This is a genomic window from Nostoc sp. C057, assembly GCF_013393925.1.
In the GTDB taxonomy this organism is placed as follows: domain Bacteria; phylum Cyanobacteriota; class Cyanobacteriia; order Cyanobacteriales; family Nostocaceae; genus Nostoc; species Nostoc muscorum_A.
The window spans coordinates 2,785,422-2,843,092 of record NZ_CP040281.1; the positions used below are offsets into that span (position 1 = coordinate 2,785,422).

Here is a 57,671-nt window from a genome sequence, read left to right on the forward strand (position 1 = left end):
CGAGATGTGTTTCATCTCCCGCAATCAAGTCGAGGATTCCTTGTATCCATTCTTTGTGTATGTGGTCATCACGTATGATGTGCGCTTGGTGAAATTCTTGATTCAAGATGTGTTCAAGTTTGTCTGCTTCACCACCTAGTTTAACGGCACAAATCCCCTTGTCTGTTGTTGCCACCAGTAAATATCCTAGCGGACATGGAGCGATCGCATAGACAATGTTGATTGTTTTTCCAGCTTGTTGGTAAATTTTTGGTGTCATTCCCAGTTGCTTCGGTGCTTTTTCATAAACTTGACTACTTGAACCATACCCCGTGTCGTAAACTGCATGAGCAATTTCCTCCCCTGACTGGAGACGCTGCTTTAATCCAGGACTTACGCAACTGTCACAAGCAATGGCGCGGTGTAGCCGCGCCGTGCGCCAAACAACTAGGCAATAAACATGGGAACATTCGGACGTTTTAGTTGCTGAACTAAATAATTTGATAACAATCCATGCTTAATTTGATAGATTGTTTGACCAGTTTTATAAGCTAAATTTTTGAGCCTAAGCCAAACTAAAATAGCGCAGGCAATATGATTTCTTTGAATACGACCCTTACGACATTGGCATGATTCAATACCAGTCAATTGTTTTAATTCTCTATGAAACTCCTCAACCTTCCATCGTACCTTACACACTTTTTGTACAACGTCCGTAGAATCTTGAGATAAATCGTTTGTAGCGATAAAATCCGTTTTGTCGGTGGAGACAATTACCCGGAACAGTTTCACTTTTTTCGCTTGAGGAAACTTTTTTATTTTAACTATTTTACCTGATTTCAACTCCTCTTCATTCCAAGATAACAATTCAACTTTTTGATAATCTTCTTCACCTGCTGTATCATCAACAAGTCGATTACGTTTTAGAGGACAATAATAATATTTTCCTAATCCATCAATATATAACATCAATTTATTTGTCGCATACCAAGTGTCCATCAAGACAGCTTGAAATGGTAAAACCTTATTATACACAAGGTTTTGCAGCATCTCCATCACATGGTCTATCTTTGTTTTTCTTTTCTCGTTCTGGGTCATAAATGCGATAGTCAACTACCCAAAACTTTCCGAGTTCATGATTTACATATACACAATTTACTAGCCCAATCCCTTGAATTACACCATGCTCATTGCCACTATATTGGCGTTTACTTGGCTCTATTTCAATAGCATATCGTTTATCAATTACTGTGTCATCAAAAACCAAGTAGGCGTTCTCATTTATTTCTATTAAATCTTTCACGTTATCCCAAAGAATCCGAGGTGTTAATTTTTCGTTCTTTAAATAACGGTTGATTTTATCATGACTGATCTGCTCTAAATGCTCTGCCAAATTTGTCAGCGTATAATTAATCTGACTACTTAACAAGTACTGGCAATAGTTAAGTTTAGTAAATCTCATAAAGCTACAGGATTTATTTTATGCCTCCTCAGCTAATCTTCTCATGATTTGATGAATACTTAATACAGCCGATTACTGTTACTAATTTCAGCAATGTTCTCTGAGTACACCACCACCTTCTAGTACATAACTACTATAAAAATGCGATCGCACTGTGCCAGTTGCGTAAGTCCTGTAAAAGCTTGATAAAACTGATAGAAACCTAGAGCAATTACAAACACCCCTACAGTTCCAACTAACCATTCACCAAAGGGTTGAGAAAGCAAACGTGCTGTCGAATCTTCAGTAGAATCACTACTGTTTTTAGCGCTGCCTGTACCCACAACGATTTTCACAGCACTTAAGGCTAAACTTGCATAAATCAAGCCATTAACTGCGTAACCAATTCGCACTGCCAAACCTTTGGCATCATTACCTTTCTTTTCTGGGTCTTTAATTGCCTGTACAAAACGCCAGATTACATATCCGATCAAGCCAATTGCAACTAAAGCCAGTAAAAATTTACCAAATGGCTGGTTGACGATTGTTTGGAGAGCGCCTTGGGTATCAGTTGTTTTACCACCTGTGCCAAAAGCCGCCTGTGCTGCCAGTAGTCCAACTATACCGTAAACTACTCCCTTAGAAACATAGCCAAATCGTCCCAGTCGCTCAACCCACAATGAAGCATGGTTTGTCAACTGTTGTGTCATGGTATTTGGGAAGAATTATATCTATCTTTTATTTACCAAAATTTAGCCACAATTCATATCTACCCCAGGGCAAATTATCTAATATTTTTGCAAAAAATTACTATCGTAATACTGTCTTTTAATAGATGTGAGGCTGCTCAAAATAATATTACAGTTATCAAGTACAGTATGATTATTTAGTATTTTTTAATGCTGAATTTGGATTAATTATGTCTCTAATAGAAACTTCTTGGAAACACGAATATATAATTACCAATGGGGTAAAACTACACTACGTTACCCAAGGTGAAGGCCCTTTAATGTTGATGTTGCATGGTTTTCCTGAGTTTTGGTACTCTTGGCGGCATCAAATACCAGAATTTGCCCAAAATTTCAAAGTCGTCGCCCTTGACTTGCGTGGCTACAACGATAGTGATAAACCAAATGAGCAATCAGCTTATGTCATGGATGAATTTATCAAAGATGTTGAGGGAGTAATCAAAGGATTAGGATACCAAAAGTGTGTTTTAGTTGGACATGATTGGGGTGGTGCGATCGCTTGGAATTTTGCATACACTCACCCCGAAATGTTAGAACAATTAATTATTCTTAACCTGCCTCATCCTGCCAAATTTGCCCAAGGGTTACGCACTCTCCAACAGTTGCTACGTAGCAACTATATATTCCTCTTTCAACTACCGTGGATACCAGAATTACTTTTACAATCTTCCGACTACCAAGCTATTGAAACAGCTTTTAAAGGTACAGCAGTTAACAAAAGTGCTTTCACCAAAGCGGATATTGACGCATATAAAAATGCTGCGGCAAAACGCGGTGCCTTGACAGCAATGTTGAATTATTACCGCAATATTTTTCAGCAGAGAATGCTAAATCCAAGTTGGGGCGTTCTGGAAGTACCAACACTGATGATTTGGGGAGAAAATGACACCGCACTCGGCAAGGAACTAACCTATGACACCGCAGCTTATGTCCGAAACTTTCAAATCAAGTATATTCCTGATTGTGGTCATTGGGTGCAGCAAGAACAGCCGGAATTGGTCAATCAGTATATGCAAGAATTTCTAATAGACCTAACCTAATTTGCGAATTTACGATCAAATCAATTGACAAAGTATAAATACTTATCAAAAGTCCAAATTATGCCAGCCTTTAAAAATATTTAACAGAGATTTAACACTGGCAGCTTTTTAGGGTTTATCGGGTAAAATCGACCAGAAACAGGATATATGGAATTTTTTATCTCGATATTATAGCAAGTTCATATCATAACCAACTTGTTAACGCATAGGATACATTGACCTCACGAAGTTTAGTGAGATAATAGAGTTGTGAGGGACAGAACGGACGCAACTTGATTATTAAGGGGGAAAATATATGAAACTCCAGCTATTAGCGGCCATGGCCTTAGCAACTCCCCTATTTTTCGCTAGCTCGGTTAGAGCCGAAAATCCACAGGATTTACAAAAGCTGCTTTCAACTGGGGAATGTATCCAGTGCAATTTGTCGGGAGCTAACCTCAGTGGCGCTCATTTAATTGGTGCTGACTTGAGAGGCTCGAAGCTCGAAGGAGCAAACCTTGTAGGGGCTAACCTCGAAGGTGCTGACTTAACAGGTGCTAATTTGGCAGGTGCTAACCTAACATCAGCTTATGTAAGCAATGTTAATTTGAAGCAAACCAATCTTAACGGAGTAAATTTTACCCGCGCTACGATTCACGATTCTAATGTGTATAAAGCATCAATGAACGATCTAAATCTAACTGATGCCGAAATATTTAACACTGGAATCGGGATTGGTGGAGAAGATGCCGAAATTCCCGATTGGAAATAAGCTGAACTGAGTAGGCAGGTGAAAATAAACACAACATCAGAGAAACTGGTTTTTTGCCAGCATTATCTTTAAAATCTGCCTATACAATAAATAAAAAATGAAGCCCCTCTTGCTTGTAATCACTTTACTATGACGCAAGCAGAGGGGGTTTCTTATTGGGATTGAGCCGATTTGTCTTGGTGCTATTTTAAAAGCACATAATCAATGATGCTAGTTCCTACAGGGAAAACTCACTATCAAATTCGGAAAGTGAGGATGAAAGCGGTTATCGCACCGTAGCAATCTCAAACTCTTCCCACTTCTTTACTCGGCATTGTTTCGCTGACTATAGCCCTGCAAACCACTCATAGCCCTGATCTTCCCAATAGCCTTTAAGAGGTAACAAATTGCTGACGAATGTAATTTGAGTCACCCACTTGCTTTGCTTATAGCCCAGTTTAATTGGGGATGCTAGGCGCATAGGCGCACCATTATCAACTGATAGTGGTTGTCCATTCTTTTGATAAGCCATCAGGGTTTGGGGATGTACAGCAGAGGCAAGATCCCAGCTTTCATAGTAGCCATCAGCAGATTTAAAGTAGACATAACGGACGTTTGACTTCGGCTGTACCAGCGCTACTAAGTCTCGCAGTCGCACGCCTCCCCATTGAACGATCGCAGCCCAGCCTTCAACACAGACATGGCGAATTACCATTGAAGTCAAGGGAAGTTTTTCAATATCCCCCATACTTAATTGCATCGGGTTACTAACCTCGCCATCAATCTTCAGGCGAAACTGCGCCGGATCAATTTGCGGCGTGAAGTCAAAGGAATTGATTAACAATTTGTCTGCTTCTATGGCACTAACAGGAAATTCTGGAACTGGTTTCTGACTTAACAGGAGTGCTTCTAGACGTTGGTTTAGTGGCTCAGATATTTGCCGCAGATTATCTGAGAACAAATTTGTCCCACAGCCACCTAAAAGAAAACCTACCCCTGAAAGTCCAGATAGTTGCAATAATTGGCGACGGGATAAGGTGCGTTTGGGAAGAATCAGACTCATATTACCTCTACAGGAACATAGACTTAACTAGACGGATGCTTCCTACCTTCAGGGCAAGTAAGGAATGAGCAATTGTAAACAGTATGACTGTGGGAACAGTGATAAAGTGAACAGTGCGTAGAGTTTGCCAACTACCAAACAGCCCCGAAAGCCAATGCAGTTGGGCAGGTTTGTACATCGCCAGACCACTCAAGATTGCCAGCAGTAGCACTGGAATGATAGCAGTATAAACTAGCCGATGCCATGCGTAATTTTTGCGCTTTGGGTTCTGACTGACTTGCAATGCTTTTAAGTCACCACCATCGGCAAAGCGACGCTGCCAACGACGAGTTACAAAGATATAAAGCCCATACCAAAGTAAGTTCAGCGAAAATAGCCACATAGCAGCAAAATGCCAGTGTCTGCCACCCCCAAGCCAACCTCCCAGCAAGATAAAGTCAGGAAAATGCCAACCTGCACGCCCGCCAAATACCGGATTAGCATTATAGATTTGCAGTCCGCTAGTAATCATCAACATGAGACTGATGATATTAATCCAGTGAAAAGTCTTTGATAGAAAAGTCTGACTTGGTGTTGAGCGGACTTTGCGTTTAGATGAGATCATACCAATTTTGGATTTTGAATTTTGGATCTTAGATTTTTAGATTGTTCCCAGCCAGACTTTTGGATTGGGTCTTCTAATCCAAAATCTAAAATTGGCACGCTTATGGCTGTCTCATAGAGGTTGAGTAGGAAAAAACGGAGCCAGCCAAAGTTGTATCTGGACATCCCAACCGAGAAGAATAGCAATTGCTGTTGTTGCGATCGCTACGCCACCTACGCGCTGTAAAACTGTACTATGGGCGCGGAGATTGAGGATTCGTTGGCTGAATACTCGTCCACCGTAAGCGATCGCTAATAAAGGTAAACCTGCTCCGATTCCATAAACAACCAGTAGCCAAAATGCACCTGCGACTTGATGATTAACTGCCGCTAGGACTAAAATTCCTCCCAAAACCGGCCCAGCACAGGGAGTCCACAAAAGCCCTAACTGAGTTCCTAGCCAAAACTCACCCATAAGTCCAATTCGTGGAGGTTTTTTAGCCAAATTGCCGACTGGAATATAAGTAAATATTCGGTAACTCCAGGTGGGGAAAATTGCAATTAATCCCAAAAATAAAAGAAGTGCGATCGCGCCACTCCGTAATAAATTAGCCAAACCTGTAAACCAGACTGATGTTACACCGAGTAAGCTACCTGCCAGCGCAAAACCAGCGATTAATCCCCCTACCAGTGCGACTGGGCCGTAAGTATGCGATTGGAGCGAGCGCCCTAATAGCACAGGCAAAATCGGTAAAACACAGGGTGAAAGGACATTCAAAACTCCCCCCAATAAAGCCAGACTAATTGATAAAGTAGAAGTCGTCATAATTGCTTCTACCCCAATAGCTGGCGGATAGTTTGCTCTATTTTTTCGTATGCCCCTTCACCAATATGGTCATATTGTAGTAAACCCTGGCGATCGGCTATAAATATATGGGGCCAATACTGATTTTCGTAAGCATTCCAAGTTTTATACTCGTTATCAACTGGAACCGGATAAGTAATTTGATGTTGTCGTAACGCCTTTTTTATATTGTTCGGATCTCGCTCAAAAGCAAACTCTGGTGTGTGGATACCAATCACCTTGAGTCCCTGCGACTCATACTGTTTATGCCATCTAGTGATGTAAGGCAGGGTACGCTGGCAGTTAATACAAGCAAAAGTCCAAAACTGGATCAGAATAACACTGCCTTTGAGGTCAGCGATCGACAAAGGAGTAGAATTAAGCCACTGACTGATACCCTGAAACTCTGGTAAATTATTACCTGCTGGAGTTTTCACTGTAATGGTTTCTGAGTCTTGCGTCTTGTTACTTTTTGCAGGAGATATAGAAGGGGCATTCACTTTTCTGAAGTTGGAGAATGTTGTAGCTGCACCGATTCCGACAACCCCTAACCCAAGATAAAAAAGTAACTGACGGCGGCGGAGCAGGTTGTGATTCATCAGAATTTCTCCTGTTGAGGTCAAAGCGCCAAAGTATAGGATTAGCTCAAGATCGTCTTGGTAAGCAGCCCCTAATGTTAGTAAAAGAAAAGTGAGATGCAAAGGCTGTGGCTAAGGCTTGGTGGAAGCCGGAGATTGCTTCATAGCATCGCCAGCTTTGTCTTTACCCATTGCATCTTTACCCATTGCATCGCCAGCTTTATCCTTACTCATTGCATCTTTCATTGCACCGCCAGCTTTATCCTTACTCATTGCATCTTTCATTGCACCGCCAGCTTTATCCTTACTCATTGCATCTTTACCCATTGCATCGCCAGCTTTATCCTTACTCATTGCATCTTTGCCCATTGCACCGCCAGCTTTATCCTTACTCATTGCATCGCCAGCTTTATCTTTACTCATTGCAGGAGAGGCTTCAGGGGAAATTTGATTGTTGCTTGCAGGACTGCTAGAGCAAGCAGTGAGACTGGTCGTTAAGCTTAAACCAGCAATTAAACAAAGTATTTTCCAGTTCATAGTCTTCTTTCGTCCTTTGGATAGTTCTTTTTGTATTGATTGACTCAGAGAAAATTAAGCTCCGAGAAGATTCATAAACGCTATTGAGATAAAGAAGATGCCTTCTTGTAGAGGATTTAATCAGACACTTGTTACTGATGTTTGATTTATCCCGAACATCTAAAGTATCTCTATAATGGCTGAGAGCTTATTGAAACTAAGCCATAATTTTCATAAATTTATCCCTTGAGAAAATTTAGTTAATTCTCAGCATTTTCTCAGGTATTCATGGTAACTCAAAGCCAGAATCTAATTTAGGTATTATTTCAGCAAAATCTCATAGTGAAGAATGTAGAGATTTTGCACTGCTACGTCTATATAAGGGTTCTGGGTAACGCACGTTTAATTTCTGGAGATGTTTAATCCTAAGAGTTTAAGAACAAACCTATTTCTGGCTGGCTATCCTGAACTTTGGAACATACAAACACATTGGTGCCTAAGCCTTGATATGCGATGCCTACAGCAGCAAGTTACACAATCCAATTTTCTTGAGTAATATTTTGTTAGTGAAGAATATCTGCGCTTTGATAATCCTGATACTAATTTATGGGCAACAGAGGAAAAAAGCGACTTTTATAATATTTATTGCAAATCTGACCATTATGCCAGCGCTAACTAGCAATTAGGGTGGGCACTATTACCCACCCTAAAACTCTAACTTGCTACTGCTTCAGCAGGGGCTGTTTCAACAGCAGTTATAGGTAAATAAACACTAACTTTTTTACGGGTTTTGCCCTTTCTCTCAAACATTACAACACCGTCGATTAAGGCGAACAGAGTGTCATCGCTACCAATACCGACGTTGTTACCAGGGTGAAATTTGGTACCGCGCTGACGCACGAGAATGTTTCCTGCACGCACAACTTGACCGCCATAACGCTTCACACCCAGACGTTGGGCGTTAGAATCACGACCGTTGCGTGTACTACCCGTTCCTTTCTTATGAGCCATGATTTCCTCTTATGGTATCTGTATCTACTTCTTTTTATTATTCAGCAGCGGTTTCAACTTCTTCGGCAGGAGTCTCATCTAAAATGGGGGTTTCCTTCTCCGCTTCTCCTTGGGCAACAAATACTTCACCGTTAAGGGTGATGGAGTCAATCATAAGTCTGGTAATTTCCTGACGATGCCCCCGTTTTTTGCGGGTTTTCTTTTTCGGCTTCATCTTGTATACCAAGACTTTACGACCTCTGTAATGTCGCATTACAGTCCCTTCTACAGTTGCACCTGTCACTAGTGGCTGTCCAATACTGACTGCGCCATCGTGCTGCACGAGTAATACGGAGTCTATTGTAACTTTTTCATCTGGTTCGGTAGGAAGCAGTTCAATGTCATAAAACCGCCCTGGCTCTACTCGTATTTGTTTGCCGCCAGTTTCAATAATCGCGTAAGTCATGGAATTGTCCTTGAGGTTGCCGTACAGGTAGCTGGTTTTTATCTCATGTAGAGAGGTTTTTGCCAACTTTTGTAATATGTCTACCTGATCCGAGCAGGAATTAGACAGACAATCTAATATAGTATTTTATCCACAGGTGTTAAGTCAAGCTTCCATTTGCCAAAATCCGTGATGGCGATCGCTTACCCAAAAATCAGAATTGATGCTTTTTATTTAAAAACTGCTTCTATCTTAGGAATGATTTTTATAAACTAGTAGAAATATTTTAGACTCAAACTTATAGTTTCTTGTCAAAATTCACACATTTATCTTATTTGTTTTAAAATTAAACTTACAAACGCTTAATCTAATAGTTCTTTACAGAATTTAGTGAACCAAAAAAATTAAATTCATACATTCAAACCTGATATTTAAAACAGGAGATGGATTTGTCATGACACAGCAAAATGCTACCCGACTTTTTCAAGCCGTAAAAAAAGATCAAGCATTGCAGCAAAAGCTTAAAGCAACAGCTGATCCACAAGCTTTCATCAAGATTGCTAAAGAGCGTGGTTATGACTTCACAACTGATGAACTGGAAAATGAAATCAACAAGTTATCAGAAGAAGATTTAGCCGCCATTGTCAATCCAGGATGGGGAACTAGACGGCACCTTAATCCTAGATAATTTCTATTCTAGGAAACTGAAAGTATAGGAAAAACTGAATTGACAAGTTTTGTTCCTAAAGGGGATACCGTTGCATTATCTCCTTTAGGGGCATTTCTGTGAAATTAAGCAAATCTGCTTCCCATCTCCCCACCTGCCTAACTCGTGAGTTAGGATGGCTATATTTTCATCAGGTGATATGGAAAGAATAGAAGTTGAGCAAAGAACTATTTTAATTGGTTTGGCAGGTAGCCACGGCTATGGTTTAAATCGTCCTGATTCAGACTTTGATTATCGGGGAGTATTTATCGCGCCCAAAAGGTACTACTTGGGATTTGATCGTATAGAACAAAAAGATACTGGTTGGGATGAACCAGGAATATTTTCATTTCTGGATGGTAACAAAGACACAGTTATATATGAATTAAGAAAAATCCTCCTGTTATTAGCCAGCGCGAATCCCAATGTTTTAGAATTGCTCTGGTTAAATAACTATCCTTTTGTAAGCGCAGTCGGACAGCATTTAATTAATCATAAGCAGCTATTTTTGAGTAAGAAGGTAAAACATACTTACACTGGTTATGCCTTTGCTCAAATCAAAAAGATGGAAACTCATCGTAAATGGTTGTTAAAGCCACCACAAAAAAAGCCAATACCATCTGACTTCGCCATAGAAGACGAAGCCCCCCTCAGCAAAGATGAGCTAAATGCTTTTCTGGAGTATCTTTATAACTTAATCAGAGGACGAATTGAGTTTTTGGAAGAAGCGGAACAGTTATACAAATTGCTGACGGCAGATATTGATTTTAAAGGAGTGTTAAAACAATATACTTTACCCGATGAAAATTTAGAATATACTCAAAATTTAACCAATAGCCGTAAAGATTTTATCCGCCTGCTTCAGAAAAGCCAAAATTATCAAATAGCTTTAAGAGAATGGAAGGCTTATTTATCTTGGCAGGAAAATAGAAATCCGGCTAGAGCAGAAATGGAAAGAAAGTCGGGTTTTGACCTCAAACATGGGATGCACTGCATTAGATTATTACGCAGTGGAGTAGAAATATTGCGTCAAGGTGAAGTGATTGTAGATAGAAGAATAGCTGGTGATGTTGAAGATTTAAGAGCTATTTTGAAGGGTGAGTATTCTTATGAGCAAGTGATGAAAATGGCAGAAGATTTAGTCGCTGAAATGGAGGTTGTCTACGAACAATCTACCCTCCCTCATAAACCTGATTTAGAGGAAATTAATAAGTTGTGTATGGAATTGGTAGAAATGCTGAATTGGTGATTGGGTATTAGGGATTGGGCATTGTTAATTAAGTTTCTTCCCATTCCCCATTCCCTATTCCCCATTCCCGATTAAATACTGTACATTAAATCAGCAAACCCATAGAGGCTGATGATCAGCAATAACGATGCTGTTAGTTGGGTAATTCGCGCCTGGGGTGAGGGCGCGATCGCTTCCCGCACTAAAATAGAAATAGATGCCCCAACTACTAGGCTCAAGCCTAAGATTAAATAGGGTATGTCCGGTAAAATACTGGCTATTGCCAGCATAGCGATCGCTAATAAAAGCATCAATAATTCTACAAACCTGGGTGGGTTGTATTGGCTAGATAAAACAAAGCTGTTGAACCAAAAAGACCAAAATCTCATAGTAAGTGTTGAATATTATTAGCGGTAACGGGGACTTTACCTGGATTTCTCACAAGTGAGAAATCCAAGGGGTGTGGGAGGATGGGGAAGAAGTCTTACCCCCCACACTCCCCACACTCCTCTTCTCCCTCTGCCTACACTATCCGTGAGAAATCCGGGTTTAGCCCGTGCTGAGTTAAGAGTTGTTAGTTATGAAGCAGCTTTCCATTCAAAACTTTTAACTCCTAACTCCTCACTCGTAATTTTTAACTTCTAGCCCCTAACTTTTGACCTGTGCCGTTTTTTTGTGCAGTATCAGTTTCTGGTAATTCTACGCCAAAGACGCGGCTAAAAACTTTGGCGACTTTGTAGCCAGAATCAATCGATTCTAGGGGGTCTTTCCGCAGTCGGTGACGCAAGCATAGCGTAATCACACGGCAGATATCATCAACTGTAACTTCAGTGCGTCCTTCATAAGCTGTTAAGGCTTTCGCGGCGCGGTTACTAACAATGTCACCCCGCAAACCATCTACATCCAATTCAGAACAGACTTCAGAAATTTTTACCCGCAGTTCATAGTCAAGTTTCACTTGTGGCAAAAGCTGTTGAGCATTGACAATTTGCTCTTGCAATGCTTCTTGCTGTGCTTTGCAGCTTTCGAGAAATACTAGAGGATTTTGGTCAAAATCCGCCCGTTGTTCTACGATTTGCACCCGCAAGGCTGGTTCTTTTACCGTGTGAATTTCTGCGTGCATCCCAAAGCGATCGAGCAGTTGCGGGCGTAGTTCGCCTTCTTCAGGGTTTCCAGAACCCACAAGAACAAAACGCGCTGGGTGACGGATTGAAATACCTTCCCGTTCTACAGTGTTCCATCCACTCGCGGCGGAATCTAGCAGCACATCTACGAGGTGGTCATCTAGTAAGTTGACTTCATCCACATAGAGAATGCCCCGGTTAGCCTTTGCCAGCAGTCCTGGTTCAAAGGCTTTGACACCTTCAGATAAAGCTTTCTCAATGTCGATTGTGCCACAAACTCGGTCTTCTGTAGCTCCTAGCGGCAGGTCTACCATTTGGACTTTTTTATGAGTTACAGGAATTTCTGCCCCTTGTTCTAAGAGTTGGCGGACTTCATCGCTCATCAAGTCGGGGTCGCTAGGATCGCTACTGAAAGGGTCATTGGCAACCACAGAAATTTCTGGCAGCAGATCCGCCAGCGCCCGGATAGTTGTGGATTTACCGGTACCGCGATCGCCCATGATCATTACACCACCAATTTTGGGGTCAATCACGTTCAATAGGAGCGCCAGTTTCATTTCTTCCTGGCCCACAATTGCCGTAAAAGGAAATACCACGCGACGCGCACTTGCCGTGGATTGAGCAGTTGAACTCACTAAATTACCTTAACAATATTTTTCTTATTACAGTTCTCTATTGTTACACAGTTGGGGTGTGGAAGATGTTAGTAATTTTAGAAGCATTATTCAATACATTGTTTTAAGTATATACACCAAAAGGATAATTTTTGATGAGAGACACATAATATATCCATAATAGTGTTGCAGCAAAATCACTGATTGCGGAAGATACTATTTAAATGAGTATCTAAAAAAGAAACTAATGAATCAAAATACAGTACAACCTGGTCTTTTTGGATTAACTAAATCTAACAGAGATTTCTCTCAGGTCAATAGTTGGGGAAAAATCAATTTAATAATTCTTTTCCTGCTTCATTGGCTTGCTATATGCACAGTCAAGGGCTAAAGCTAGTCTATTTAACTCTTGATAAAAACCTAAAAATTAAACATGGGAAAATTGATGTAACCGATATTTTTGGTATTACACCACTATCTCCTAACTTATTTTTTGCATTTGAAAGCGATTATCTTCCTTATAGAAAACTAGTTATAGGAAGATTGCCACGAGTAGACTTGGTTACATTAAATACTTTTAATTATGACGTTTGCTTGCGTGGCATAGAAATTAAATTAACAGCATTACCAGATAATTCAACTTGTCGACTACCCGATCATAAATATGGTTGTGAAATTGTTACTCGTCCAGATACTATAGTTTATTTAACATTAAGTATTGCTGAAAAATTTAAAGATTCTAGAGAACAAATACTTAAATATCTTGATCCTGTTTGTAGTGAAATTACTGATTGGATTAGTATTAGTAATATGCTTCCTTATATTTCAAGATTGACAGAGAGTCTAGATAATTTACTTTACGATCATATAGAAATGCAATCTCCATTAGTAATGCAGCCAGTATGGAAAACTGTTGGTAAAACATCAAAGTTATACCAACACTGTTTAGATATATTCATTTGGAGCGATTTTGGTTTTACTAGGTTATTTTTTGATGTTACAAAAAAATTACCAATTGGGACAGAGAGTATGAAGTATCTCTTGCCAAGCGTTTTCCAATATCTTGCTGCTCTTTAACCTGCCCGCTTTTTATCCACCACAGCATAATAAGCTTTTCTTTCTGGGTTCCTAAATTCGCTGTTTGTAAACGTTTTTTAAGTTCTTCTTCGCTCTCTGCGATTTCAATCTTAAAAGGGCGGCTCATGGTTCTTTTAATTTATCGAGTTTGTTTCCTCTATTATATGCAGCTTCATATTAAATTGGTATTAGAGTTTTAGACCTTTTTGCTGGTTGTGGAGGTTTATCTTTAGGCTTTCAAAATGCTGGTTTTAATATTGTAGCAGCATTTGATAATTGGAAACCAGCTATAGATGTTTATCAAAAAAACTTTAGCCATGAGATTTTTGATTACGATCTTAATAATTTAAGGAGAAACTATCAAATTTTTAGAGAAATATGCCCTGAAATTATTATTGGCGGCCCACCGTGCCAAGATTTCTCTAGCGCCGGTAAACGTGATGAAAATTTAGGAAGAGGAGATTTAAGTATTGTATTTTCTGAGATAGTTACAAGTGTTCTTCCTCAGTGGTTTTTAATAGAGAACGTAGACCTATTTCGTAAAAGTAATAAATATAAAGAGATTAAACAAATATTTAAAGATACTGGATATGGTTTAAGTGAAATAATTTTGGATGCTAGTTTGTGCGGTGTCCCTCAAAAGCGAAAAAGATTTTTCTGCTTTGGAGAGTTAAAAGGAAAAGACGAAAGTCTAGAACCTTACCTGAAAAAAAGGTTGGCAGCCAAGCCAATGACCATTAGAGATTATCTGGGAAATAAATTAGAAATTCAATATTACTACAGACATCCAAGAAGTTACCAAAGAAGAGGAATTTTTAGTATTGATGAACCTAGCCCAACAGTAAGAGGAGTTAATCGTCCTATTCCTAAAACCTATAAAAAGCACCCTAAAGATCCAGTAAACGTTACAGAAAAGTTGCGTCCATTGACTACAATTGAAAGAAGCTATTTGCAGACTTTTCCTGAAACATTCATTTTTGAAGGAACAAAAACAGACCTTGAGCAGATGATAGGTAATGCTGTCCCAGTTAAGCTTGCAGAGCATGTAGCTCAAGGTATCCTTGAATATATTAAAGATAATTTAAATCATTCTATAAGAGTTACAGAAAAAAGTTATCTTTCCTAATTTAGTTCAAATAAATAATGAAATTTGAGATTAAATTTAGTAGTTTAAGTCTCCCAAATTATTTTTACTTGAATCGTTAGCTTAACTCCTATTTCTAAAAGTTTCCATTAACTTATTAGGGGAAGTTTATACATCAGTGATTATCATTTCTATAGAATATCTGTGATTTTATATTTTGGAAGTCCCGAAGAGAGATGGAATATAACCAATACTTCTCTATGAGAGTCTGCACCAAATGCAACATCTCACAGCGAGCTTGCGATGCCTCAAACTTGCCAGAGAGAACAGTTGAACTGATCGGTACAAGTGTTCTATTGCCCATTTCAATCTCTATTGGGCACAAATGCTTACTAGCTGCGTCAACTATCTTAATATTGTCTGCTTTAGTTTTTCTGGTGCAAAAGTTCCATAAGCAGGGAACAAACAACTACCAACTCATCAATCCTGTACTAAGCATAAATACTTGTAGACTATATGGTTAGTAGATTCAATCGTAAAAGCGAGCAATGGCGTGTGTGGGTAGCTAATGCACCATTCAAATTTATGAAATCACCTTTTATTATTCAAAGTTGGCGGCGACTACTTAAGTATCTTTTTCCGATTCTCATTTTAATATCCTTTTTTACGGTATTACTGGTAGATAGTTTTACTCCCGCGATCACCGAAGGTGGGCGCTTCAGCGCCATCGCACAGATACCCCGTCAAGAAATTCGCGGGGTTTGGATGACCACCAATGATTTTGACACCCTCAAGGATCGTGCCAAAGTCCAGGATGCGGTAAGTCAATTACGACGGCTGAACTTCAACACAATCTATCCTGTAGTGTGGAATTCTGGCTATGTGATGTATCCTAGTGCGATCGCACAACGTGCAGGTATTCAACCTTTTGTCTATAAAGGTTCAGAAGGACATGATATTCTTGCCGACCTGATTAACCAAGCCCATCGCAAAGGATTGTTAGTGATTCCCTGGTTTGAATTTGGTTTCATGGCTCCCCCAACATCAGAACTAGCACTGAATTATCCTGATTGGTTCACACAAAAGCGGGATGGTAGCCAAACTTCTATCAGTGCGGCTGGTGAGGTGATGTGGCTGAATCCGTTCCTTCCGCAAGTACAACAGTTCATCACTAATCTTGTGCTGGAAACTGTCACTCAATATGATGCCGATGGCATTCAGTTTGACGATCACATGAGTTTGCCTCACGAATTTGGCTACGACCAATATACAGTTGCTTTGTACACCAAAGAAACCAAGAATGCTCCCCCAAAGAATTCCCAAGATGCGGCATGGGTAAAGTGGCGGGCAGATAAAATTACGGCGTTCATGGTACAACTTAACCAAGCTGTGAAACAGAGAAAACCCCAGGCAATTTTCTCTGTTTCTCCTAATTACTATGATTTTGCTTATAAGTTTCACCTGCAAGACTGGCTGAGTTGGATACGGCAAAATATTGTAGACGAATTAATTGTGCAAGTTTATCGTCCGAATCTGCAAAGTTTTGTGGCTAATATTTCTCGCTCAGAAATTCAAGAAGCCCAAAAAATAATTCCAACTGGAATTGGTATTATGACTGGGTTACGAAATAATCCAGTTCCTATGCAGCAAATTAAGTCTCAAGTGCGGGCTGCCCAAGAACGCGGTCTAGGCGTAACTTTCTTTTATTATGAAAGTCTTTGGAACGATGCTCTAGAACCCTTAAATGAGCGACAAGTTGGATTTGGAAGTCTCTTTCCATCTCCTGCACTCCGCGCCAGAGTTGAATAACTTTTCTGTTGAATTTGAGTTGGGCGAAGTTAATAAAATTTACTTTTAGGATTTACGCAAAGGTAGTATTTTCGTCATTGCAAGCGTTGACGTAGCCTCTCGCAGAGAACCAAAGTAATCTCGTCAAGACTGGGATTGCTTTACTAGGCTACGTTTCGCTAGCAAGTTTTATGGCTAATGGTGCGTGTAGCCGCTTTACAGTTTATCATCAGACATCGCCAGTTGCCCTCAAAGGCTCAGATTTAGCATTAAAAATTACAATGGTTCAATCTAATTTTTATAGAATTCCTTGAAATAAGGAATTTAAGATGTTGAATTTAAGTAAGAGTCGCTAAAATCTATACATCTGACCAAGTATTTCCACTGCCAGATGACAACTCCAATACCTTATTACATCTCTCGCAAACAGGCTCAGGACTTTCTAGCTTAATTTGCCAAAGCACTGGTATCTCCAGAATCAACCCCACTGCTGCTTAAGGTTTATGGGTTTGGGGGAGTTGGTAAAACTACCCTCATCAAAAAACTGAAAGAGACGCACCAATTGCAAGCTGACTTTGCAGAGGTTTCCTTTGGGCTTACAGCAGGTATTGAAACGCCACTGAAGCTAATGGAAAAGCTTTATGAGCTATTACCAAAACCTACCGGACTCTGGCGAAGGGATTTATTACCTAAACCTGACCCTTTTACATCACTTTATGAGCAGTATCAGGAAACTGTTTACAAGCTGAAAACTGAACCTGTACAAGGTAAATCAGTTGATACAGAGCAACAAAATACAGTTAAGGATTGGTTTGAACTAGGAACAGCCACACTGCTAGCTACAGGTGCAGGCTATTTGGGAGATCATGGAACAGCATTGAGTTTAGGTTTGGATGCTACGGTCAAGGCTGGGGGAATGTTATCAGATGCATCACAGGCACTCAAACCGACAAAAGAGCGTATACAAGAACTCCTACAACAGCATCCAGCAACGAAGAACGACAAAGAGCTTCAGGAGTTGATGCTGGAACCAATACCCAAGTTGACTCATGCATTTGCTCAAGGGTTGATCCAAAAAACTCAAAAACACAAGAAGCAATCAATTGTGCTGATTCTAGATACCTATGAAAAAGCACCGTCAGATATTGACACTTGGCTGTGGCAGTATTTGTTAGAAGATACACCTCTTAAGTCTTATGGTGTACGTATTTTGGTGGCAGGACGACGTTCTTTATTAGAAAAAGAAAGTTGGCGTAAGTTGCAACAGGATCGGGATGTAATCTATGAACAACGCCTAGATGAATTCAACAAAGAACAAACTAAGGAATATCTTCAGCATATTGGCTTTACTAAATCTGGAGATATTCAGAAAATATATAAAGCTACTCAAGGCTTACCCTACTATCTCAACTGGATTAGACGAGAGAAGGAAGCAGGTAGAGATATTGACGACTTTTCCCGTGGTAATAAAGCAATTACTGATCTGCTACTGCAAGGACTAAATGCAAATCAAAAACATATAGTACAATTAGCCGCTTGTTGTCGTTGGTTTGATCGATCGTTGATTCAGTACTTGATGCAAAAGCAAGGAATAGACTTTGAAATTGGTGTTCATGCAAGTATAGACTGTTTTGATTGGCTAACAAAGTGCGATTTTGTTGAGTTTGTTCAAAGTCAATATCGGTTGGATGATGTGGCTCGTAATGTTTTTCGCGTGTCATTTTGTAATGAAGACAGAACGCGATTTCGTGAAACCCATGAACTGCTAGCCACATATTTTGAGCAACAAGCAAACCAAGAAGTTGCTCCAGATACCCCTGAACCAGAAAAATACGATAACTCTGACTGGTGTCAATATACGGCTGAATTTCTCTATCACGCTCTCTTTGCAAGAAGAGATGAGGGTCAGCGTCAATTTATTTCCAATTTCTTTGCTTCTCGTTATCTTAATCAACTTGAAGTCGTAATGATTCCTTTTGCCGCAGTTATCGCAGAAGCAGCAGTAGAGAATTATCGCCTCTTGCCCGATTCAACTAATAAGTTTCTGAAAAGCATAAAATTGGGCTTTTTCTTTAGTTGGGTGATGTTAGCAGAAAATCCAGCTAAATATGAAATTAACTACGAGAATCTTATTGGCCCCTCCAAAGAAGAAATAGAGGCAGCATTACGACCTTGTTTTACTCAAGTTGACTTTTTGGAAGATGGACTGGGTAAATATGCTGGACTGTTGTACAAATCCCTACGTAGTCAACCAAATCAGCAAGTTGATTTGCTACAGAAGACCATAGAGCAGGCTGAAAAAATTGCAAATGATACTTATCCTAGTCATCCTGAATTCAGCAGTAGTCTATTTTTAAATTTAGGTGTTCAGCAGGATAATCTAGATCGTTATGAAGAAGCGCTTATGAGTTATAACAGAGCCTTAATAATTCAAGATGATAATCCCATAATTTATTTCTGCCAGGGCAATGTCTTGGGAAAATTAGGTCGTTATGAAGAGGCGCTCAATAACTACGATAAAGCCTTGCAAATTAAAGATGACTATGGCGAAGCTTGGAAGAACCGAGGCTCATTACTGGCAGGATTAGAGCGTTATCAAGAAGCACTTGCTAGTTTCAATAAAGCTTTAGCAATTAAAGATGATAACCTAAATGTCTTGAGAAACATAACTGTTATACTGATGAGGTTACATTCTTATAAAGAGGTAATTATTATCTGTGATCAAGTCTTAAAGATTAAACCTGATGCTCCTGAGATTTTGAGCAACAAGGGTTTGAGCTTGAGTTTGTTGGGGCGTTATGATGAAGCATTAGCTAACCTCAATGAAGCTATAAAACTTCAACCAGGACATCCACTTTGGTGGGCTAACCAGGGCATTATATTAGCTCGTGCAGGGCGTTACCAAGATTCACTTGTTAGTTGCGAGAAAGCTTTAGAAATACAAGCTAATGATGAGAGTGGCTATTATGGCAAAGCTTGCTATTTCTCCTTACAAAATGATGTTGATTTAGCCATTGAGAACCTACAACAAGCAATTAATATCAATCCCTCTCGATGCCGTATAGAAGCAAAAATAAATCCTGATTTTGATAGCATTCGGGATGATGCAAGATTTCAACTATTGCTGCAACGTTAAATGAGCAGGTGACGCTAAAGAGCAAGCGACTCAAAATAAAAAAGATCCTGTAGTAATGTAGCACAGCTAAAATTTATGGAGTAACTCAAAATAAACTTTATGACCTTAACCCTTAACTTGCCACCAGAATTAGAAGAGTATCTTGCAAAACAAGCTAAACAGCAAGGGCTTTCTGTTGAAACATATACTTTGCAGATTTTACAAGAATATATTTTGCCAAAAGAGAAACAGTCTAAATTGGACAACTCAAAAATCTATTGATCGTCCACATCTGTAAATATAGATTTTAAATCCCGATAACCGCTAATTACCCGCACAATCACAACACTATCTTCAAAAACTCGATAAAAAATAATGTAGCTATCTAAGGGTATTCCTCTAAGGCTTGGATCAAAATTGGCGTAGCTTCGTCCTATATTCGGGAATTGAGCTATGTTTTGGCACTTCTTATTAAATCCTTGAATAAATCTTTCCCCTGCGTTGATATTGCGAACTAGAAAATAATCCAAAATTTCATCTAAATCTTGGCTTGCTTCTTTGGCAATAAAATATTCCATTATCCTTGAGTCTCACGCGCTTTGCGTAATTTTTCAGACAGTCGCGCCATCACCACTTCACTATCTATTACGTCTCTACGTTCGATAGAAGCAAGCCCAACAGCTATTTTTTTCTGGGTTTCTTCTTCCCATTCCTGATAACCCTTCTCCCATTCTTCCAGCAGTTTCAATGCTTTAGCAATAACATCTTCAGCATTTTCATATCTACCTGTAGCAATTCTGGTTTGTATAAATTGCTCGTATTCCGTCTTAAGTTGGATGTTCATAATTGTTATTCCTAGTTAGCTAAGAGCCTTCCCTAAACTATGCTCTAAAATCTATCTAAATTCATTAAAGCCTTAACTTATGCTTCTTACCGAACTCATACCGTTAGTTAAAGAATTATCCCACACTGATAAACTCTTACTAATGCATTTATTGGCAACCGAATTATTAAAGGAATCAAGTTTAGTCCCATTGGATGCTCAGGACAAAATAACAAGTCTTGGCTTACATGATTCTTTTGAAGCTGCTGCTGTTTTAGCGAAGGCATTAGTAGAATAAAAAGCGGCAACACATGGTTGATAAAGTTACATTCGCATTTACTGAGGTAAACCCAGAACTCGCTGATGGAAATAGTGAAACCCAACATTATATTAGGTTAACGCTGGGTTTCACAGAATTCAACCAGGTTGATTAGGCGGTATTTCTTCAGGTGGCGTTTCTGCTGGGGGAGCCAGTACCGCATCCGGCGCAATTTCTTCTACGGGAATCGGTTGCTTCTCCTCAATTTCTAAATCTGGTTGCGCTGCTTCTACCAATTCAGGAGATGGGGGATGTGGTGGAATCGCTTCCGGTACAATCTCAGTTTTTGCTTCGGTGTCAGTAGTAACTATCTCCTCTACTGGTGGTTCTGGTATGGCAGTAGTTTTGTCGATAATCTCAACAGTAGGTTTCTCTGATAGTACAGAGGTAATGTCTTCTGGTTTGGGGGTTGTGGGTGTCTTTTTACTCACTGTCTGTTGCACTTTATCTTTCGCGCCACTGAAGGTGCTACCCAGACCTTTTTGCAACTGGCCCAGCCGTTCTTGAAGGGACAATTTATTTACCTGTTCCTGAATTCCAGCTTTCACCGTCTCAGGACTAGGTACTTGCGTTTGTTGTGCCTGGGGCGTCAATTGGCGACGTAATGATAGAGTTTGCCAGCCAAACCAGACCAAAAGAGCCACACTAGCCACATGACCCAGCAACAAACCTCCAGTAATGCGTGGTGCAAACACCCATAAGACTAAAGCATAGAATAGTCCTACGCCACTCCAGATAAAGTCATTCTTGCGGTGGATTTCTGGAAAAAAGAAAGCTGCTATGTAAATGGCTAAACTACCAATACCGACCACCAAAGCTAGGACAAATGCCAGCATTATTTGGTTACTCCTTTGACTAGGGATTCGGGACTAGGGATCGGGTATTGGGTATTAGGTATTAGGAAGAAAAAGTAATTTAGTGAATTAAATTCCTTCCTAGTCCCTAGTCCCCAGTCCCCAGTCCCTCAACTAACAATTTTGCAAATTTTGTCAGTCAATTGTTGATTTAGATACAATTTAAAATTAATTAGCCGTGTTAGTTGTGGATTTTTGCCCTTTATTCAACTCTTAAGGTCTTCTTTAGGGGAGAACGGAAAATATCGGACTACCCTTAAAGTAAAAGGATCTGCAAGAGAGTTAGCCAGAAATTTTTTATGACACTACAAAGCTTTGGTGTGATTGGATTAGCCGTTATGGGTGAGAACATCGCTCTAAACGTAGAGCGCAATGGCTTCCCAATTGCAGTTTACAACCGCTCCCGAGAAAAAACGGATGCGTTTATGGCGCAGCGTGCTACAGGACGGAACGTCAAAGCCGCCTTTACCTTAGAAGAATTCGTTGCCTTATTGGAACGTCCCCGCAAAATTCTCGTAATGGTGCAAGCTGGTAAGCCAGTGGATGCGGTGATTGCTCAACTCAAACCCTTGTTAGACGAAGGCGATATCATTATCGACGGTGGCAACTCTTGGTTTGAAGATACAGAACGCCGCACTCAGGAATTAGAACCCGCAGGGCTTCGGTATCTTGGTATGGGTGTCAGTGGCGGTGAAGAAGGGGCACTAAATGGCCCATCTCTGATGCCTGGAGGTACAACAAGCTCTTATGAGTTTCTATCACCAATTTTCAACAAAATTGCTGCCCAAGTCGATGATGGTCCTTGTGTAACCTACATTGGCCCTGGTGGTTCTGGCCACTATGTCAAGATGGTACATAACGGCATCGAGTATGGCGATATGCAGCTAATTGCTGAAGCCTACGACTTGCTGAAAAATGTCGCTGGATTAAACCCCAGTCAGCTACATGATGTGTTTGCTGAATGGAATACCACCGATGAACTCGATTCATTTTTGATTGAGATTACGAAGAATATCTTCCCATATATTGACCCAGAAACAAATAAACCCCTGGTGGATTTGATTGTTGACGCAGCCGGTCAAAAGGGAACTGGACGCTGGACTGTGCAAACTGCATTGGAATTGGGAGTTGCTATTCCCACAATTACAGCAGCAGTTAATGCCCGGATTATATCTTCGATTAAAGATGAGCGGGTTGCAGCATCTAAAGTCCTCACAGGCCCCAGTGGCAAGTATGACGGGCAAACCAAGGACTTTATCAACAAAGTACGCGATGCTCTCTATTGCTCAAAAATCTGTTCTTATGCTCAAGGGATGGCGTTGCTATCCACAGCTTCAAAAACATATAACTGGAATTTGGATCTGGGCGAAATGGCGCGGATTTGGAAAGGTGGTTGTATTATTCGCGCTCGCTTTTTGAATAAGATTAAGAAGGCTTTTAGCGAAAATCCAGCTTTGCCTAACTTGCTGTTAGCTCCCGAATTTAAGCAGACAATTCTCGACAGACAGACTGCTTGGCGGGAAGTGATTGCGACAGCCGCAACAGTAGGAATTCCAGTACCCGCATTTAGCGCCTCCTTGGATTATTTTGACAGCTATCGCCGCGATCGCTTGCCTCAAAATCTAACTCAAGCACAACGCGACTACTTTGGCGCACATACCTACCTGCGTCTTGATAAGCCCGGAAGTTTCCATACTGAATGGGTTCCTATTGCTGAAGCTGGTAAGTAAGCTTTTGCACATCTGTATCAGAATATTGTGAAAGGTTAGTCAGTTTCAAAATACAGATTTAGTAGTGGCTCTGAGTTTCAGAGCCACTTTTTTTAAGGAACCGCAGAGGCGCAAAGAACGCAGAGGAAGAGATAAAGATAATAGCAATTCTCCACTATTTATTGATTTTTAAGGATTATTATTGCCAAGATATTTGGCTTTTAATTCTTCTAATTCTTGATCTATTTCGTTTTTACTCGTCGGCTGAGATGTGGAAATTGGTGGTTGTATTTTATTTGGTTGAGGTTTGTTGCCACCCAAAAATTGAGTTTTCATTTCCTCTAATTCTAGATCGATTTGACTAGGAGAGGGCGATACAAAAGCGGGTGGTGATTGAGGGATAGGCTTTGGCTTTATCGCTGGTGTGGCTGCTATTTGCGAATGTTGATTTAAGTCCTTAAGAACTTCATCTACTGTTTGATAACGCCGAACGGGAATGCTTTCTAGCATTTTGTTGAGAATGTGACTCAAATGATTACTAACAGGAGTTTTTAAGTATTTCTGCCAAACCCAAGTATCGTTGTTAGTATCATAAGAATCGAATGGCGATCGCTGGGTTAATAAATTAATACAGGTAGCACCCAAGCTGTAAATATCGCTGGCAAAAACAGCCCTACCTCTCATTTGCTCAGGGGCAACATATTCTGGACTACCAATACTTGTACCAGTTTGATTTAAGGCAGCGCCAGTGGCAGATTTAGCCGCCCCAAAATCTACTAATACTAGTTTGCGATCGCCGCCACGTAAAATAATATTTTCTGGCTTAATATCACGGTGAATTACGTGTCTAGCATGACAAAATTGTAAAACTGACAATAAATCATTTAATAGTTGCCGGATTTGCGTTTCATTGAAAGCACCCCTATGTGCCAATTCCTGGGCTAAGTTGCGCCCGTCAATAAATTCTTGTACAAGATACTGGCGGTCTTCTTGGGTAAAATATGCCAGGAGTTCGGGAATTTGGGGATGTTTACCCAGTTCATCTAACTGCACCGCTTCTTGGTTAAATAACTCTACAGCTTTTGCAAGAGTGTTAGTGCCTTGGGATTGGGGATAAAATTGCTTAATTACACAGCGTGGTTTTGATGGTTTATCTTCATCCACAGCTAAGAAGGTTCTGCCAAAACCACCTTGTCCGATTGGTTTGATAGCACGGTAACGTTCTTTAAGGAGTAACTTAGAACCGCAAGTCCGGCAAAACTTGACATCATGAGGATTTTCAGGCTTGGGACAATGGGGATTAAGGCAGTAGCTCATACAGGCGATCGCTCTTATATGTTCTTATTTTCCCCTGTCCCAGGCAAAAGGGTGTAATTAACAGATTTTGGATTTGTGTCATGCAGAAGAGGGAAAACCGGGTGGAGGAATGATGAACCAAAAGAATCTAAAATCATCAAGAGCAATGGCTACGACGGCTACGCCTACCCATCGCTAAACTACCCCATACCTTCCATAACTGGATGGAAGTAGAAGGCGAATCCCAATACTGTATAAGCAGCTAATAACAAAGTGCCTTCGAGCCAATTGGATTTACCATCAGAACTTATACTGTTTGCAATCAACACTGAAACAACCACAGCTACTAATTCAAAGGGTTTAAAATCTAAATCCATTGGTTTACCCAATATCCGCCCAGCTATTACCAACACGGGCGCGACAAATAGGGCAATCTGCATACTCGATCCCACAGCTACCGAAAGGGAAAGATCCATCTTATCTTTCATCGCCACGGTGACTGCTGTGGCGTGTTCAGCCGCGTTACCGACGATGGGAACCAAAATTACCCCTGTAAACAGTGCCGTCAAACCTAGCTGAGATGTGGCCACTTCCAGAGAATCTACTAGCATTTCTGACTCAAGTGCCACTAGCAAGGTACATACTAGCAGCACGCCAACCCACAACATCATATTTGGTTTAACATGAGGGGTTTCCTCTGCTTCTGTCTCCGCTACACCCACGTCATATAAATAGGAGTGGGTTTTCATTGAAAATAGCAGCGTTAGCGCATAAACCAGGATTAATACTACAGCAACAGCAATAGAAAGATTTTGCAGTGTTTCTTCATTAATTCCTTGAGAGGTATAATTCATCGCCGTTGGCATCAAAATGGCAATCACTGCCAAATTCATCGAAGCAGCATTCACCCGCGCCACAATTGGCTGAAACGTCTGTTCTTTGTAGCGCAGTCCTCCCAAAAGCATAGAAAAACCCATTACCAGTAGTAAGTTGCTGATAATCGATCCCGTGATACTGGCTTTAACTACATCTATTAACCCGGCGTTCAGCGCTACTAGGGCGATGATTAGTTCTGTTGCATTACCAAAGGTGGCGTTTAACAAGCCCCCCAATGACGGTCCCACTACGACAGCAATTTCTTCTGTGGCTGTACCCATCCAAGCTGCTAAGGGCAAAATCGCTAATCCAGCCGTAATGAAAACTATCAATTCTCCCCACTCCAGAAAGTGGGCTGCTACAGAAACTGGGATAAACAGTAATAAAACGAAAAGGATAATGTTTTTGGTTGACATTTGTTGTTTTGGGTTGAGGGTATCATTCACAGCTAGCAATCCTAAATTTTAAATTTGGAGTGTTGAATTAAAAATTACTTTCACTCATCACTCCGATATGGTACTCTCAACCACCTGTAGACCAATTCAGAAATTGTACTGTTTTCAGTTCACTACAGCGTATGTAAAATAAGATTGCGATTTAAGGAGTTTTTGTAATCTTTCGTTGCAAAAGTATGAATTGGAGCCAACATATTACATCAACAATGGGGTTTAATATATTAAAAGACAATTAAAATTTTAATTGGCGCTGCTAACGAGGAAACCCCTAACTGAGTTTTTGTTCAATGGCTAATTACATTTGAGCCTTCAGGGAAAGGGCTGTGCGATAACGCAGATTTCCCACTACAATGAGAAAGATTTGTCAAAAATTTGGTTGGATTCCATAGTTGTTGTTTATACCGGATTTTGTGTTTAAACCATTGGAGAAAGGTTTATGCACAATGTTTTCGGTGCAACTGCAAGTTTTTTGTTTTGGATAAATATACATGACTTCTGCTGCTGAAATGCCAGCTAGCTCTGGCTCAACGTTAACATTACATTCAGATCCCAATAACACCAAAGAAACCGATCCCCTGAGAAAGGCTAATGGTGTTTATGTGACGGTGCATGGTCATTTTTACCAGCCACCGAGGGAAAACCCTTATCTGGACGCAATTGAACGCCAACCGAGCGCTGCACCTTTCCATGACTGGAATGAGCGGATTCATTGGGAATGCTATCGTCCAAACGCCTTTGCCAGAGTCTTAAATGACCAAGGTGAAGTGGTGGGGATCGTCAATAATTATGAGTATTTTAGTTTTAATATCGGGCCGACGCTGATGTCGTGGCTAGAACGCTACGATGTGGAAGTTTATCAGCGAATTTTAGAGGCGGATGCCAAGAGTAGCCAACGCTTGCATGGTCATGGCAATGCGATCGCGCAAGTATACAATCACATCATCATGCCTCTGGCGAATGAACGCGACAAATATACTCAAATTCGCTGGGGTAAAGAAGACTTCCGCTCTCGCTTTGGACGTGATCCCGAAGGGATGTGGCTAGCAGAAACTGCTGTAGACTACGCAACCTTAGAAGCTCTTGTTGCTGAGGGTATTCGCTTCATTATCCTTGCACCGTCTCAAGCCCTGCGTTGCCGTCCCCTCCCTACTCCAGAGCATCCCCATCCGGAATGGATCGAAGTCGGCGGTAGTCAGATTGATTCTACCCGTCCCTATCGTTGTTATTTACAGCCCACACTTGACACTTCATCTTCACCTCTGAGTGCGATCGCCACTAGCCCTAAAGAGAGTAGTAGAGAAGAATTACCCTACATTGATATCTTCTTCTACGATGGCCCGATATCGCGGGACATGGGTTTTAGTGATGTGGTTTATAACTCCAGTCACTTTGCCGGACGTATCGGTTCGGCGGTGCGTGGGGATCATCGTCCAGCACAGCTGATTTCGGTGGCGACAGATGGGGAAACCTTTGGACATCACAAGAAGGGAACAGAGAAAACTTTAGCCTATGCCTTTACTAAAGAGTTTCCTCAACAAGGTTGGACAGTAACGAACTTCGCCCATTACCTGAGCTTAAATTCTCCCGGTTGGGAAGTGGAATTAAAGTCAGTCACAGCCTGGAGTTGCGCCCACGGTGTCGGCAGATGGGAAGATGACTGTGGTTGCGGTGGTGAAGGTGGTGTTTGGCATCAGAAATGGCGTCGCCCCCTACGGGATGCCCTCAATTGGCTGCGGGATCAACTAACTGAGGTTTATGAGGAACATGGTAGGCAGTTATTTCGCGATCCCTGGCAAACACGGGATGAATATATCCAAGTAATGCGCGATCGCTCTGCTGGCAATGTCAACCGTTTCTTAGCCCGTCATCAAACCCACAAACTAACAGCAGCCGAACAAGTAGATGCTTTGCGTCTGTTAGAAATGCAGCGTCATGCTTTGTTGATGTTCACTAGTTGCGGTTGGTTTTTTGAAGAAATTTCCCGTCCAGAGGGGACACAAATTCTGCGCTACGCCGCCCGTGCTTTGGAATTGGCAGGGGAAGTGGCTGGTGTACAGTTAGAAAAAGGCTTTGTCAAACGTCTTGGTTTAGCCCCCAGTAATGTCGATGAATTCAAACACGGTGCGGAAATTTATCGGCAACTCGTGTTAACTGCCCAACTTGGCTTTAAGCAAGTAGCATCCCATTACGCCATTACTTCCCTATTTACCAATCAGAAACCAGCACAGACGCACAATTCTTTGCCTAGAAAAGATGTTGCTGACAAACAATCTCAGCGTTACCACAAAAAAGTTTATTGCTATGCTGCCAATGAGCTAGATTACCAACTGCAACGGATGGGATCGCTAACTCTGGCTGTAGGAAATTTAAAGCTGGTATCAGAGATTACTTGGGAAAGTGAGCATTTGGTATTTGCGGTTCTGCATTTGGGAGGCTGGGATTTCCACTGCTGCATTCAACAATTTACCGGGCGGCGTGACTACAGCCAATTAAAAGAAAAGCTGTTTGGGGCACTAAAACAAGCTAGTGCAGCTCATACTATTTTGGCGATGACACAGCTATTTGGCGAAGAAGCTTTCAGCTTACAAAATCTATTTGCTGAAGAACGCCACCGGATTATGCGGCTGCTTAGTCAGGAAACACTGACACGCTTAGGACAGTTGTATACCCAAGCCTACCGTGATAATTATGGGGTGCTGATGGCGTTTCATCGAGATGAAATCGCAGTACCGCAAGAATTGCAAGTGGCGGCAGATATTGCTTTAGGGCATCGCTGTCTGATGACATTGCGATCGCTTGAGCAAGATATCGCTGATCCCCAAAAAAGTTGGAGTCACATCTTAGAATTGGAAGCGATCGCAACTGAAGCAAAACATCTGCGTTGTCGGCTGAATATTCCTGACGGTAAGCAGATGTTAGAACAGTTAATTGCGCGATCGCTTTGGCAATTATTGCACGATGCCAATGGTAGTTTTAATGCAGATATCCAACTATTGGAGCGGTTGATTGATGTCGGGGATCAACTAAATATTGATGTTTCCCTACAGCGATCGCAGGAACTATACTTTAGTTGTCTGCACAGTCAAATAGCGCCGGTGTGTATTACTAGCGTTGGGAATGAAGGAGATAATCAGTGTCTTCAGTTGCTCAAGTTAGGCAAGAAGTTAGCCGTTGATGTTAGTGCGATCTCCAATCAGTTGGGATAAATGTAGGGACGCACGGTAAAAATCTCACACAGAGAGAAGGGGAAAATTTTCCCCTTCTCTTTTTAATTTTCTTTACTTAGCCTGGGAGCGATCGCAATGGTAGGGATAAAGCCACTCACACCTGAAGAGTCCAAATGTATGTTTCTCAAAAAAGGTTCCTGCATGGCGGCTACGTGATATGTTGATCCCAGCTTTAGTTTTAACCTCATATAGCCAGGGAAAGGCTATTACTAAAACAGTCATGAAGGTGAAGAGGTAAAGAATTGTAGTTTTAATATTGGGGAATCTTCGGGAATTGCTATTGTGATTTTGAGGCATAGAAATAAGAAACGAATAGCCCACACAATTCTAGCCTAATGCTGAAAATATCGCCGGAAGCGGGGGTCAATATTATCTGTTTTCTTCTGATTGCAGGTAAGACAGAGAGTTTGTAAATTGCTGATATCATTTTGACCACCACGGGCTAGGGGAATAATATGGTCAATGGTGAGGTGAGTTTCTGTAGTAGTTTTACCGCAGCTTTGGCATTGATATTTGTCACGTTCAAAAACATATTTCTTGACTTCCGGCGGGATACGAATACGGGGAGTTTTGCTCATATTCTCTCTAGTTGCTAAGAAATTCTTCCAAGCTAGGTACATCTACCCAACTTGCTTTTGTATGAGATTCATGGGATAAATCCATCAACAGCTGAGAATAAATTCCTTCCCGTAGTGATGGTGTAATTTCCTGATTGCGTTCAATTCCCTGTACCCATTGATCTACTACGCGGATAAATGCCGAAATCCGCCCATCAGCATAATTTTTGGGAAAAATTAACCGATTTGGTATTTCTATTTCCGTTAGCGGTTTACCTGGTTGGGAACCCCAAACACGAAAGCTGTGGATATAATCTTTTTGATTTTCACTGCCTACAATTAATGTACCGCGATCGCCATATACTTCTATCCAATGGGTTCTTGCTGCATGAACAACCGCGCTGATAGAAAGTTGGCAAGGTGTACCATTTGCTAATTCCAGGGTTAATATACAGTTGTCATCTGTATTCACTGGCTTAGATTCCCCACTAACAGGGTCAACTCGTGTAGGAATCGCAGTACTCAAATGGGCGTTTAATCTACGGACTGGCCCGAATAACCAGTGAATGTAATCGAAGGCGTGGGAACCTAAAGATCCTAATGCACCACCTCCTTTGTCTTTGTCAGAATACCAATTCCAAGGGCGTGAAGTATCAGCACGAGAAGAACCTAACCAATCAATTTTAATTAGGCGCAACTCACCCACATAATTTTCTGATAGTAATTCAGCAAATAACTGCCATGCTGGTACAAAGCGAAATTCAAAATCTACAGTTGCAATTACACCTTTTGCTTTCGCTAACTGATAAAGTTCTTTAGCTTCGACTGCATTTAAGGTTGTCGGCTTTTCTAGTAATAAATGTTTCCCAGCTTGCAGTACAGTTTTTGCCATTTCATAGTGCAAAAATGGCGGCGTAGAGATACTGACTGCTTGCACTTCTGGTAATGCCACAATATCAGCCAGAGAATCAGAGGCGTGAGGAATATTATGGGATTCTGCTATGGCTTTAGCTTTATTTATATCTCGATGATAGACAGCAACTACCTCAGTTTGAGGATGTGCTTGGAATCCAGGGATGTGAACTTTTTGACCAAATCCAGTGCCTGCGATCGCAATTCCAATCATATAATTTTTACCTATATTGTATGTAATTTTTATTGTTTGTAATAAATTTTACAATTATCGCAAAACTCTAATTGTAAAAGGGTAACGATAATACTCACCCTTGTAAGCTTTTACAGATGCAAAAGTCACTACAAACGATTGTAATATGAGTTTGAATAAAATTAAGGATATTAGTACAATTAACAAGCCGTCTAAAATATTTTTTATTTCATTGGATGAACCATTATTAATCATCATCAGACCAAAGCTAGTTAACAAAAAAACTAAGGATATTGCTATGACAATCAATGTATATAATGTTAAGGAAAATTGAAAATTTAATGATTCTTTACCTTGAAAATCAATCCAAGGATATTGTGATTTTTTAAAGTGCCAAATTATCAGGGGAGCTAAAAGATTTAAAGGTAAATATAAAGGAATGCCAATAAATACTAAAAAAAACAATAATATCCATCCCAACAAAGCCGAGAAATGACACAACACCGCCCATATACGCATTTGTTGTTTAGGTTTTTGTCTCATGGCTTTTTATGTTTAGGTGGATTTACCAGATAATTACCCACTTTAATTATCTACAAAAAAGCCAAACACGAGCTTAAAAATCGCAATTTTAAAACAATCTGACAGTTTATACTGAGTACTGAGGAAACAAGCAACCGGATTTTGGGATACCCAATAACAAGGTTAATATAGAACTTACGCACAAGAGATCCGCTCTATGCTGTAAACTTAATAACACTAACGGATTTTCAATATGCGAGTTCAAATAACTGTAGTTGCGATCGCAGTAATGTTAGTGGGTGGTAAAAATCCAGAGGCCCTTGCAGACTTGCAACCATCTACTCAAGATGGGGCTAGTGGGATTGTGACACCAGAAGCTACGATCCAGATAGAGGGAGAGTATGCCAAATATGGTGATTATATAGGAGTTAGTTTAGGAGATAGCCAGACGCTGGAAATTTCCCAAAAAATTGTCAAAAATATCCAGATTCGTTTTATTAATGACAAAGGTCTGCCAATCAAAGGGCGAACTCAAAAAGATTTTATCATTGGTTTGCTGAGACTCAAACCAGGTCAGCTATTCCGTGAAGATTTACTTCAAGCAGACTTACAACGATTGAGGAGATTAGAGTCATTTAATCAAGTCAATGTCTACTCTAAAGAAGATGGTTCCAGTGTTAATATCCTTTATGCAATCAAAGAGCGTAGCTTCCCTTCTCTTATCTTAGGAGGCGGTAATAACGATGACGTTGGGCTATACGGTCGGGTGGGTTATAAAGATGAAAATGTTAGTGGTCTGAACGATAAATTAGATACAGTTTTGCAGTTTAGCACTAAAGATGTCCAATTTGATGGTCAATTTACTAGTCGTTATCGTTCAGAAGAACCAAACCGCTTAGGTTATAGCGTTAGAGGTTTTCGTAATCGAAATACATCGGGAACCTTCAACGAAGATATCAGATTGGCTAACGGTGACAAAGTGCGAGAAGGAAGGTTTGGTGGTTCGGTGGCACTTTTACGAGCTTTTGATGAGTGGGATACATCTGTGGCGCTCAACTATACCAGAATTAGCCTACGCGATGGAGAATATAACGTTGTCCAGGTCGATAGATTAGGGAGTCCTCTATCTGTGAGCGGTACTGGAATTGATGACTTATTTACAGTATCATTTGCTGTATCCAGAGATCAACGCGATCGCCGAGACAATCCGACTCAAGGCTCAATCCTCACCTTTAGCACAGAACAAGCGATTCCCATTGGACTGGGGAATATTTCCAGCAACCGCTTACGGGGAGACTATATTCAGTATTTTCCAGTTAGTTGGATAGGTAATGGTAAACCAACCGATAATCCAGAAATGTTGGCGATTAATTTACAAATTGGTACAACTATTGGAGACTTCCCACCAGCCGATGCTTTTAATATTGGTGGAATAGATTCTGTCAGAGGTTACGGTTATGGTAAAGTTGCCAGTGGTCGGAGTTATGGTTTAGCTTCCGTAGAATATCGTTTCCCAATTTTCCAGTCAGTAGGGGGAGTTGTCTTTACTGACTTCGCCTCAGATTTCGGGTCTAGCGAAACCGTGTTAGGAGAACCAGGAGTCTTACGAGACAAACCTGGAAGTGGCTTTGGTTACGGCTTAGGATTGCGCTTGAACTCACCTTTTGGGTTAATTCGAGGCGACTTAGGAATTAGCGACCAAGGAGAAGTTAGATTTGAAGTTACTACAGGTCAGCGATTTTAAATAATTAAACTATATCACTGCTCTCAATACGGCTCGGTTAAGGTTTTTTGATGGTGCGATAAATCATCATAAAGACGCGATGAATCGCCGTCTCTACAATAATCAGATTACTGATGTGAATAGGCAAATAGTCTGGAACCAAGAATATATATTGCCAAGCTGAACATGAAAAACTTGCAAGTTGTGGAGAAAGAGTTTTCATCTCTCCCGATTATTGATATTAGCGCCTTAGTTTCTGGAACAGGAAATCTCTATTCCGTCGCATCTCAGATTCAGCAAGCGTGTCGAGAATCGGGTTTTTTCTATATTATCGGACATGGTGTAGACGAAAATTTGCAGCAGCGACTCGAAGAACTCAGCCGCCACTTTTTCGCCCAGGATTTGGAAACTAAACTTAAAATTCGTATGGCTTTGGCAGGTATTGCATGGCGAGGTTATTTCCCCGTTGGTGGCGAACTGACATCCGGTAAACCCGACTTGAAAGAAGGTATTTACTTTGGTGCTGAACTCCCAGACGAACACCCACTAGTGCAAGCTGGTACTCCTATGCATGGTTCAAACCTCTTCCCCGCCAACATTCCCCAATTTGCCGAAACAGTGCTTGAATATATGGAAGCGATGACAAACTTGGGACACATTCTTATGACTGGTATAGCCCTAAGTTTGGGATTAGAAGAATCCTACTTTGCTGACCGTTATACTTCAGATCCTTTAGTGTTGTTTCGCATCTTTAACTATCCTCCTAATTTATCACCGTCAGATAGCGCTCCGATATGGGGCGTTGGCGAACATACTGATTATGGTGTTTTAACTATTCTCAAACAGGACGACTCAGGCGGATTACAAGTTAAATCCAAGTCAAGTTGGGTTGCTGCGCCTCCCGTTCCCGGTTCCTTTGTCTGTAACATCGGCGATATGCTAGACAAGATGACGGGAGGTTTCTATCGTTCTACACCTCATCGTGTACAAAACCAGTCCCCAAATCACCGCCTTTCATTCCCCTTCTTTTTCGATCCAAATTTCGATGTAGAAGTGAAGCCCATCGAATTAGATAATATAGTAGCGAATGACAATATAAGCGATCGCTGGGATAACGCTAACATTCATGATTTTCGCGGAACTTATGGTGATTACGTGTTAAATAAGGTGTCTAAGGTTTTTCCAGAATTGCGGCGAACAGTATTATAGAGTTTAAAACCATTTATTCTTTGCTGAGTCACCTTTTCGTTAGATTCCTCTAGTCAAATGCGCGGAAGGGTAGGTGTACAAATTCTACAGTCACCAAAAAGTGCTTCTATCTCAACACCAGCAAGCATTTCACCTCACTAATCACCTTATGCTCATCCGCGCAATCTCTGAAATGTTTGCTATAAATGGGTTTTAGCTTTCAATCTGTCTCGGCACTCTTTCCAAACGAATTCTCTAATGCTATGATTGCTCTTGAACCGCGCAACCGCACCTTGAAAACTAAATATAGCTTGGGCTTCAGGCTCCCGCCATTGCAATTCATCAAAATCCCTATTAGGGATTGAAACTTATTCAGATAACTATGACCAAATTACGCTGTCTTATTGCAATTCATCAAAATCCCTATTAGGGATTGAAACGCCAAATATTGCACACAGGATAAGACTTACATTATTCATTGCAATTCATCAAAATCCCTATTAGGGATTGAAACTTGTGGAGCAACGATTGATGGGAGCGATTGAAACATTGCAATTCATCAAAATCCCTATTAGGGATTGAAACCTCAGAGAGAGAATCATCATGTCGGCTATTTCTTTATTGCAATTCATCAAAATCCCTATTAGGGATTGAAACCCTTTGAGGGTGTTTGCAACAAAACTTTACCTAAAAATTGCAATTCATCAAAATCCCTATTAGGGATTGAAACAATTTAGAAGGACATTCTAATAGTTTTGCCCTTTCATTGCAATTCATCAAAATCCCTATTAGGGATTGAAACCCAACAATTACGATTTCACGAGAAATTTCAATTGGATTGCAATTCATCAAAATCCCTATTAGGGATTGAAACAGTCTACACTAACACTTCTACCATATCCCCTATAATTGCAATTCATCAAAATCCCTATTAGGGATTAAAACTAGCTGTTTCTACTTTTTGCAATACCTTACGTTCTATATTGAAACCCAAAAATTGCTGGTAATACTGGGGAGGGAAGCAAAAATGTATGAGTCAATGGGTTTATAATTGGAAACTGTGACTCAGCGAGAAGTTTGATCTAAGGAATACCTGGCTAAAATCTCCTTCCAAGGGGAGATGCCAAAGGCGAACGGTGACAACTCATAATTGGAGCGAAGCGACCGGTGGGCAGTTTATTACAAGGAGTTAACCTGTACTTAATTGGCATGATGGGCGTTGGTAAGACGACAGTAGGGCCCTTACTAGCAAAGCATCTAGGTTATGGGTTTTTGGATCTTGATGGTGTCATTGCCAAAGCAACAGATAAATCTATCAATCAGTTATTTGCAGAAGAAGGCGAAGCAGGGTTTCGCCAGATAGAAAGTGATGTACTTTCACAAGTTTGTGCTTTTACAAAATTGACTATAGCCACCGGTGGAGGCATTGTATTACGGCGAGAAAATTGGGGTTACTTGCACCACGGTTTGATAGTGTGGCTAGATGTGCCAGTTGAACTCATTTACAGCCGTTTAGCTGAGGATACCACCAGACCACTCTTGCAAGATGCTGACCTTAAGGGTAAATTGCGATCGCTCCTTGAACAACGAACACCACTTTACTCTCAAGCCGATTTGCACATCAGCGTGCAAGAGGGAGATACGCCTGAAGATATTGCCAAGCGAATACTTGAGGCAATTCCTGGTGTACTAAAAAAAACTGTTTCTCATGAATAGGGAATATTAATCTAACTGTGTCTGCAAAGATATTTTTCATGAATCAGTTAAAAAAGCTTTGCAAAAAGAACAATGGAGGATTACGAGCGATCCATTAAAATTTAAATTTGGCGAAGTCAATTTCCAAATTGATTTAGGCTTAGAGAGAATAATTGCCGCAGAAAAAGGAAATGAAAAAATAGCAATTGAACATATCAGGTGCTATTAATTGTTTACAATCCAGTAGATGAGGTGATTGTAGAGTGGAGAAACTAGCAAAATATCAAGAATATGTTAAAACATTGTTGACGAACTATGCCAGTGATGATGTCTCGGATAACAATGTCGAAGTCCAACTGATTTTAGACACAGAACACAATCATTATCAATGGATGAATGTCGGTTGGCAAGGATTGAATCGTATTTATCGATGCGTAATCCATTTTGATATTAAAGACGGCAAAATCTGGCTGCAACAGAATTTAACCGATCGCAATCCAGCCGAGGAATTAGTGATGATGGGAGTACCACGAGAGGATATTGTCTTGGGTTTGCAAGCTCCATATAAGCGTCAGTATACAGATTATGGCGTAGCGTAATGCGATCGCTCCTCTAACAACGAACATCACTTTACTCTCAGCGAATACTTGAACAATTACTAACCTTCTCAAAACACAAGTTTCTCATTAAGAAGACTCAATTTACCAAATTTTGGTCATTCGTAGGATAAACCCTGGTAATTCTGGATTACCCGTAACTGCTTCGGGATTATCCAAAATTTCAACTTCTCGATTCGGACGGTAAATGTAGACTTTTCGATTCTGCCGATCGATTAACCAGCCTAGTGATGCACCGTTATCGATGTACTCCTGCATTTTCTGTTGTAATTTTATCAAGCGGTCGCTGGATGAGCGTAACTCAATCACAAAACTGGGGCAAATTGGTGCAAATGAAGCTTTTTGTGCATCTGTTAAGGCATTCCAGCGATCGAGTTCAATCCAAGAAGCATCAGGGGAACGCATCGCTCCATTAGGTAGCGTAAAACCTGCACTGGAGTCAAAGCCTATGCCAGTGCCATCTTGTTCTGTCCAATACCCAAGCTGTGCAGCAATGTTAAAGTTACGGTTGCCCGTATCTGAAAAAGCTGGTGGCATGATGATAACTTCCCCATTGGCAGTACGCTCAATTCGTAAATCTCCATTAGCTTGACAAAATTCATAGAACTGCTCATTTGTCATCTGCACAAGTGAGGGGAAATTTACCGTTAGGGGTGTGCTTTCAGTTTGAATTAGCAGCGTGGTCATTTTCATTCCCTAGCTTCAGCCGAATGATTTCAATTCTAGAGGTTTGAAGGAGCGATCGCTTGATTATTGTGTCAGGCAATGTGGGAATAGTTAATTTGTAGAGTGAGACATTGTTACAGGTTACAAAGTCTTCTACACTGACTGAAATATGTTTTAACTCTCTCTGTTAGGCTCCTCATGACGGACAACGATTCTGAATACATCAGACAAACTGAAGCCACTCGTGTACGTGTACTCAGCGAAGCACTACCTTATATTCAACAATTCGCCGGTCGCACTGTTGTTGTCAAATATGGTGGTGCAGCGATGAAAGATAGCGCACTCAAAGACAAAGTTATCCGCGACATTGTATTTTTATCTTGCGTGGGCTTGCGTCCAATTGTAGTACACGGCGGTGGCCCAGAAATTAACAGTTGGTTAGATAAGCTGGGAATCGAACCACAATTTAAGAATGGTCTACGAGTCACCGATGCTGCCACAATGGATGTGGTGGAAATGGTTTTAGTTGGTCGAGTTAATAAAGAAATTGTCGCGCTAATTAACCAAGCTGGTGGATTGGCTGTGGGACTTTGCGGTAAAGACGGTAATCTATTTACAGCCCGTCCTCAAGGTCAAGAAGACATCGGTTTTGTGGGGGAAGTCAGCAATGTTAATATCAAGATTTTGGACACCCTCGCTAGCAATGGCTATATTCCGGTAGTGTCTAGCGTCGCCGCAGACGAGACAGGGCAAGCTTATAATATTAACGCCGATACTGTAGCTGGAGAAATCGCTGCGGCACTAGGGGCAGAAAAGTTAATTTTACTGACCGACACCAGTGGAATTTTAAAAGATTACAAAGACCAATCTACCTTGATTCCGAAAGTAGATATCCGCGAAGCCCGCGAGTTAATTGTCAATGGGATAGTTACCGGTGGGATGATTCCCAAAGTTAATTGTTGTGTGCGATCGCTTGCTCAAGGTGTCCGTGCCGCGCACATCATCGATGGTCGCATTCCCCACGCCCTTTTACTAGAAATCTTTACTGATGTTGGGATTGGGACGATGATTTTGGGTTCGCAATTTACCTCTTGATGGTTATGAGGCATGGGAAAGAAGCAGAGGGGTGGGGTGCAGGGTGTAGAGGGGAAAATTCTTCTCCCTTACTCCCTACTCGCTGCCCCCTGCCCCCTGCCTCTCTATATTTTGCTCACCTACATTTGATACCAGAGTTTTTAATCAGACAATAGTCGCAGCTACTTAGTTAAAAGTTTAGAAGTTTATCCACTTCAAATTATCAGCCTTTGAAAAGATTCCAAAAAGATTGCTGGTATTGGCAAAATTAAAACAGTGCTAATTTTTGTATAAGACGTGAGTGCAGAAAGTTTAGAAATTGCTAAAACCTTCTACCAGACTGGGAAAATTGCCTTTGAAAATGGGCGATACCGCGAAGCTGTAGAAAATTTAGAAAAGGCCAGCGCCCTGTTAGCTCGTAATTCTCGCTTTGGGGGTGAAGTAGAAATTTGTCTGGTGACAGCTTATGAAGCGGCTGGACGCACGGATGAGGCGATCGCTCTTTGCGAAAGACTCAAACGCCATCCCTATATTGAAATCAGCAAACAAGCGCGACAGATGGTTTACATCTTAAAAGCACCAAAGCTGAAAAGACCTAGTGAATGGATGACCCAAATCCCCGATTTGGACACACTACAGGAGAATGAACTCAAAATTTCTATAGCTGCTAAAGCCACTAAATCTTCTGTGCCGCAGAAGCCAAAACCTACAGAGCCAGAATTTGTTGACCTCAGCCAGGTCAATACCAGAGATAATCGCTTTATCTGGGTGGCGCTAATTGCCATTGGTTTAACCATCTCGTACTTGGTTTGGTTGAATTTTTCAGGAACCCCTGGCTGATACTATGTTGACTTTTGGGGAGATTTATGGTTTCAACTTCTTCAATTTTCGGAAAGATTTTGTTGTGGTTAATCAGACCATTTAGTTTTGTATTGACACTGAATGGTCGAAATCGAATGAACCGCGTCTTTCCGATGCGAAATCCTGTTTTATGGCTAGTGCTGTTAACATCCCTGTTACTGACTGGCTGTGTTAAGTACGATGTAGGGCTTAACTTTGATAATTCAAATAGTGGTGAATTCGTACAACATATTAAATTGGGAGAGCGGCTAACCAGCTTTAGTGGCGATTCTGTATACGAATGGTTGAACAGCATAGAACGCCGCGCCCGTCAACTAGAAGGTAAAACGCAGCGAGTTTCCCAAGAAGAAATCATCGTTACAATTCCTTTTAGTAGTGGTAGCGAATTGCAAGAGAAGTTCAACGAATTTTTTAATTCCCGTACAAATCAATCCTCTGAGGCTGTGCAGAGCAAATCTGACTCAGAATTGCCAAAAATTGAATCAAACGTCCTCTTGGAGCAGAATTATTTTTTACTTTTAGTCCGAAATCGGTTGATTTATGATTTGGATTTGCGATCGCTTGCTCTAATTGCCAGCAAAGGTAATGTTCTGGCTAATGCTGGTTCAATTCTCGACTTGGAATTTAGCTTGAAAACTCCTTGGGGAGCCAAAAACATTCAATTAACTGAAACTGCCATTGAGCCAGAAAAAAATGGCAATCAACTAGTGTGGAAACTCCAGCCTGGTCAACTCAACCACATAGAAGCGGTTTTCTGGCTTCCTAGTCCCCTTGGTATTGGTGCGTTGTTAATTATCCTATTTGTCTGGGGAGGATTGTACTTGAGATACAATTTCATGCCAGATCCCAGAATTCAGTTGCTTCCCAAAGCAGCAGCTACCCAGGAACAGTAGACTATTCATCATTTTGAGGGAATTGGGAATTGGGAATTGGGCATTGGGAATTGGGAAGAGGACTTGGGGACAAGGGGAAAGACTTGTTTCAAGTTCTCGTTCTCACCTCTTGTCCCCTGCTCTCTGCTCCTCTGCCTCCCTGCCCCCCTGCTCCCTTGCTTCTTCCCCATTCCCCATTCCCTCTTCCCGTTGTTCGCTGCCATACCAGCGTTCAGCAAGTACATTGAGTTGATGAAGGATTTCAATGAGTTCCTTACCCCGTTCTGTTAGACCGTAAGTTACTTGGGGTGGAACAGTTGGTTCATATTGGCGATAAATAATCTCTGCTGCCTCAAGCATCCTCAGTCTTTCTGTTAAAACCTTAGTAGAGATACCCTCAACTAAGTGCTTCAATGCAACAAAGCGAGTCGGCCCACTATTACACAACACCCATAGTATATACATTGTCCAAGGGCCTGATAGTAAAGACATCAGAATGCTGATTGGGCAAGCATCAGAATTTTTAGAGACAGACATCGATAAATTCGCCAAAATTTTCCAATAGTTACTTTATGGTAACTACTTTACTTTAGTAACTAGTTACTTTTAGTATCTGAGTGTAATGCTTTGAAATTTAGACTCAAAAAAAGTCAAAGCAGTAAATCCTAGCTAATCAGGAGATATTTGGTGGTAAACATTCTACATATTGATTCCAGCCCCCGTGCTGAACGATCGCACTCACGAGAACTATCTAAAGAATTCGTCAGTGCTTGGAGGGCAGCACATCCTGAAGATGCGATCGCTTATCGAGATTTAGGTCGTCACCCAGTTCCTCACGTTGATGAAGCTTGGATTGCGGCGGCATTTTCACCACCAGAAACCCATACCCCAGAGTTAACTGAGGCAATCAGAATTTCTGACGAGCTGATTGATGAGTTTTTGGCAGCAGATCGCTATGTCTTTGGAGTACCAATGTATAACCTGAATATCCCTTCCACTTTTAAGGCTTACATTGACCAAATCGTTCGTGCTAACCGGACTTTTGCAATAGATGCTCAAGGTTTTAAAGGGTTAGTTGAGGGCAAAAAAGCAGTTATCATCACAGCTCGCGGTGGTGACTTTAGCGCTACATCTCCTTTTGCTGCCTACGACTTTCAAGAACCATACCTGCGGGCAATTTTCGCTTTTATTGGGCTTACAGATATTCAATTTATTAATGCTAACAGCCTCAACGAGGGTGATGCCCGTACCCAATCTTTAGCAGAAGCACGGGCAGCAATTCAAGACGCGATCGCTCAGTGGTAATGTATGGAATTGGGAATTGGGAATTGGTTAAAAATTGTTCTTCCCCTGCCTCCCCTGCCTCTTCTTCACGGTGATAACCGCTCAATTTTCCAAGTGCCATTATCTAAACGGCTATAGAGCAAGCGATCGTGTAAGCGACTAGAGCGTCCTTGCCAAAACTCAATTTCTGTAGGGATCACTCGTAAACCTCCCCAATGAGGCGGTCGGGGGATCTCTTGATTTTCGTATTTGCTATAAAACTCCTGCATACGTCGCTCTAAAACTTCTCGACTTTCTATCACCTCACTTTGATTAGATACCCACGCACCCAGGCGACTGTTAGGAGGGCGAGTATCAAAATACTGATCGGATTCAGTTTCAGAAACTTTCTCTACATACCCACAAATCCGAACTTGACGTTCCAGTTCTGCCCACCAAAAGACTAAAGCCGCCAGAGGATTTTCTGCTAGTTCTTGTCCTTTGCGGCTGTTGTAGTTGGTGAAGAAAGCAAAGCCCCGTTCATCGAAATCCTTCAGTAGCACCATTCTGGCTGAGGGCTTACCGTCGGGTGTGACGGTAGCAAGAGTCATCGCATTGGGTTCGGGGAGTTGACCTGCTAAAGCCTGATCAAACCATTTTTTAAATTGGATAAAAGGATTGAGGTCTACCTCGATTTCGCTTAAACCTTCCAAGGTGTAGTCTTTGCGGAGGTCAGCTACGGTTTTGTCCATTTTGATTCACTTCCTTGCTATCAGATACACTTATACATATCTTTGTTAAAAATATCTATGATGACAATCAGTGTCATCAAGAATTTTACAAATTCTTTCAGGAATATCTTAAGATAGGTTGCATAAAATGCGCCGTTCGGCCTCCCTTCAACGCCTGTTAATTTATGGTCTGAGCGGTCCAATTATCGCTCTTAATGTCTGGCTACTGTCCGTGCTTTTTCGATACTTTCAGCATCCTATTACCGTCTTGAGCATTGGGGCAATTTTAGCTTTTTTACTAAATTACCCGGTTAAGTTCTTTGAACGTGCCCGAATTACGCGCACTCAGGCAGTAATCATAGTATTACTAGCAACATTAACCCTGTTTGGGATTCTAGGTGTCACCCTAGTGCCGTTGATCATTGACCAAACAATCCAACTGTTAAATAAGATCCCCGATTGGTTAGGCGCTAGTCAGGCAAACTTAGAACAATTTGAGATGCTGGCAAAACAAAGACGTTTGCCGATTGATCTCAGGGTTGTAAGCAGTCAAATCAATGCCAACATTCAGAATCTGGTGCAACAGCTAGCTTCTGGGGCAGTGGGATTTGCTGGGACACTATTATCAGGCTTATTTGACGTAGTGTTAGTCATTGTGCTGGCATTTTATATGCTTTTATATGGCGATCGCGTCTGGTATGGTCTAGTCAATCTTTTGCCCTCTAATATTGGAGAGCCTCTTACCGCATCCTTACGCCTAAATTTCCAGAACTTCTTCCTTAGTCAGTTGTTGCTAGGGCTATTCATGATGCTAACCCTGACACCAATTTTCTTAGTCATGAAGGTTCCCTTTGCCCTGTTGTTTGCCATATTAATTGGGATTTCAGAACTCATTCCCTTTATCGGGGCATCTCTTGGCATTGGTCTAGTGACGATTTTAGTACTGCTGCAAAATTGGTGGTTAGCAGTTCAAGTTGCGATCGCGGCAATTCTTATGCAACAGCTTAAAGATAACTTGTTAGCTCCCAGGTTACTCGGCAACTTTATCGGGCTGAATCCCATTTGGATTTTTGTAGCTATTTTGATGGGATTTGAGATTGCTGGGCTGTTAGGAACGCTTGTTGCTGTTCCCATTGCTGGTACTATTAAAGGCACTTTCGATGCGATCAAGAGCGGCAAACCGAGTAATTTCGTCTCAACTGTCACCATTGCTCGTGACCCACCTCCAGATTGAGAGGGGAGGGGCAGGGGGCAGAGGGCAGAGGGCAAGGGGGACTTGGGGACAAGAGGTGAGAACTTGAAACAAGTCTTTCCCCTTGTCCCCAATTCTCCTTGTCCCCAAGTCCTCTTCTCAATTCCCAATATCAAAAGTTGCACATTCCGATCTCACAATTCACAATGGTGATTGATTACAAATTTCAGAGGATACTGGCAGCAGGCAATTCCTGATTAAAAGAAGCACAAGCGAATGTATTAAGTACACGCTTTGCCAAGAGTCAATGAATTTACTGTTGAATTTACAGTGTTTCGATTCTTAATTAATTAACTTAGAACCCGTTGATGGAAGCTTCCGAGCTATTAGAAACAATCACACTCCTGATTTACCAAGCTGAACAGGGAGAAATTGACCCTTGGGATGTCCAAGTAATTGAGGTGATTGACCGTTACTTAGAACTGATGGCACCGGAGTCGATAGGAAGAGGCTATGAAGCGGATTTGTCTCAATCTGGACAGGCATTTTTATCAGCATCAATGCTGGTATTATTCAAAGCTAATACATTGATGCAATTGTCAACAGTAGGCGATATCCAAGATGGTGTATTAGATGATGCGATGTTGGAAGATGAAGACGGGATATCACATCATGGTCATCGTCTACCATTAGAACGGCAATTGCGTCGTCGTCCATCGGCAATGCCACCACCAAAGCGCCGGGTAACTCTGCAAGAGTTAATCAAGCAATTGCAGATTATGGCAAACCAGCTAAAACTAGTAGAAAAAGTTAGCAAACCTATTCGTCCCAGACGTTTACCTAGCGTCCAAAGTATGCGGGAGGCGCTGGAGTTAGCTCACCAAGAAAATCTGACCGAAGTAGCTGGAGAACTCGAACAAGTCTTGAATTTATCGGCCAGAGAGCTAAATTCAGAACAAAATTGGTTGAATTTAGAACAACTTGTAGAATTGTGGACTCAGACAAAGCTTTTCAACCAAAATGGGTCTGGACATGAGACTAAACACAGTCATTTAGTTAGCGTTTTCTGGGCGCTACTACTACTTTCGGCTCAATCGAAAGTAGAGCTATTTCAAGAGGAGTTTTACAATGAGATTAAAATTCGGCTAATTACAGATTCAGCTAAGACCAGTAAACCTTTTGAGCAGTCGATGAACTAAAAAAGCGAAAAGTAGCCCTACAGATAATTTACAGATTTTTGATTCAGTCTCAAAATCCGAGTAAATTGAAAAGATAAGCGATCGCTTGTCATCTAAGTATATAGATGGTTGTAATAACCACTAAATTCCTGTTATCCCTGTTTTGGGGATGACTTAGAGCAGAAATAAAAACTGATGATTAAGTATCACTCGATGAAAGTAAACTGGCTTGTGGTTGAGGAATAAATTTTTATGAAAGCGATGATTCTCGCGGCTGGCAAGGGTACTCGCGTGCGTCCGATTACCTATACAATTCCTAAACCAATGATTCCCATCCTGCAAAAGCCAGTGATGGAATTCTTGCTGGAACTGTTACGCCAACATGGATTTGACCAAATTATGGTCAATGTCAGTCATTTGGCTGAAGAAATAGAAAACTATTTCCGTGATGGTCAACGGTTTGGGGTGCAGATTGCCTATTCCTTTGAAGGCAAAATTGATGATGACGGTAAACTGGTAGGGGAAGCAATCGGTTCTGCTGGAGGGATGCGCCGCATTCAAGACTTCTCACCGTTTTTTGATGATACCTTTGTGGTGTTGTGCGGTGATGCTTTGATTGACCTAGATTTAACTGAGGCGGTTAAATGGCATAGAGCTAAAGGGGCGATCGCTACTATTATTACAAAATCTGTTCCCCAAGAAGAAGTTTCGAGCTACGGTGTGGTAGTCACAGATGAAGAGGGGCGTGTTAAAGCTTTCCAAGAAAAACCTTCAACTGAAGAAGCCCTCAGCACCAACATCAACACAGGTATTTACATTTTTGAACCAGAGGTTTTTAACTATATTCCCTCTGATGTGGAATATGACATTGGTAGCCAATTGTTCCCCAAATTAGTAGAAATCAAAGCCCCCTTCTACGCCATCCCTATGGACTTTGAATGGGTAGATATTGGTAAAGTCCCAGACTATTGGCGGGCGATTCGCGGTGTACTGCTGGGTGAAATCAAAAATGTGCAAATCCCCGGTCATGAAGTCGCCCCTGGTATTTATACTGGCTTAAATGTCGCCGTGAATTGGGACAAAGTGGATATCACAGGCCCAGTTTACATCGGCGGGATGACAAGAATAGAAGACGGAGCAAAAATTGTCGGACCAGCCATGATTGGCCCCAATTGTTGGATATGTAGTGGCGCAACAGTAGAAAATAGCGTGATTTTTGAGTGGTCGCGCCTGGGGCCAGGAGTTCGGTTAGTCGATAAGCTAGTGTTTGGGCGTTATTGTGTAGATAAAACTGGGGCCGCTATAGATGTCCAAGCGGCTGCTTTAGACTGGCTAATTACCGATGCTCGTCAGATACCACCATCTCATACCCCTGTTGAGCGACAAGCGATAGAGGAATTGTTGGGGACAAACGCGAATTAGGGAATGGGGAAGAGGCAAGGGGGCAGGGGGCAGGGGGACAAGGGGACAAGGGGTGAGAACTTGAAACAAGTCTTTCCCCTTGTCCCCAATTCTCCTTGTCCTCTTCCCAATGCCCAATGCCCAATGCCCAATGCCCAATTCCCATTCCTAACTAACTATTCAGATACGTGTATCTTCTGAGACTCTGCTCGTAGGTTTGCAGTAATCGCTGAGATTCTGCTAGGGTGATACGCTTTTCTTCTAATGCTTTCTCACAACGCTGGCGAATGTTTTCCACCATATCTTCGGAGTCATACTGAACGTAGCTTACTACTTCGCTCATGGTGTCACCTTTGACAACGTGTTCAATCTGGTAGCCTTTGGGCGTTAATTGGATGTGAACAGCATTAGTATCGCCAAATAGGTTGTGCAAATTGCCCATGATTTCTTGGTAAGCTCCATTCAAGAACATCCCTAAATAATAGGGTTCTCCGGGCTTGTAGGTATGTAGTTCTAAAACCGATTTGACATCGCGCAGGTCAATAAAGCGGTCTATTTTACCATCACTATCGCAGGTTAGGTCTGCTAAAATTCCTCGCCGGATTGGTTCTTCATCCAAACGGTGGATTGGCATGATGGGGAATAGCTGGTCGATCGCCCAGCAATCTGGTGCTGATTGAAACACTGACATATTAACGTAGTAGATGGAAGCCATGATTTTCTCAAGGTCTTCTAGTTCATCGGGTACGTATTCTTGCTGTCTAGTGATGTTGAGAATTTTCTGACAACAAGCCCAGTATAGCCGTTCGGCTTTGGCTCGTTCTCTGAGGCGTAAAATTCCTAAGTTGAAGCGGCTGATGGCCTCTTCTTTGAATTGTGCCGCGTCGTGATACAACTCTTGGTAATTCTCTTGGTTGATAGATTGGTAACTTTCCCAAAGATAATTAATGATTGGGGATTCTCCCTCTTGTGGAGGTTCTGGTGAATCGAGAGGGACATCACTAGTACTGAGAACGTCGAAAATCAGCACCGACTGATGGGAAGCGATCGCACGTCCACTTTCGCTAATCAGTGTTGGTACGGTAATTTGGCGCTCTGCACAGGTATCTTTTAACTCTGCCACGATGTCGTTGGCATAGTTCTGCATGTTGTAATTTTTCGACGCATAGAAGTTGGTTTGGGAGCCATCATAATCTACGCCCAAGCCGCCACCGACATCAAGGTATTTCATATCTGCCCCCAGCATCGCCAATTCCACATAAATGCGGCTGGCTTCTTGGATGGCATCTTTAATCACATTGATGGCAGAGATTTGTGAGCCGATGTGGAAGTGCATCAATTGCAAAGAATCGAGCAGGTTTGCTTCCCGTAACTTGTCAACAGCCTCAATGACTTCAGGCATTGTCAAACCAAATTTAGCGCGATCGCCACTAGAGGCTCCCCAACGTCCCATACCTTGGGTACTGAGTTTAGCACGAACTCCCAAAATCGGTTTAATACCTAACTGGCGATTGGCATCAATCACCAAATCAACCTCTTCAATCTGTTCTAAGACGATGATTGGTGTTTGCCCTAATCTCTGGGCTAACATTGCCGTTTCGATGTATTCTCGGTCTTTGTAGCCGTTGCAAACTAACAATGCTCCTGGTGTATCTAAGACAGCCAGGGCAATCATTAGTTCTGGTTTGGAACCAGCTTCTAAGCCAAATTGATGGGGTTTGCCAAACTTGACTAAATCTTCAATCAAATGCCGCTCTTGGTTGCATTTAACAGGAAACACACCCCGGTATACGCCAGGGTAGTTGTAGCGGGCGATCGCTTTGGCAAAACAAGCATTCAACCGTTCAATCCGGTCTTCCAAAATATCGGAAAAGCGAATCAACATCGGAAGTCCCAAGTTGCGCTGTTTCATGGAGTTAACCAATTCAAACAAGTCTAGGGAACCACCGCGATCGCCCTTGGGTGAAACGGTGACGTGACCAGCAGCGCTAATGGAAAAATAGGGTTGTCCCCAACCTTCAATACGGTATAATTCTTCGCTATCCTCAATTTTCCAGGAGCGAGGTAAACTTCCTGTGGTAGTACTAGGTGGTAAAAGTTTCTTTTGCTTATGATTTTTCACTTCAGATTTTTGTCCATTGGACGGTACTGGTACCACCTCGTCAGATGTAGCAGTTGACTCAACACCCATTTCTTCCTAACCTCTGTTTTTCGCCCACGACTTAACAATTTAACGCATTCATTTGGGAACGTATATGTACCCAAAGATAATTTCTAAGATAAACTCTGATTGGTCAAGAGTCATTGGTCATTAGTCAAGAGTCAAGAGTGCAAAACCCTTAGACAAATGACAAAGGACAAATGACAAGATAAAAACTTTATTAAGCTTTGGGAGATCGCAATGGAGCGCACATTCTTAGCAATTAAGCCTGACGGAGTACAACGGGGATTAGTGGGGGAAATTATCCGTCGCTTTGAAACTAAAGGTTTTACCCTAGTTGGTTTAAAGTTCCTGAAAGTCAGTAAAGAACTGGCTGAACAACACTATGGTGTTCACCGGGAACGTCCCTTTTTTGGTAGTCTAGTCGAATTTATCACTTCTAGCCCAGTGGTAGCGATGGTATGGGAAGGTGATGGTGTCGTTGCATCTGCCAGAAAGATTATTGGTGCCACGAACCCCTTAACATCTGAACCGGGAACAATTCGCGGTGATTTTGGCATCAATATTGGTCGAAACTTGATTCACGGTTCTGATGCTCCAGAAACCGCACAACAGGAAATAGCCCTATGGTTTAAAGATGAAGAATTAGTCAATTGGCAACCACACATAACCCCTTGGTTGCACGAGTAAGACATTAGGGGAGAGGTTACAGGTGACAGGTTACAGGTTACAGGGTATGGGGAATAATCTGTACCTGTACCCTGTACCCTGTACCCTATTCCCTCTCCAGGGCAAACGCATCTAAAGTATAAGAATCCTTTAATAGCAAGGGTTTTGGCGTTTTTTAATTTAGCCTATTTTTTCATCAAGATCCTTGCCCAGCAAGGGTTTCAGAAATCCCGTGCGTTCGCCCTGATTCCCTCTCCCCTCTTCTTACTTAGAGACTTCACTCTTCTCCGGTTCTAATTGGGGCACTTCAGTGTTAACACGCTTGGAAAATCCCCAGCCTAAAATCAGGAAGATGGCAGTAATCATGATCCATTCTGGTGGAACTAAATTATCGTTTACCACTTTCAACAACAGGCGCAAGCCTACGAACGCTACAGTTACATAGCCTGCATCTTCTAGGTTTTCGTATTCGTCTAGCCAACGGATAAACAATCCCGCCATAAATCGCAGCGTAATAATACCAATTGTTGCACCCGTCAGCACTAGCCATTTTTCTTGAGAAACTGCGATCGCAGTTGTCACACTATCCAAAGAAAATGCCAAATCTGTAAATGCAATCACAGGTATCGCTTGCAACAATGAATTAAAACGCGGCCCGTGATGGTGATCGTCCTTAGATTCTTCCGAGGTAAAGTGTTGAAATACCAACCACAGCAGATAAGCAGCGCCCAATAATTCAAATTGCCAGAATTTTTGCACCCAAGTGGCAGTCAGAATCAGGCTGATTCGCAGTACATAAGCAACGACTAAACCAAAGTTGAGGGCTTTACGCTCAAGTTCCTTGTCTTCCAACCCTTTTGCGATCGCAGCCAGAGCGATCGCATTGTCGGCAGATAACAGCGCCTCTAAAAGCACCAGGATCAGCAGAACTATAAGAGCTTCAAGGCTGAAATGAAAGTCGAGGTAATCAAAAATTCGGTCTAGCATTCCGGGTTTCTCAAGCAGAAAAAATTAAAATTTGACAAGATTCAGAGATTTATATATTAAAAAGCGCAATAAATTGTCACTCTAATTCAGCTTAACGTGGTTCTGGTGCATTTTGAAGGGGGTTGAATGTGTGCGAGGGCAGAGCGAGTGGGGTAATTTGCGTATAAGTCAATACATCTGAAGTTTTAACATCTGACTTGGTGCGATCGCAATGGACTGCTGTCAGTTCGCATCTAGAATTAGCTGATGAAAAATATGGTTATAGGTTATAAATATTTCTTTAACGACCGAGCTTGAGCAGTTCATTCAAAGTCAGGTTGCAAGCGGGAAGTACACCTCATTAGAAAAAGCTTAAATATGGTGCGTTGCACTGCGCGACAACGCACCATACTAATCAGCATAAACAACCTCTTAGGAAACTCATCCATCATTACTACTATTAATATGAGTCTTCTTTGTCTAGTTTATAGTGCTTGTCTAGTTAGATAGTATTGGGATTTGCTAATTTTCTACTTAGAAGCACAGGGTCACATAACCCTAGCAATATTTAAAATGTATATGCTAGTTTATCTAAATTTGCGGATGCAGTTTTGGAGACAAAATTAACTTAAATATGTCCTTAAATATATGTGCTAAATTGCCTTTTTACCTAAAAATTAGTCAGATATAGTTTTTAGATAAACTATAAAATGTAAAAGTTAAAGTAGTTGGAAATACAGGAAACGAAAGCTATGTCTAAAATAGTAATTTCTGAGCTAAAATCTCTTGATAAAAAGTCATTTCTAGATAACTTAAATCCAGTACATTTGAATACTATTTCAGGAGGTCATGGTCATTCCCATTCTAAACATAATCATGAACATGAGAAAAAACATGAATGCTGGCATCATAAATAGTTAACAGTAATAAAAGTTTTTGAATAAGAACTGGTAGAAAATCTATGTGTTTTTTACCAGTTCTTACTTTTATATAGGACTCATATTTTTTTGAAAAACACCGTAAATTGAAGTGAAAAAATATGTGAATCTTTATTACATAGGTATCTCTAACCATGAATCGGCAAATTCCACATACTTGTTTTATGGCTCGATTAAAGGTTTCAATCGCCCAATGAGTATGTTTGCAACAATTGCTCCAACATTCTTATGAATGCTTTAATATGAATCACAAATGTAAATAGCCTCTGAAAGCAATTTACTACAACATAATTCCAAATTTCACAAAATCTCTGCCAACTTTACCACCAGACTATCTGCTAAATCCAATACCCTGATGTCATCTGTATCAATACTATTTTCTTCACCAGCAAACAAGTGTCTTACAGCAGATAACCTGTTATTGGTTTCAGAAATTCTCCAAGATTCTTCTAAGTTTACGGCAAAATCAAACAGCGATCGCTCTCCTAAATACTGTCTTACCTTCAGAGCCACACTATCATTACTTACCAAAAATTCTTTGATAGTATCTAATTGAGAATTACCTAAAATTTCGTCATGTCCCCAGGTTTCTAGCCAGTCTCCATCTACATCTTCAACGTAAAAATTTACAAAATTAACTCCGTAAGTTAGCCAGTTCTGCTGCATTTGTCGCGCTGTTGCTAAAGCTTCAGCAAATGTATCCACTTGATTGTTGCAGTGAGTTTCTCTTTTGTTAGCCATAAAAGCTGTAATTAGCAAGTAAGTATGTAGGCTGAACACAAACCGGAAATATCAAATTCCTTAAAGTTCACGAAAATTTTAAATATTTGCCACCAGAAAGGTAATCACTGTTATACAGGGCCACGTTGACTAACTGGTTGACAAAATTGGTATCCTTGGGATTGTAACTTAAGAACAATCCTCTCTCTATTTCCCACGATCGCAGTGTATTTTGCCAAGCTTGGTACTTTTGGTAATTAAGTTCTTCAGAGACACTAGTAACTTGAATGCAAAGCGGTTGATTGTTACGACTACTAACAATTAGGTCTGTTGCCATAGAGAGGTCGGCGATATAACGCTGCCAAAAACTACCTTCTCGACTTACAACATCTTGAGCTATTGACTTAATGATATCATCATCTACCTGATTAAATTCGCCTGCCATCAATTTTTGTTTCCAAATATAAAACTTGGAGTCACTTGCATTAATCCATCTAGGAAATAAATAACCATACCAATATCTCTCAATCGGTGTCATTAACTCAAACTTTGCTTTCTGTTCTTCTTCCGAAGGTAAGGATTTAATTATCAGCCAAATGGTAGAATCCGTAATTACCTCTAAGAGAAATGCAATGACAAACGGTTTCGCAGTCAGGGAACCTGGCTTGATATTCTTTACCCAACGATTGATTTCATCTAATCTTCTCGCCAAATTATGATCTACCGAGGAAGCTTGCAGGGTAAGTGACTTTAGCTTATCCTTAATCTCTGTTGCTTGCAAACGAGGCCCTACTTTCAGAAGATAACGCTTTTTTACACACTAATAACTAAATCTTAACTTGAAAGTGTACTTAATTAATTTCCTGATGTCATCAAATATTCTCTAAGTCAATGCCCTTTGTGCGTAATACCTCCCGCAATCGAGCGAGTTCTTGCTCTGCTTGTTGGGCGCGTTCTTCTGACTCTTGGGCACGTTCTTCTGCTTGGTGGGCACGTAAACGTTCTTGTTCAGCTAACTCTTCTGATGATAATATTAATTGATTTTCAGTAGTGAAGAATCTTAATTTACCTTCATAAACTCCCAAATAAAGTTCTAACTGCTGACTCCACAAACGTCCATCAGTAGTTACTTGGATTTCTTGATACTTGCCATAAACTAAATGAAATCCCTGAAGTTCCATTGTTACAGGGTCAAACCAGAAATAATCTGGTGTACGGAAGGTATCTTGATAAACTTTTTTTTAATCCTTTATCAACTGCTGTCGTTGAACTTGACAAAATTTCCACAATCACGTTTGGATATTTGCCGTCTTCTTGCCAAACTACCCAACTCTTACGGTCTTTTTTCTGGGTTCCCAAAACTACAAAAAAGTCTGGGCCACGAAAATATTCTGATGTTTTCTGGTTAGGACTGTAGTAAATCGTCAAATTGCCAGAAGCATAGAAATCTTGCCTTTTTCGCCACCATAATTTAAGTATGCGAATCAGTAAATCGATTTGGTCACGATGTAAGTCACTTTCCGAGCGTGGCTTGTCACTCAGTATATCACCAGGAGGAAAAATAACTTCGTCTTCTGAAATACCATTAGAGATGAATTCTAAAGTAGCAGGTTCAGACATCAGTGATCGCTCCGCAATTTATTTACTGAAAATTCGCTGACTTGCAGATGGCTTTGAAAACTTGCAATAACTCTATTGCATCTGGAGATTCGTTTAAGCTTAATAATGGCATTAACTGATAATTTGACTGCTCATCATGTCTTAGATAAACAAATTGATAACGCAGTCCGTTAGTTACCAGTCCCCAAACAGATGGTTGTTGCTCTAAACTCTTAAAAGCATAAGTCAGTAATTGAGGTAAACCTTCTCCCACTTCAATCGCACTGTTTTTCGTTTCAATCACTACAACCCAAAATGGCGGTGCAATATTACTTTGAAAACTGTTGATTGCTAAAATATCCATCCGTCCGGTAATTCTTCTGTCTTCATCTTCGACAGCGATCGCAATGCTATCTTCCATTGTCAACCGAATCGGCACATCGTAAAACCCTGCTAACCGCATTAGTGGCGCAATTGTTAAAAATTTAACTAATCCCTCAGAAATTTTACCAAGCCTGAGATAACGACGGAAGTCGTTTCTAATTCGCAATAAATCCTCCTGTTCAAACTCTGTCAATGGTTCTAAATTTAAAAAATCTGCAAATGAACCAACTGAAAGTTCTTCTAGCTTGAGAAGACGATGAACATCATTGAGAGATAAGCTGCTAGCTTCGACGGTGAGCGTCATAATTTCAGGCGTTGTTTGTCAAGACTACTTATATTTTGCAACATTCGTGGTAGATAGACTGCAATGTAACGTCTTTACATTTCTTGATCGCTCGGTTTTGGTAGATGAAAATGAATGTAAACTAAATAACTCGGCAATTTTTACCTAGCTTAACGAAAATCTAAACACCGTCTAGCACAACTGGGCTAAGAATAGTTTTTAGTAATAATAGCGATCGCACTCATAAATAACCATGTCTGAACCAAATATCGAATCAATCCTCCAAGAGAACCGCCTCTTCCATCCTCCTAGTGAATTCTCGCAGAACGCCCATATTAAAAGCTTGGATGACTACAAGCGTCTCTATGAAAAAGCCAAAGCCGATCCACAGCAATTTTGGGCAGATTTGGCTGGAACAGAATTAGAATGGTTCCAAAAATGGGACACGGTGCTAGATTGGCAACCGCCTTTTGCAAAGTGGTTTGTTGGCGGTAAGATGAATATTTCTTACAACTGCCTTGACAGACATCTCACTACTTGGCGCAAAAATAAAGCAGCATTGATTTGGGAAGGAGAACCAGGTGATTCCCGTACCCTAACTTACGCCCAACTACACCGGGAAGTTTGCCAATTCGCCAATGTATTGAAGCAACTGGGTGTACAAAAAGGCGATCGCGTTGGAATTTATATGCCAATGATTCCCGAAGCTGCGATCGCAATGTTAGCCTGTGCCCGAATTGGCGCACCCCACGGCGTAGTATTTGGTGGTTTTAGTGCCGAAGCTTTGCGCGATCGCTTAATTGATGCTCAAGCTAAATTAGTAATCACGGCTGATGGTGGTTGGCGCAAAGATGCGATCGTTCCTCTCAAAGAACAGGTAGATAAAGCCTTAGCTGATGGTGCTGTTCTTAGCGTCGAAAATGTCCTAGTTGTCAAGCGCACTGGGCAAGAAACATATATGCAGGGCGGACGCGATCATTGGTGGCATGATTTACAAAAGGGTGTATCAGCAGATTGTCCCGCCGAACCGATGGATAGTGAAGATATGCTGTTTGTCCTCTACACTTCTGGTAGCACCGGCAAACCGAAGGGCGTAGTGCATACAACTGCTGGTTATAATTTGTATACCCATATCACCACCAAGTGGATATTCGATCTCCAAGACACAGATGTATATTGGTGTACCGCCGATGTCGGCTGGATTACGGGACATAGTTACATTGTCTACGGTCCACTTTCCAACGGTGCAACGACGGTGATGTATGAAGGTGCGCCTCGTGCTTCTAATCCTGGCTGTTTCTGGGATGTAATTGAAAAATACGGCGTTAATATCTTTTATACCGCACCTACGGCAATTCGGGCATTTATTAAAATGGGTGAACACCATCCCAACGCGCGAAACTTGTCTTCGTTGCGTTTGCTAGGAAGCGTTGGTGAACCCATTAACCCAGAAGCTTGGATGTGGTATCAGAAAGTAATTGGTGGCGATCGCTGTCCAATTGTTGATACCTGGTGGCAAACGGAAACCGGCGGTATCATGATTACACCATTACCAGGGGCAATTCCCACCAAACCAGGTTCAGCAACTCTTCCCTTCCCAGGAATTATTGCAGATGTCGTAGATTTAGAAGGAAACACCGTACCCAATAATGAAGGCGGTTATCTAGCGGTGCGTCATCCGTGGCCAGGAATGATGCGGACAGTCTACGGCGATCCAGAACGCTTCCGCCGCACTTATTGGGAACATATTCCACCCCAAGATGGTAAATATACTTACTTTGCTGGTGATGGCGCAAGACAAGATGAAGACGGTTACTTCTGGGTCATGGGTCGTGTGGATGACGTACTGAATGTATCAGGACATCGCCTTGGTACAATGGAAGTAGAATCAGCCTTAGTTTCTCATCCAGCCGTTGCAGAAGCGGCGGTAGTGGGTAAGCCAGATGAACTCAAAGGTGAAGAAGTAGTTGCTTTTGTGACTTTAGAAGGTACTTATCAGGGAAGTGAAGAACTGAGTAAAGAACTCAAGCAGCACGTTGTGAAAGAAATTGGTGCGATCGCACGTCCGGGAGAAATTCGCTTTACTGACGCTTTGCCCAAAACGCGATCGGGTAAAATTATGCGGCGCTTATTGCGGAATCTAGCTGCTGGGCAAGAGGTATCTGGTGATACTTCGACATTAGAAGATAGAAGCGTGTTGGATAAATTGCGGGAAGGTACGTAAATCATTCAATTGACCTTGTAGGGATGCACAGATGTGCGTTCCTACTTGTGGTCTATTTCACCTAACGCACCCACATTTTATGATGGACATAAGAACATTATTGAGGCATTGAGGGCGATGAAGCTGAAGAGCAAACCCAAATCAGCATTTGTTCAACCTTTTAGCTGCATGATGCTGAGTATTCTAACTGTAATTAGTTTATCACCATTAGCGTTAGCGGTTTCTGGAAAAGTTTCTTTGCATTCGCCAGAACAGAATGCACAGAGACAACCACAAAAACTAGCCCAGTTTTCAGACACAGGGCCATCAGAGCGATCGCAAATGCTGCAACAAGCCAATGCTTTATTTAATCAGGGAGACTTAACAGGTGCAGAGGAAAATTTCCGCAAGTTAATTAAAAAATTTCCAGACGATGCCTTTGGACACTTTCAACTAGGAAATGTGCTTTTTCGGCAAAAGAAACCAGAAGAAGCAATTAGCGCCTATCAAGAAGCCATTCGTCTTCAGTCAAAATACGCTCTAGCTTATAATGCGATCGGTATGGTTTACGCTAGCCAAAGTCGCTGGGAAGAAGCCATTACTGAATATAAAAAAGCTCTGGAAATTAATCCTAATTATGGCGAAGGGCTGACTAATTTTGCACTAGCATTGTGGCAAACAAATAAAAAAGACGAGGCGCTATCTTCTTTAGAAAAAGCCTTAAATATTTTCAAATCGCAGAATAGAGGTGAAAAAGTTAACCAAGTAGAACGAATTTTAAAAGAGATCAAAAATGCTGAAGATCCTAGTGTTTCCTGAAAATCATATTATTCAGTAGATAAAAGTTAAGAAGAGTTGCTGCGATCGGTTTTAAGGATGTTTTGCCAGGAGTGCGATCGGGTATTATGCGTCTATTGCTGCTGAATTTGGCATCTGGTTTGTAATTATTTTGGGGTGGGATAGCCCGCCCTCTAAAAAGTATTAAAACAGAATAATTGTATTGTAATGGATGAAATATTTCTGTTAGCTAGAGAAACTGTAAGAGTGATTTTTCACATAGACGGAGAATACACAAGGGTAATCTGGGAACGTTCGGAAAATACTGCATGGGCAGGCATAGGATGGATTTTTGATATACCAACTTATGTAATACCATCTGATTTACGAGCAATAGGTTCTCGTTTTCTATTATCTATAGTTAAGCCGAATGCGAATGATTGTGAGGATATAGAGAATATCCGCAATAATCGTAATAGTTTTTTTCATATAGAAAGATTGACTTTTGTTATATAAATTGCATTTAACTTAGTAGCACGTCTATTCAAAAATAAAAAATAGCAATCTACAATAAAAGTCAGACAACCCATTGGTTAAAGCCTATGACTTCCCTATCGGCATTAACTTTACCTGATCACACTCAGTTACCAGACTCAGATGGTACATTTGTGAACAATCTTCAGGAGCATCCGCAAAGCATTTTAATTACAGATTCAATTAAACCTGTTTTAGAGCAACTTCATCCTGACGGTCAATATTGTATCGGACAAGATTCTGGTATCTACTGGCGATTGACAGATCCTCCTGAAAAAGGGGCTGAAGCACCAGACTGGTTTTATGTACCCAATGTACCACCGACACTTAACGGTAAAATGCGCCGTTCTTATGTGCTGTGGAAGGAGTATGTTGCACCCCTAATTGTGATTGAATTTGTCTCTGGAGATGGTTCAGAAGAACGAAATAACACACCGCCATCTCAAGGGGAAGATGGAAATGTTGGTAAGTTTTGGGTTTATGAACAGGCAATTCGAGTGCCTTATTATGGAATTTATGAAGTAGCAAAAGCTCAAGTGG

The 57,671-nt window shown here is 41.2% G+C and carries 55 protein-coding genes, 3 pseudogenes and 1 CRISPR repeat array (2 of these 59 cut by a window edge); of the genes and pseudogenes, 29 read left to right on the forward strand and 29 right to left on the reverse strand.

Annotated elements, in window-relative coordinates:
* The 3 genes and pseudogenes from FD724_RS12125 to FD724_RS12135 all read right to left on the reverse strand — a co-directional run.
* A protein-coding gene (locus FD724_RS12125) for a methylated-DNA--[protein]-cysteine S-methyltransferase (protein WP_256874535.1) crosses the window boundary here: on the reverse strand, positions 1-259 show its beginning. It extends 296 nt beyond the left edge of the window; the window shows 259 of its 555 coding nt (coding positions 1-259); its start codon is at positions 257-259; its stop codon lies off the left edge, out of view.
* A 167-nt stretch (positions 260-426) separates the two neighbouring features.
* Positions 427-1,441 (reverse strand): annotated as a pseudogene (locus FD724_RS12130) (transposase).
* A 119-nt stretch (positions 1,442-1,560) separates the two neighbouring features.
* Positions 1,561-2,130 carry a DUF1206 domain-containing protein gene (locus tag FD724_RS12135; RefSeq protein ID WP_256874536.1) on the reverse strand — a complete coding sequence of 190 codons (570 nt, stop codon included), beginning with the start codon at positions 2,128-2,130 and terminating at the stop codon, positions 1,561-1,563.
* Between the two features lie 209 nt (positions 2,131-2,339).
* Between FD724_RS12135 and FD724_RS12140 the strand changes: the two genes are divergently transcribed.
* Positions 2,340-3,209: an alpha/beta fold hydrolase gene (locus tag FD724_RS12140; protein ID WP_179072805.1), complete on the forward strand. Its 870-nt coding sequence runs from the start codon at positions 2,340-2,342 to the stop codon at positions 3,207-3,209.
* 295 nt (positions 3,210-3,504) lie between these two features.
* Positions 3,505-3,960: a pentapeptide repeat-containing protein gene (locus FD724_RS12145; RefSeq protein WP_163929430.1), complete on the forward strand. Its 456-nt coding sequence runs from the start codon at positions 3,505-3,507 to the stop codon at positions 3,958-3,960.
* 325 nt (positions 3,961-4,285) lie between these two features.
* On the opposite strand, the gene FD724_RS12150 is transcribed toward FD724_RS12145, so the two are convergent.
* The 7 genes from FD724_RS12150 to rplU all read right to left on the reverse strand — a co-directional run bounded on the left by FD724_RS12150 (position 4,286) and on the right by rplU (position 8,978).
* On the reverse strand, positions 4,286-5,002 hold the full coding sequence (locus tag FD724_RS12150; RefSeq protein ID WP_179072806.1) for a molybdopterin-dependent oxidoreductase: 717 nt from the start codon (positions 5,000-5,002) through the stop codon (positions 4,286-4,288).
* Positions 5,003-5,009: 7 nt separating this feature from the next.
* Positions 5,010-5,606: a cytochrome b/b6 domain-containing protein gene (locus FD724_RS12155; protein WP_179072807.1), complete on the reverse strand. Its 597-nt coding sequence runs from the start codon at positions 5,604-5,606 to the stop codon at positions 5,010-5,012.
* Between the two features lie 111 nt (positions 5,607-5,717).
* Entirely contained in the window at positions 5,718-6,410 is a 693-nt protein-coding gene (locus tag FD724_RS12160; RefSeq protein ID WP_179072808.1) for a cytochrome c biogenesis CcdA family protein, read from the reverse strand.
* An 8-nt stretch (positions 6,411-6,418) separates the two neighbouring features.
* A complete protein-coding gene (locus tag FD724_RS12165) occupies positions 6,419-7,027 on the reverse strand; it encodes a thioredoxin family protein (RefSeq protein ID WP_114084253.1) in 609 nt (202 codons plus the stop codon).
* Between the two features lie 111 nt (positions 7,028-7,138).
* Positions 7,139-7,543 (reverse strand): hypothetical protein, encoded by a 405-nt coding sequence (locus FD724_RS12170; protein WP_179072809.1) that lies wholly within the window; start codon positions 7,541-7,543, stop codon positions 7,139-7,141.
* 693 nt (positions 7,544-8,236) lie between these two features.
* Positions 8,237-8,533 (reverse strand): 50S ribosomal protein L27, encoded by a 297-nt coding sequence (gene rpmA, locus FD724_RS12175; RefSeq protein WP_114084255.1) that lies wholly within the window; start codon positions 8,531-8,533, stop codon positions 8,237-8,239.
* A gap of 37 nt (positions 8,534-8,570) precedes the next feature.
* Complete coding sequence (gene rplU / locus FD724_RS12180) at positions 8,571-8,978, reverse strand: 50S ribosomal protein L21 (protein ID WP_114084256.1); 408 nt, start codon at positions 8,976-8,978, stop codon at positions 8,571-8,573.
* Between the two features lie 433 nt (positions 8,979-9,411).
* Between rplU and FD724_RS12185 the strand changes: the two genes are divergently transcribed.
* A complete protein-coding gene (locus FD724_RS12185) occupies positions 9,412-9,645 on the forward strand; it encodes a Nif11-like leader peptide family natural product precursor (protein ID WP_114084257.1) in 234 nt (77 codons plus the stop codon).
* 178 nt (positions 9,646-9,823) lie between these two features.
* On the forward strand, positions 9,824-10,912 hold the full coding sequence (locus FD724_RS12190) for a DNA polymerase beta superfamily protein (RefSeq protein ID WP_179075489.1): 1,089 nt from the start codon (positions 9,824-9,826) through the stop codon (positions 10,910-10,912).
* Between the two features lie 71 nt (positions 10,913-10,983).
* Here FD724_RS12190 and FD724_RS12195 read toward each other — a convergent pair whose 3' ends face one another.
* Together FD724_RS12195 and bchI are read right to left on the reverse strand one after the other, a co-directional pair.
* Positions 10,984-11,280 carry a hypothetical protein gene (locus FD724_RS12195; RefSeq protein WP_114084259.1) on the reverse strand — a complete coding sequence of 99 codons (297 nt, stop codon included), beginning with the start codon at positions 11,278-11,280 and terminating at the stop codon, positions 10,984-10,986.
* 245 nt (positions 11,281-11,525) lie between these two features.
* Positions 11,526-12,650 carry a magnesium chelatase ATPase subunit I gene (bchI, locus tag FD724_RS12200; RefSeq protein WP_179072810.1) on the reverse strand — a complete coding sequence of 375 codons (1,125 nt, stop codon included), beginning with the start codon at positions 12,648-12,650 and terminating at the stop codon, positions 11,526-11,528.
* A 300-nt stretch (positions 12,651-12,950) separates the two neighbouring features.
* Between bchI and FD724_RS12205 the strand changes: the two genes are divergently transcribed.
* From FD724_RS12205 to FD724_RS12225, 5 genes are all read left to right on the forward strand, one after another.
* Complete coding sequence (locus FD724_RS12205) at positions 12,951-13,706, forward strand: HindVP family restriction endonuclease (RefSeq protein WP_256874537.1); 756 nt, start codon at positions 12,951-12,953, stop codon at positions 13,704-13,706.
* Positions 13,707-13,893: 187 nt separating this feature from the next.
* Positions 13,894-14,832: a DNA cytosine methyltransferase gene (locus FD724_RS12210; RefSeq protein ID WP_218651535.1), complete on the forward strand. Its 939-nt coding sequence runs from the start codon at positions 13,894-13,896 to the stop codon at positions 14,830-14,832.
* A gap of 543 nt (positions 14,833-15,375) precedes the next feature.
* Complete coding sequence (locus tag FD724_RS12215) at positions 15,376-16,599, forward strand: glycoside hydrolase family 10 protein (RefSeq protein ID WP_256874538.1); 1,224 nt, start codon at positions 15,376-15,378, stop codon at positions 16,597-16,599.
* 541 nt (positions 16,600-17,140) lie between these two features.
* Positions 17,141-19,714, forward strand: a complete 2,574-nt coding sequence (locus FD724_RS12220) for a tetratricopeptide repeat protein (RefSeq protein WP_179072812.1) — start codon at positions 17,141-17,143, stop codon at positions 19,712-19,714.
* 99 nt (positions 19,715-19,813) lie between these two features.
* A complete protein-coding gene (locus FD724_RS12225) occupies positions 19,814-19,975 on the forward strand; it encodes a hypothetical protein (RefSeq protein WP_179071156.1) in 162 nt (53 codons plus the stop codon).
* On the opposite strand, the gene FD724_RS12230 is transcribed toward FD724_RS12225, so the two are convergent.
* Both FD724_RS12230 and FD724_RS12235 read right to left on the reverse strand, forming a co-directional pair.
* Complete coding sequence (locus FD724_RS12230; protein ID WP_179072813.1) at positions 19,969-20,271, reverse strand: type II toxin-antitoxin system RelE/ParE family toxin; 303 nt, start codon at positions 20,269-20,271, stop codon at positions 19,969-19,971. The genes FD724_RS12225 and FD724_RS12230 overlap by 7 nt on opposite strands.
* A complete protein-coding gene (locus FD724_RS12235) occupies positions 20,271-20,537 on the reverse strand; it encodes a type II toxin-antitoxin system ParD family antitoxin (RefSeq protein ID WP_179072814.1) in 267 nt (88 codons plus the stop codon). Before FD724_RS12235 ends, FD724_RS12230 begins: the two co-directional genes overlap by 1 nt.
* Before the next feature lie 79 nt (positions 20,538-20,616).
* Between FD724_RS12235 and FD724_RS12240 the strand changes: the two genes are divergently transcribed.
* The gene (locus FD724_RS12240; RefSeq protein WP_179072815.1) at positions 20,617-20,814 is read left to right on the forward strand and encodes a hypothetical protein; all 198 of its coding nucleotides are present in this window, start codon (positions 20,617-20,619) and stop codon (positions 20,812-20,814) included.
* Positions 20,815-20,933: 119 nt separating this feature from the next.
* Here the strand turns inward: FD724_RS12240 and FD724_RS12245 are convergent, their stop codons facing one another.
* Positions 20,934-21,671 carry a Ycf66 family protein gene (locus FD724_RS12245; protein WP_179072816.1) on the reverse strand — a complete coding sequence of 246 codons (738 nt, stop codon included), beginning with the start codon at positions 21,669-21,671 and terminating at the stop codon, positions 20,934-20,936.
* Positions 21,672-21,988: 317 nt separating this feature from the next.
* On the opposite strand from FD724_RS12245, the gene gndA reads away from it, so the two are divergent.
* Positions 21,989-23,419, forward strand: a complete 1,431-nt coding sequence (gene gndA, locus FD724_RS12250) for an NADP-dependent phosphogluconate dehydrogenase (protein WP_179072817.1) — start codon at positions 21,989-21,991, stop codon at positions 23,417-23,419.
* Between the two features lie 168 nt (positions 23,420-23,587).
* Here gndA and FD724_RS12255 read toward each other — a convergent pair whose 3' ends face one another.
* Both FD724_RS12255 and cax read right to left on the reverse strand, forming a co-directional pair.
* Positions 23,588-24,715 (reverse strand): serine/threonine-protein kinase, encoded by a 1,128-nt coding sequence (locus tag FD724_RS12255; protein WP_179072818.1) that lies wholly within the window; start codon positions 24,713-24,715, stop codon positions 23,588-23,590.
* Between the two features lie 179 nt (positions 24,716-24,894).
* Positions 24,895-25,986 (reverse strand): calcium/proton exchanger, encoded by a 1,092-nt coding sequence (gene cax / locus FD724_RS12260; protein ID WP_179072819.1) that lies wholly within the window; start codon positions 25,984-25,986, stop codon positions 24,895-24,897.
* Between the two features lie 527 nt (positions 25,987-26,513).
* Here cax and FD724_RS12265 point away from each other — a divergent pair.
* A complete protein-coding gene (locus tag FD724_RS12265; RefSeq protein ID WP_179072820.1) occupies positions 26,514-29,231 on the forward strand; it encodes a DUF3536 domain-containing protein in 2,718 nt (905 codons plus the stop codon).
* Between the two features lie 353 nt (positions 29,232-29,584).
* Here the strand turns inward: FD724_RS12265 and FD724_RS12270 are convergent, their stop codons facing one another.
* The 3 genes from FD724_RS12270 to FD724_RS12280 are packed head-to-tail and all read right to left on the reverse strand — an operon-like array spanning position 29,585 to position 31,457.
* Complete coding sequence (locus tag FD724_RS12270) at positions 29,585-29,830, reverse strand: HNH endonuclease (protein WP_179072821.1); 246 nt, start codon at positions 29,828-29,830, stop codon at positions 29,585-29,587.
* Between the two features lie 7 nt (positions 29,831-29,837).
* Positions 29,838-30,935: a Gfo/Idh/MocA family protein gene (locus FD724_RS12275; protein WP_179072822.1), complete on the reverse strand. Its 1,098-nt coding sequence runs from the start codon at positions 30,933-30,935 to the stop codon at positions 29,838-29,840.
* Between the two features lie 54 nt (positions 30,936-30,989).
* Positions 30,990-31,457, reverse strand: a complete 468-nt coding sequence (locus FD724_RS12280; protein ID WP_179072823.1) for a DUF4870 domain-containing protein — start codon at positions 31,455-31,457, stop codon at positions 30,990-30,992.
* A gap of 232 nt (positions 31,458-31,689) precedes the next feature.
* Here FD724_RS12280 and FD724_RS12285 point away from each other — a divergent pair, with 232 nt between their 5' ends.
* The 5 genes and pseudogenes from FD724_RS12285 (at position 31,690) to FD724_RS12305 (ending at position 36,641) form a co-directional block, all read left to right on the forward strand.
* Positions 31,690-33,180, forward strand: a complete 1,491-nt coding sequence (locus FD724_RS12285; RefSeq protein ID WP_179072824.1) for a BamA/TamA family outer membrane protein — start codon at positions 31,690-31,692, stop codon at positions 33,178-33,180.
* A 165-nt stretch (positions 33,181-33,345) separates the two neighbouring features.
* Positions 33,346-34,368, forward strand: a complete 1,023-nt coding sequence (locus FD724_RS12290) for an isopenicillin N synthase family oxygenase (RefSeq protein WP_179072825.1) — start codon at positions 33,346-33,348, stop codon at positions 34,366-34,368.
* Positions 34,369-34,678: 310 nt separating this feature from the next.
* Positions 34,679-35,292: direct repeats of the CRISPR family, unit length 37 nt; unit sequence ATTGCAATTCATCAAAATCCCTATTAGGGATTGAAAC.
* Between the two features lie 222 nt (positions 35,293-35,514).
* Positions 35,515-36,063, forward strand: coding sequence for a shikimate kinase (locus tag FD724_RS12295; protein ID WP_179072826.1), 549 nt, complete (start codon positions 35,515-35,517; stop codon positions 36,061-36,063).
* Between the two features lie 31 nt (positions 36,064-36,094).
* A pseudogene (locus tag FD724_RS12300) lies at positions 36,095-36,253 on the forward strand (element excision factor XisH family protein); the annotation flags it as partial.
* Between the two features lie 52 nt (positions 36,254-36,305).
* On the forward strand, positions 36,306-36,641 hold the full coding sequence (locus FD724_RS12305) for a XisI protein (protein ID WP_179072827.1): 336 nt from the start codon (positions 36,306-36,308) through the stop codon (positions 36,639-36,641).
* Positions 36,642-36,743: 102 nt separating this feature from the next.
* On the opposite strand, the gene FD724_RS12310 is transcribed toward FD724_RS12305, so the two are convergent.
* Positions 36,744-37,346 carry a Uma2 family endonuclease gene (locus FD724_RS12310; RefSeq protein ID WP_179072828.1) on the reverse strand — a complete coding sequence of 201 codons (603 nt, stop codon included), beginning with the start codon at positions 37,344-37,346 and terminating at the stop codon, positions 36,744-36,746.
* Between the two features lie 177 nt (positions 37,347-37,523).
* Between FD724_RS12310 and argB the strand changes: the two genes are divergently transcribed.
* The 3 genes from argB to FD724_RS12325 all read left to right on the forward strand — a co-directional run bounded on the left by argB (position 37,524) and on the right by FD724_RS12325 (position 40,153).
* Positions 37,524-38,420 carry an acetylglutamate kinase gene (gene argB, locus FD724_RS12315; RefSeq protein ID WP_179072829.1) on the forward strand — a complete coding sequence of 299 codons (897 nt, stop codon included), beginning with the start codon at positions 37,524-37,526 and terminating at the stop codon, positions 38,418-38,420.
* A gap of 276 nt (positions 38,421-38,696) precedes the next feature.
* A complete protein-coding gene (locus FD724_RS12320) occupies positions 38,697-39,239 on the forward strand; it encodes a tetratricopeptide repeat protein (protein ID WP_179072830.1) in 543 nt (180 codons plus the stop codon).
* A 26-nt stretch (positions 39,240-39,265) separates the two neighbouring features.
* Positions 39,266-40,153, forward strand: coding sequence for a DUF3153 domain-containing protein (locus FD724_RS12325; protein ID WP_179072831.1), 888 nt, complete (start codon positions 39,266-39,268; stop codon positions 40,151-40,153).
* A 102-nt stretch (positions 40,154-40,255) separates the two neighbouring features.
* Here the strand turns inward: FD724_RS12325 and FD724_RS12330 are convergent, their stop codons facing one another.
* Positions 40,256-40,669, reverse strand: coding sequence for a helix-turn-helix domain-containing protein (locus tag FD724_RS12330; RefSeq protein WP_256874540.1), 414 nt, complete (start codon positions 40,667-40,669; stop codon positions 40,256-40,258).
* Between the two features lie 150 nt (positions 40,670-40,819).
* Between FD724_RS12330 and FD724_RS12335 the strand changes: the two genes are divergently transcribed.
* Entirely contained in the window at positions 40,820-41,437 is a 618-nt protein-coding gene (locus tag FD724_RS12335; RefSeq protein ID WP_179072832.1) for an FMN-dependent NADH-azoreductase, read from the forward strand.
* A 65-nt stretch (positions 41,438-41,502) separates the two neighbouring features.
* Here the strand turns inward: FD724_RS12335 and pdxH are convergent, their stop codons facing one another.
* Positions 41,503-42,147, reverse strand: coding sequence for a pyridoxamine 5'-phosphate oxidase (gene pdxH / locus FD724_RS12340; protein WP_179072833.1), 645 nt, complete (start codon positions 42,145-42,147; stop codon positions 41,503-41,505).
* Between the two features lie 127 nt (positions 42,148-42,274).
* Here pdxH and FD724_RS12345 point away from each other — a divergent pair, with 127 nt between their 5' ends.
* From FD724_RS12345 to FD724_RS12355, 3 genes are all read left to right on the forward strand, one after another.
* Positions 42,275-43,360, forward strand: a complete 1,086-nt coding sequence (locus tag FD724_RS12345) for an AI-2E family transporter (protein ID WP_179072834.1) — start codon at positions 42,275-42,277, stop codon at positions 43,358-43,360.
* A gap of 326 nt (positions 43,361-43,686) precedes the next feature.
* A complete protein-coding gene (locus FD724_RS12350; RefSeq protein ID WP_179072835.1) occupies positions 43,687-44,517 on the forward strand; it encodes a segregation/condensation protein A in 831 nt (276 codons plus the stop codon).
* A gap of 231 nt (positions 44,518-44,748) precedes the next feature.
* Entirely contained in the window at positions 44,749-45,918 is a 1,170-nt protein-coding gene (locus FD724_RS12355) for a sugar phosphate nucleotidyltransferase (protein ID WP_163930880.1), read from the forward strand.
* 151 nt (positions 45,919-46,069) lie between these two features.
* On the opposite strand, the gene speA is transcribed toward FD724_RS12355, so the two are convergent.
* A complete protein-coding gene (speA, locus tag FD724_RS12360) occupies positions 46,070-48,088 on the reverse strand; it encodes a biosynthetic arginine decarboxylase (RefSeq protein WP_012412497.1) in 2,019 nt (672 codons plus the stop codon).
* A 210-nt stretch (positions 48,089-48,298) separates the two neighbouring features.
* On the opposite strand from speA, the gene ndk reads away from it, so the two are divergent.
* Complete coding sequence (gene ndk, locus FD724_RS12365; protein ID WP_012412496.1) at positions 48,299-48,748, forward strand: nucleoside-diphosphate kinase; 450 nt, start codon at positions 48,299-48,301, stop codon at positions 48,746-48,748.
* Positions 48,749-48,991: 243 nt separating this feature from the next.
* Here the strand turns inward: ndk and FD724_RS12370 are convergent, their stop codons facing one another.
* The 5 genes and pseudogenes from FD724_RS12370 to FD724_RS12390 all read right to left on the reverse strand — a co-directional run bounded on the left by FD724_RS12370 (position 48,992) and on the right by FD724_RS12390 (position 53,638).
* Entirely contained in the window at positions 48,992-49,714 is a 723-nt protein-coding gene (locus FD724_RS12370; RefSeq protein ID WP_114084286.1) for a TerC family protein, read from the reverse strand.
* Positions 49,715-50,931: 1,217 nt separating this feature from the next.
* Positions 50,932-51,372: a hypothetical protein gene (locus FD724_RS12375; RefSeq protein WP_179072836.1), complete on the reverse strand. Its 441-nt coding sequence runs from the start codon at positions 51,370-51,372 to the stop codon at positions 50,932-50,934.
* A 67-nt stretch (positions 51,373-51,439) separates the two neighbouring features.
* On the reverse strand, positions 51,440-52,132 hold the full coding sequence (locus tag FD724_RS12380; RefSeq protein WP_179072837.1) for a hypothetical protein: 693 nt from the start codon (positions 52,130-52,132) through the stop codon (positions 51,440-51,442).
* Between the two features lie 91 nt (positions 52,133-52,223).
* Positions 52,224-52,971: pseudogene (locus tag FD724_RS12385) on the reverse strand (Uma2 family endonuclease).
* A gap of 22 nt (positions 52,972-52,993) precedes the next feature.
* Positions 52,994-53,638 (reverse strand): restriction endonuclease subunit R, encoded by a 645-nt coding sequence (locus FD724_RS12390; RefSeq protein WP_179072838.1) that lies wholly within the window; start codon positions 53,636-53,638, stop codon positions 52,994-52,996.
* Positions 53,639-53,870: 232 nt separating this feature from the next.
* Here FD724_RS12390 and acs point away from each other — a divergent pair, with 232 nt between their 5' ends.
* The 4 genes from acs to FD724_RS12405 all read left to right on the forward strand — a co-directional run.
* Complete coding sequence (acs, locus tag FD724_RS12395) at positions 53,871-55,841, forward strand: acetate--CoA ligase (protein WP_179072839.1); 1,971 nt, start codon at positions 53,871-53,873, stop codon at positions 55,839-55,841.
* A gap of 117 nt (positions 55,842-55,958) precedes the next feature.
* The gene (locus FD724_RS12400; RefSeq protein WP_179075491.1) at positions 55,959-56,639 is read left to right on the forward strand and encodes a tetratricopeptide repeat protein; all 681 of its coding nucleotides are present in this window, start codon (positions 55,959-55,961) and stop codon (positions 56,637-56,639) included.
* Positions 56,640-56,825: 186 nt separating this feature from the next.
* The gene (locus FD724_RS40320; protein WP_218651519.1) at positions 56,826-57,113 is read left to right on the forward strand and encodes a hypothetical protein; all 288 of its coding nucleotides are present in this window, start codon (positions 56,826-56,828) and stop codon (positions 57,111-57,113) included.
* A gap of 86 nt (positions 57,114-57,199) precedes the next feature.
* Positions 57,200-57,671, forward strand: the 5' portion of a protein-coding gene (locus FD724_RS12405; protein WP_179072840.1) for a Uma2 family endonuclease. It continues 287 nt past the right edge of the window; only the first 472 of its 759 coding nucleotides appear in the window; its start codon is at positions 57,200-57,202; its stop codon lies beyond the right edge, outside the window.

What these genes read in the sequence shown, in the direction of transcription:
- FD724_RS12135 (WP_256874536.1), bottom strand. Translation starts at nt 2,130, where the DNA reads ATGACACAACAGTTGACAAACCATGCTTCATTGTGGGTTGAGCGACTG.
- FD724_RS12140 (WP_179072805.1), top strand. Translation starts at nt 2,340, where the DNA reads ATGTCTCTAATAGAAACTTCTTGGAAACACGAATATATAATTACCAAT.
- FD724_RS12145 (WP_163929430.1), top strand. Translation starts at nt 3,505, where the DNA reads ATGAAACTCCAGCTATTAGCGGCCATGGCCTTAGCAACTCCCCTATTT.
- FD724_RS12150 (WP_179072806.1), bottom strand. Translation starts at nt 5,002, where the DNA reads ATGAGTCTGATTCTTCCCAAACGCACCTTATCCCGTCGCCAATTATTG.
- FD724_RS12155 (WP_179072807.1), bottom strand. Translation starts at nt 5,606, where the DNA reads ATGATCTCATCTAAACGCAAAGTCCGCTCAACACCAAGTCAGACTTTT.
- FD724_RS12160 (WP_179072808.1), bottom strand. Translation starts at nt 6,410, where the DNA reads ATGACGACTTCTACTTTATCAATTAGTCTGGCTTTATTGGGGGGAGTT.
- FD724_RS12165 (WP_114084253.1), bottom strand. Translation starts at nt 7,027, where the DNA reads ATGAATCACAACCTGCTCCGCCGCCGTCAGTTACTTTTTTATCTTGGG.
- FD724_RS12170 (WP_179072809.1), bottom strand. Translation starts at nt 7,543, where the DNA reads ATGAACTGGAAAATACTTTGTTTAATTGCTGGTTTAAGCTTAACGACC.
- rpmA (WP_114084255.1), bottom strand. Translation starts at nt 8,533, where the DNA reads ATGGCTCATAAGAAAGGAACGGGTAGTACACGCAACGGTCGTGATTCT.
- rplU (WP_114084256.1), bottom strand. Translation starts at nt 8,978, where the DNA reads ATGACTTACGCGATTATTGAAACTGGCGGCAAACAAATACGAGTAGAG.
- FD724_RS12185 (WP_114084257.1), top strand. Translation starts at nt 9,412, where the DNA reads ATGACACAGCAAAATGCTACCCGACTTTTTCAAGCCGTAAAAAAAGAT.
- FD724_RS12190 (WP_179075489.1), top strand. Translation starts at nt 9,824, where the DNA reads ATGGAAAGAATAGAAGTTGAGCAAAGAACTATTTTAATTGGTTTGGCA.
- FD724_RS12195 (WP_114084259.1), bottom strand. Translation starts at nt 11,280, where the DNA reads ATGAGATTTTGGTCTTTTTGGTTCAACAGCTTTGTTTTATCTAGCCAA.
- FD724_RS12215 (WP_256874538.1), top strand. Translation starts at nt 15,376, where the DNA reads ATGAAATCACCTTTTATTATTCAAAGTTGGCGGCGACTACTTAAGTAT.
- FD724_RS12225 (WP_179071156.1), top strand. Translation starts at nt 19,814, where the DNA reads ATGACCTTAACCCTTAACTTGCCACCAGAATTAGAAGAGTATCTTGCA.
- FD724_RS12230 (WP_179072813.1), bottom strand. Translation starts at nt 20,271, where the DNA reads ATGGAATATTTTATTGCCAAAGAAGCAAGCCAAGATTTAGATGAAATT.
- FD724_RS12235 (WP_179072814.1), bottom strand. Translation starts at nt 20,537, where the DNA reads ATGAACATCCAACTTAAGACGGAATACGAGCAATTTATACAAACCAGA.
- FD724_RS12240 (WP_179072815.1), top strand. Translation starts at nt 20,617, where the DNA reads ATGCTTCTTACCGAACTCATACCGTTAGTTAAAGAATTATCCCACACT.
- FD724_RS12245 (WP_179072816.1), bottom strand. Translation starts at nt 21,671, where the DNA reads ATGCTGGCATTTGTCCTAGCTTTGGTGGTCGGTATTGGTAGTTTAGCC.
- gndA (WP_179072817.1), top strand. Translation starts at nt 21,989, where the DNA reads ATGACACTACAAAGCTTTGGTGTGATTGGATTAGCCGTTATGGGTGAG.
- FD724_RS12255 (WP_179072818.1), bottom strand. Translation starts at nt 24,715, where the DNA reads ATGAGCTACTGCCTTAATCCCCATTGTCCCAAGCCTGAAAATCCTCAT.
- cax (WP_179072819.1), bottom strand. Translation starts at nt 25,986, where the DNA reads ATGTCAACCAAAAACATTATCCTTTTCGTTTTATTACTGTTTATCCCA.
- FD724_RS12265 (WP_179072820.1), top strand. Translation starts at nt 26,514, where the DNA reads ATGACTTCTGCTGCTGAAATGCCAGCTAGCTCTGGCTCAACGTTAACA.
- FD724_RS12270 (WP_179072821.1), bottom strand. Translation starts at nt 29,830, where the DNA reads ATGAGCAAAACTCCCCGTATTCGTATCCCGCCGGAAGTCAAGAAATAT.
- FD724_RS12275 (WP_179072822.1), bottom strand. Translation starts at nt 30,935, where the DNA reads ATGATTGGAATTGCGATCGCAGGCACTGGATTTGGTCAAAAAGTTCAC.
- FD724_RS12280 (WP_179072823.1), bottom strand. Translation starts at nt 31,457, where the DNA reads ATGAGACAAAAACCTAAACAACAAATGCGTATATGGGCGGTGTTGTGT.
- FD724_RS12285 (WP_179072824.1), top strand. Translation starts at nt 31,690, where the DNA reads ATGCGAGTTCAAATAACTGTAGTTGCGATCGCAGTAATGTTAGTGGGT.
- FD724_RS12290 (WP_179072825.1), top strand. Translation starts at nt 33,346, where the DNA reads ATGAAAAACTTGCAAGTTGTGGAGAAAGAGTTTTCATCTCTCCCGATT.
- FD724_RS12310 (WP_179072828.1), bottom strand. Translation starts at nt 37,346, where the DNA reads ATGACCACGCTGCTAATTCAAACTGAAAGCACACCCCTAACGGTAAAT.
- argB (WP_179072829.1), top strand. Translation starts at nt 37,524, where the DNA reads ATGACGGACAACGATTCTGAATACATCAGACAAACTGAAGCCACTCGT.
- FD724_RS12325 (WP_179072831.1), top strand. Translation starts at nt 39,266, where the DNA reads ATGGTTTCAACTTCTTCAATTTTCGGAAAGATTTTGTTGTGGTTAATC.
- FD724_RS12330 (WP_256874540.1), bottom strand. Translation starts at nt 40,669, where the DNA reads ATGTCTGTCTCTAAAAATTCTGATGCTTGCCCAATCAGCATTCTGATG.
- pdxH (WP_179072833.1), bottom strand. Translation starts at nt 42,147, where the DNA reads ATGGACAAAACCGTAGCTGACCTCCGCAAAGACTACACCTTGGAAGGT.
- FD724_RS12345 (WP_179072834.1), top strand. Translation starts at nt 42,275, where the DNA reads ATGCGCCGTTCGGCCTCCCTTCAACGCCTGTTAATTTATGGTCTGAGC.
- FD724_RS12350 (WP_179072835.1), top strand. Translation starts at nt 43,687, where the DNA reads ATGGAAGCTTCCGAGCTATTAGAAACAATCACACTCCTGATTTACCAA.
- FD724_RS12355 (WP_163930880.1), top strand. Translation starts at nt 44,749, where the DNA reads ATGAAAGCGATGATTCTCGCGGCTGGCAAGGGTACTCGCGTGCGTCCG.
- speA (WP_012412497.1), bottom strand. Translation starts at nt 48,088, where the DNA reads ATGGGTGTTGAGTCAACTGCTACATCTGACGAGGTGGTACCAGTACCG.
- ndk (WP_012412496.1), top strand. Translation starts at nt 48,299, where the DNA reads ATGGAGCGCACATTCTTAGCAATTAAGCCTGACGGAGTACAACGGGGA.
- FD724_RS12370 (WP_114084286.1), bottom strand. Translation starts at nt 49,714, where the DNA reads ATGCTAGACCGAATTTTTGATTACCTCGACTTTCATTTCAGCCTTGAA.
- FD724_RS12375 (WP_179072836.1), bottom strand. Translation starts at nt 51,372, where the DNA reads ATGGCTAACAAAAGAGAAACTCACTGCAACAATCAAGTGGATACATTT.
- FD724_RS12390 (WP_179072838.1), bottom strand. Translation starts at nt 53,638, where the DNA reads ATGACGCTCACCGTCGAAGCTAGCAGCTTATCTCTCAATGATGTTCAT.
- acs (WP_179072839.1), top strand. Translation starts at nt 53,871, where the DNA reads ATGTCTGAACCAAATATCGAATCAATCCTCCAAGAGAACCGCCTCTTC.
- FD724_RS12400 (WP_179075491.1), top strand. Translation starts at nt 55,959, where the DNA reads ATGAAGCTGAAGAGCAAACCCAAATCAGCATTTGTTCAACCTTTTAGC.
- FD724_RS40320 (WP_218651519.1), top strand. Translation starts at nt 56,826, where the DNA reads ATGGATGAAATATTTCTGTTAGCTAGAGAAACTGTAAGAGTGATTTTT.